Below are 57,671 nucleotides of genomic sequence, written 5' to 3'. Positions count from 1 at the left end.
CGGCGCCGATGTTCGCGGGGCCGTCCGACAGCGCGTGGTCGGCTGCGTACTGGGCGCCGGTGAACACGACCGGCCGCGGGTCGGCAGCGAACACATCGGCCAAGAAGGCGGTCTCTTCGAGGGTGTCGGTGCCGTGGGTGACGACGACGCCGACGACCGTCGAGTCGGCGAAGGCCTCGGCGATCGCCGCGACGATCGCGAACTGGTCCCGAACGGTCAGCGCCGACGAGTCCTTGGCCATCAGTTCGACCGGCGTCACCGCGATGTCGGCAGCGGTCTGCGGAACGAGGTCTGCGGCGTGGAGAACGGGAACGGTCCCGTCCTCGGTGCTGCGCGATGCGGCGGTGCCGCCAGTGGTGATCATCACGACCCGACGAGTGCTCATGGCGACGATTGTTCCATCCCGAGCCCAATAATGTGCGCAGGTCGGCTGGTGCTGACGAGACAGATGAGACGTTGCTGAGAGAACAGCGTGCAGACGATGTGCGACTTCGCTCGCGGTCCGCTCTTTGGCATAGTGGTGTGAGTTCGGGCCCGGGAAGGGCCTGTGATCAACCGACAAACGTAAGGACGACTTCGGTGAACATTCGTAAATTCGTGACCGGCGCCGTGGTCGCCGCAGCGCTCGCAGCCACCGCAGCCTGCGGTGGCGACGAGAGCAACGTGCCTCCGGTGCCGACCGCCGCAGCGACCAGCGCGACCGCGGAGACCACCGGGACCGCCACCGGCGCTGATTCGGAGATGACGAACCCGAACAAGGTTCCCAGCGTCTCCGCGCTGAACGACATGCTCCAGTCGGCGCTCGATCCGAAGGTCAAGCCTGCTGACAAGGTCCAGCTGGTCGAGGGCTCCGAGGTGGACCCGGACCTGTTCAAGGAACTGGTGAAGGCCAAGAAGGACAACCCGGACGTCACCTACGAGATCAAGCGCCCGATCCTGAAGGACGGACCGAAGCGCGCCAAGGTCAAGGTCGAGGTGAAGCTGCCGGACAACCCGCCGACCAAGATCGACGCCTCCATCGTGTTCGACGACGGTCGTTGGAAGCTCTCGAAGCAGACCGTCTGCCCGCTGCTGGCCCAGGCCGAGGTCGAGTCGCCGCTGTGCGCCGACTCGTCGAGCAGCAAGGCCAAGAAGCCGAGCACCAGCAAGAAGGTCGCCGACTAGCCCGACCGGCTTTCGTTCCTCACCCTCGTCGGGTGGGAGTCACTGAGACTTCCGCCAGACGAGGGTGAATTCGTTCTGCTGCAGGATCGGTCGGTTGGGATCGTCGCCGACCAGTTCGCGTCCGCCCTTCATCGACATCCGGCCCGCGGTCGGCAGCAGGCGTCGCAGATCGACAGTGATGGAGCCCTTGCCTGTCATCGAGTAGCGATTGATGTGGAGCTTGGCCTCCGAGCCGGGGATCGCGAAGACCGAGTTCACCGGTTCCTCGTCGACGGTGACGTCGAGCGTGAGGAGGTCGCCGTCGCGCGCGGCGAGGGTGACGTTCATGGTCTGGGTGACGGTCGCGGCCGCGGAGACCGTTCGGACCGATCGCCAGGTGGCGCCCGGCGCGACCGGGGAGGTCGGCAGCGGCACCGCGTAGTCGAGGCTGCCGATCAGCGACTGCTCCAGCGCGCTGCGGGCGGGCGACTCCGAGGCGTCGGTCGGCTTCAGTCGCAGTCGCGTCGGGGTCATGCCCGCAGCGAACGACAATCCGCCGGTCGAACCGTCGAGTGCTCCCAGCAGACTGCTCAGGTTGGTGTCTTTGCTGGTGGGTGTGCCGATGCGGAACTCGAGGTCGGTCGGGTCGTCGCACACCGATCGAGCAGTGATGGGGGTCGCCAACTGCTGTTCGGTCTTCTGCACCTCGTTGGTGCCGTCGTTGGCCGAGGTCGGAGCGATGCTCGCCTCGATCGACGACGTCTCGAGCGTCACCTCTTGCGGTGATGCGGTGTCCGGCTTCACGGTCAGCGGTTGGGCGACGCCTTCGCCCGGCGACAGCACGGTGACCTCCGCGGTGGGAATGTTGATCGACCGGGACCCGTCGTCTCTGCTGGTCGCGGTGGCTGCGCAGGGGGCGTCGTCGACCGGTTCGTCCGATGAGCACGCGGTGAGACCGGCTGCGAGGACGACGGCGGCGGTCGCCGCGTACGTTGCGCGACGGCGCATTCCGGGACGGTTCGAGGGCAGCGGCGTGACAGTCACACTCGCCAGCGTAGTGCGGTCTCCGGAACGCCCGACGGAGGCGGGGTGTGATGTCTGCTGCGCAGGTGTGGACAATTGACGGCATGAACCAACCTGCGGCGCAGAACGCCGAACGATCGTCGGGCCGGCGTGGGCTCGCGCTGATCCCGATTCTGGCGGCGGTCGCGGTGGGGGCCTACCTCGCCGATGTGCTGAGCAAGGTCCTCGTCGTCGCGAAGATGGAGCCGGGCGAACGGATCTCGGTGATCGGCGACTTCCTGACCTTCCGGCTGGCTCGGAACAGCGGTGCGGCGTTCTCGATGGCCACCGGCTACACGTGGGTGCTGAGCATCGTCGCGCTGTCGGTGGTCGTCGGCATCATCATCTACGCCAAGCGGCTCGGTTCGCTCGGCTGGGTGATCGGCCTCGGGCTGGTTCTCGGCGGGGCGCTGGGCAACCTGACCGACCGGATGTTCCGCTCGCCGGGCCCCCTGCGCGGTCACGTGGTCGACTTCATCCAGGTCGGCAGCTGGTGGCCCACCTTCAACCTGGCCGACTCGGCCGTCGTGTGCGGTGCGATCCTCCTGGTGGTCCTCACGCTGCTCGGCTACGACTACGACGGCACGCGCACTGGCTGGGCGGCCCGCCACGAATCTGCCGACACACAGTCCGCCGACACTGCCGCTGCTACCGATCCGGAGAACAACGATGCGTGAATCACGAGCGATGCCGGTGCCGGACGGACTGCACGGCATGCGGATCGACGCCGGGGTGGCCCGCGTGCTCGGGCTGTCGCGAACGGTGGCGGCGACGCTGGCCGATGCGGGCGACATCACGGTCGACGGCGTGGCCGTCGGCAAGTCGCACAAGCTGGTGGCGGGCAGCTGGCTGGACGTGACCCTGCCCGAGCCCGAGCGTCCGCTGGCCGTCGAACCGACACCGGTGGAGAACCTCGAGGTGCTGTACCACGACTCGGACATCATCGTCGTCGACAAGCCCGCGGGAGTGGCTGCCCATCCGTCCCTCGGGTGGTCGGGCCCCACGGTCGTCGGCGCGCTGGCCGCCGCGGGTTTCCGCATCTCCACATCGGGCGCGCCGGAGCGCCAGGGGATCGTGCACCGCCTGGACGCCGGAACGTCGGGGGTGATGGCGGTCGCGGCGTCGGAGCACGCCTACACGCTGATGAAGCGCGCGTTCAAGCAGCGGACCGTGGAGAAGCAGTACCACGCACTGGTTCAGGGGCACCTGGATCCGCCGTCGGGCACCATCGACGCGCCCATCGGCCGACACCCGGGCGGCGACTGGCGGTTCGCCGTGCGCGCCAACGGGCGCGAGTCGGTGACGCACTACGACACGCTCGAGATGTTCGCCGCGGCATCGCTGCTCGACGTCCAGCTCGAGACCGGCCGCACCCACCAGATCCGCGTGCACTTCTCGGCGATGCATCACCCGTGCTGCGGCGATCCGACCTACGGCGCCGACCCGAAGCTCGCCGCCAAGCTGGGACTCGACCGCCAGTGGCTGCACGCGCGGTCGCTCGCGTTCGCGCACCCGGCCGACGGGCGGCGGGTGGAGTTCACCGCCGATTATCCGGCCGATCTGCAGCACGCGATCGACATCCTGCGGGAGCCGTGACGCGACACGCCGTGCTGCCGCAGTAGGACACGCGGAGGAACGCCTGCCACTCCCGTCACAGGCCAGCGTGCCGGGCTCGCTGTGTCCGAGGTTTTCTCTACAGTGGAGAGGTCTCAAGCCAGTTCGATCGTCGTCAAGGGAGCCGCCGAGTGTCCGGGTCGTTCGTTCATCTGCATAACCACACCGAGTTCTCGATGCTCGACGGTGCTGCGAAGATGTCGCCATTGTTCGCCGAGGCCGAGCGCCTGGGCATGAACGCGATCGGGATGACCGACCACGGGAACATGTTCGGTGCGAGCGAATTCTACAACACCGCGCGCAAGCACGACATCAAGCCGATCATCGGCATCGAGGCGTACATCGCTCCGGAGTCGCGGTTCAACACCAAGCGCGTGCTGTGGGGTACCCGCGACCAGAAGGGCGACGACGTCTCGGGTTCGGGCGCCTACACGCACATGACGATGGTCGCGCAGAACGCGACCGGTCTGCGGAACCTGTTCAAGCTGTCGTCGTTGGCATCGATCGAAGGACAGCTGGGCAAGTGGTCGCGCATGGATGCGGAGATCATCGCCGAGCACGCCGAGGGCATCATCGCGACCACCGGGTGCCCGTCCGGTGAGGTGCAGACCCGACTGCGCCTGGGACACGACGCCGAGGCCCTCGAGGCCGCGGGCAAGTGGCAGGAGATCTTCGGCAAGGAGAACTTCTACCTGGAGCTGATGGAGCACGGCCTCGAGATCGAGCAGCGCGTGCGGTCGGGGCTGCTCGACGTCGGACGCAAGCTGGGCATCACGCCGCTGGTGACCAACGACTGCCACTACGTCACCCGCGGGCACGCCGAGGCCCACGAGGCCCTGCTGTGTCTGCAGACCGGCAAGACCCTGTCCGACCCGACGCGCTTCAAGTTCGATGGCGACGGCTACTACCTGAAGTCGGCGCAGGAGATGCGCGAGCTGTGGGACGACGTGGTCCCGGGCGCGTGCGATGCGACGCTGGAGATCGGGGAGCGCGTCGAGTCGTACGGCGAGGTCTTCGCCCACCACGACCGGATGCCGATCTTCCCGGTGCCCGAGGGGTACACGCAGGAGACGTGGCTGGAGCGGGAGGTGATGGCGGGCCTGGATCGTCGGTTCGAAGGCAAGCAGCCGCCCGCCGACTACGTCACGCGCGCCGAGTACGAGTTGCGCGTCATCAATCAGATGGGCTTCCCCGCCTACTTCCTGGTGGTCGGCGACCTGATCGCGCACGCCCTCGAGGTCGGCATCCGCGTCGGACCCGGCCGAGGCAGCGCAGCGGGATCGCTGGTCGCCTGGGCGCTCGGCATCACGAACATCGACCCGATTCCGCACGGCCTGCTGTTCGAGCGGTTCTTGAATCCCGAGCGCGTGTCGATGCCGGATATCGACATCGACTTCGACGACCGTCGTCGCGGCGAGATGATCACCTACGCATCGAACAAGTGGGGCCACGACAAGGTGGCGCAGGTCATCACCTTCGGCACCATTAAGACCAAGGCAGCGATCAAGGACTCCGCGCGCGTCCAGTTCGGCCAGCCCGGGTTCGCGATCGCCGACCGCATCACCAAGGCGCTGCCGCCGCCCATCATGGCCAAGGACATCCCGGTCTGGGGCATCACCGACCCGGAGCACGAGCGGTACTCGGAGGCGACCGAGGTCCGCACGCTGATCGAGACGGATCCCGACGTCAAGCGCATCTACGACACCGCGCTCGGCCTGGAGGGCCTGGTCCGCAACGCAGGCGTGCACGCCTGCGCGGTGATCATGTCGTCGGAACCGCTGACCGATGCGATTCCGGTGTGGAAGCGGGCGCAGGACGGCGCCATCATCACCGGCTGGGACTATCCGTCGTGCGAGGCCATCGGCCTGCTGAAGATGGACTTCCTGGGCCTGCGCAACCTCACCGTCATCGGTGACGCGATCGAGAACATCAAGACCAACCGCGGCGTCGACATCAACCTCGACAAGCTGCCGCTCGAGGACGAGAAGACCTATGAGCTGCTGGCTCGCGGCGACACGCTCGGCGTGTTCCAGCTCGACGGTGCTGCGATGCGTGAGCTCCTGAAGATGATGCAGCCCACCGGGTTCGAGGACATCGTCGCCGTGCTGGCCCTGTATCGACCCGGTCCGATGGGTGTGAACGCGCACACCGACTACGCCAAGCGCAAGAACGGCCTGCAGGACGTCAAGCCGATTCACCCGGAGCTCGAAGAACCGCTGAAGGAGATCCTGGCCGAGACCTTCGGTCTGATCGTCTATCAGGAGCAGATCATGCAGATCGCTCAGAAGGTGGCGGGCTACTCTCTCGGGCAGGCCGACCTGCTCCGTCGCGCCATGGGTAAGAAGAAGAAGGAGATCCTGGACGAGGCCTACGACGGCTTCGCCGAGGGCATGAAGAGCAACGGGTTCTCCCAGGCCGCGATCACCGCGCTCTGGGACACCGTCCTTCCGTTCGCCGGCTACGCGTTCAACAAGTCGCACGCCGCGGGCTATGGACTGGTCTCCTTCTGGACCGCGTACCTCAAGGCCAACTACCCGGCCGAGTACATGGCAGGACTGCTGACCTCGGTCGGTGACGACAAGGACAAGGCCGCCATCTATCTGGCGGACTGCCGCAAGATGGGCATCACCGTTCTGCCGCCCGACGTCAACGCCTCCCGCGCCGACTTCGCCGCCGTCGGCGAGGACATCCGCTTCGGCCTGGCCGCGATCCGCAACGTCGGCACCGGTGTCGTGGCGTCGATCATCGCCGCCCGCGAGGAGAAGGGGGCGTTCACCAACTTCTCCGACTACCTGGGCAAGATCGACATCACCGCCTGCAACAAGAAGGTCACCGAGTCGTTGGTGAAGGCCGGCGGGTTCGACTCGCTCGGTCACGACCGCAAGGGGTTGTTCCTGGTCCACGCCGACGCCATCGACGCGGTGCTGTCGACCAAGAAGGCCGAGGCGATCGGTCAGTTCGATCTGTTCGGTGGCGCCGGGGGCGAAGACGTCGGGACCGACGTGTTCGCCGTTCGCGTCCCGGAGGACGAGTGGGAGACCAAGCACAAGCTCGCCCTGGAGCGCGACATGCTCGGCCTGTACGTCTCCGGCCACCCGCTCGCAGGTCTGGAGCACGCGATCGCGGCACAGACCGACACCGCCATCAGCTCGCTGCTCGAAGGCGGGGTGGCGGACGGCGCGCAGATCACGATCGGCGGCATCATCTCGTCGGTCACCCGGCGGGTCAACAAGAAGGGCGAGCCCTGGGCCGCAGTCACCATCGAGGATCTCGTCGGTGGCGTCGAGGTGTACTTCTTCCCGCGCGCCTACACCGCGTACGGCATGGATCTGGTGCCCGACAACATCGTGCTGGTCCGTGCGCGGGTCAACAAGCGCGACGATTCCACGATGATCAGCGCCAACGACCTCGCGGTCCCGGACCTCTCTGCGGTGGGCACCACGAAGCCGCTCAACCTGACGCTCTCGGCGCGCATCTGCACGCCCGACCGCGTCAGTGCCCTGAAGCAGATCCTGGTGCGGCACCCCGGTACGTCGGACGTGCACGTCACTCTGGTGAGCGAGCGCAACAAGCAGACCCAACTGCGACTGACCGAAGCGCTCCGCGTGGCACCCACGTCGGCGCTGATGGGCGATCTGAAGGCGTTGCTCGGGCCCGGCTGCTTGCTGTAGTTCGGACGCGGACGACAGCAGAATTCGGGTCCCCGAAACTTCGGTCGGGATTGCGCTATACTCTGTGTTATGACCGCGCTGATCACTACTGCCCCCGCAGCCGAAAAGACGAGCGACGTGCTCCATGTCTCGGTTTTCGGGGTCCCGTGGCCGGTCTACAAGGTCGTCGCCGTCGTAGCCGCGGTGCTCGTCGCGGCGCTGACCTACACCTTCACCGAGTCGGGCGCGACGGCGATGTGGGCCAGCGCAGGCGTGCTCCTCACCGTCTGGTGGGTCGGCTACCGAGTCTTCCGTGAGCGGTGGGACCATGGAGAGCGTGACTCCTCAGCCGAAAACCGTGACCGACTCTGACCTCACCCTCACCCGGGCGAGTATTGAGGATGCGGCGCGTCGCCTCGACGGCATCGTGCGCCGTACCCCGCTCGAGGACTGTCCTCGACTGAGCGAGCAGACCGGCGCGACCATTCGCCTCAAGCGCGAAGACCTGCAGACGGTGCGGTCGTACAAGATTCGCGGCGCTTACAACATCATGGCGCAGCTGACCGAGCAGGAGCTTGCGGCGGGCGTCGTGGCCGCCAGTGCCGGAAACCATGCCCAGGGCGTCGCCTACGCCTGCGCGACGATGCGCGTCAACGGGCGCATCTACGTCCCGACCACCACGCCCAAGCAGAAGCGCGATCGCATCCTGTGGCACGGCAAGGGGTTCGTCGAGCTGATCGCCGTCGGCGACACCTACGATGCCGCCGCGTCCGCGGCGCAGAGCGACGTGATGCGGACCGGGGCGACATGGATCCACGCCTTCGACGACCCTCGCACGGCGGCGGGGCAGGGGACCATCGGCAAGGAGATCGTCGAGCAGCTCGGTACGGATCCCGACGTGGTGATCCTGCCGGTCGGTGGCGCGGGCTGCATGGCGGGCATCGTCACCTACCTGCGTGAGGTCTGCCCCGACGTGGCGATCGTCGGTGTGGAGCCGCGCGGTGCGGTGTCGCTGGCCGCGGCCCTGGTGCACGGCGAGCCGTACACCCTGCCGACCGTCGACTCCTTCGTCGACGGCGCCGCCGTCAAGCGGGTCGGCGGCCTCGGATGCGGCGTGATGTCGGCCGCCGGAGCGCGTGTGGTGGCGCACCCGGTGCTCGATTCGATCGCCGAGACTCCCGCCGTTCCGGTGATCGCGTCGTCGGAGATCGATTTCGAGCCCGGCAGCGTCACGATCACCAACGTCAGCGAGGGCGCCATCTGCTCGACCATGCTCGAGCTCTATCAGAACGAGGGCATCATCGCCGAGCCCGCCGGCGCGCTCGCTGTCGCCGCCGCACAGGAACTTCGGCTGCCTGCGGGTGCGAACGTGGTGGTCTTGGTGTCGGGCGGCAACAACGACGTCTCGCGCTACGGCGAGATCGTCGAGCGGTCGCTGGTCCACCGCGGCCTCAAGCACTACTTCCTGGTGAACTTTCCGCAGGAACCCGGAGCACTGCGTCGTTTCCTCGACGAAGTCCTCGGTCCGGACGACGACATCACGCTGTTCGAGTACGTCAAGCGCAACAACAGGGAGACCGGAGCCGCGCTGGTCGGCGTGGAACTCGGCGACCGGCAGGGCCTGGAGGGTCTTCAGGATCGGATGGCCCGGTCGCGGCTCGACGTGGAGCGGCTGGAGCCGGACACGCCGGCTTATCGCTACCTCACGTAGGTCCGAGAATCCGCGAACGTCGCGCCGCCCGAGTCGAAATCGACTCGGGCGGCGTGCTTTCGGGCGATTCACCGGGCGGACCGGGCTGTCACTGCAAAACCTTCGCGATAGCAGGCCTTTTTCGGACATCGACGGTCCGCGGGGCGTCTACCTGCCCGATTCCTACATAGGTGCAGTTATGTGTGTCCCCTCGCACACCCGTAAGAAAATGCTGTGGATATTACGACCGAACGATCTGTTGAGTCGTATGCGTGGGGGCACAGATTTACACCGCTTCCTGGCTGGCGCTCGCAGATCTCAAGGTGAAGGCAGGGGATGAGCACAGACACGGTAGGCACGCAACCGCGCGTGGGTGGCCGACGCTGGTCCGACAGCGGTGCCGGTAAGTGGTTCGACGAGCACGTCAAGAAGTCCTTCGAGACCTTCGGTCGCCAGCTCGCGATGTTCGTCGAGGTGTTCAAGGTCCTGATCGAGGACATCGTCAAGAAGCGCTTTCCGTTCGGCGAGTTCGTCCGCCAGTGTGCGTTCATGGCGTCGACGTCGGTGTTCCCCACGTTCCTGGTCGCCATTCCGATCGGCGTCATCGTGTCGATCCAGGTGTCGAACATCGCCGGGCAGATCGGTGCGACGTCGTTCGCCGGTGCGGCGACCGGCCTGGGCGTGATCCGCCAGGGTGCGCCGCTGGTCACTTCGCTGCTGCTCGCGGGAGCGGTCGGATCGGCGATCGCCGCAGATCTCGGCTCGCGGACCATCCGCGAGGAGATCGATGCGATGAAGGTGATGGGTGTCAATCCGGTTCAGCGCCTCATCTCGCCGCGCCTGCTCGCGACCATGGTCGTCTCGTTCCTCCTCTGCGGGTTCGTCTGTTTCGTCGGCTTCATCACCGGCTACTTGTTCAACGTGTACTTCCAAGGTGGAACACCCGGCAGCTACACCGGCACGTTCGCCTCGTTCGCGGGTGTGCCCGATCTCGTGTTCGCGCTGGTGAAGGCCGTGATCTTCGGTGTGATCGTCGCGATCGTCGCCTGCGACAGAGGGCTGTCCACCAGCGGTGGTCCCGCCGGTGTCGCGAACTCGGTGAATGCGGCAGTCGTCAACTCGGTGATCCTGCTGTTCACCGTGAACGTGATCCTGACGCAGATCTTCGCTCTCGTGGTCCCGGCGAAGGTGGTGTGACATGACCGCATCCCGGTATGTGCCGCCCGTGCTGAAACCGCTGGAGTGGCTCAAGAAGCTCTGGGAGGGCCCGCGCGACGCGATCGTCGCGATGGGGCACCTGATCACCTTTCTGGTGAAGTCCATCGGGCTCGCACCGATCACCTTCACGCACTACCGCAAGGAGGTCTGGCGGCTGCTGTCGGACGTCGCGTGGGGCAACGGTGCGATCGTAGTGGGCGGCGGCACCGTCGGCGTCATGATCATCCTCGGGGTGATGGGCGGCGCGACCGTCGGCATCGAGGGATACACCGCCCTGAACCTCCTGGGCATGGCTCCGCTCACCGGCGGGCTGTCGGCCTTCGCGACCACCCGTGAGATCGCGCCGCTGCTGGCGGCGACCGCCTTCACCGCGCAGTCGGGCTGTCGCTTCACCGCCCAGCTCGGCTCGATGCGGATCAGCGAGGAGATCGACGCCCTCGAGTCGATCGCGATCCGCCCGCTGCCGTACCTGGTGACGACGCGCATGGCGGCGGCGGTCCTCTCGATCATTCCGCTGTACGCCATCTCGCTGGCTGCCAATTACATCGCCTGCCAGGTGATGTTCCAGTTGCAGTCGGGGGAGGGCGCCGGAACCTACCTGCACTACTTCGAGCAGTTCATGCTCTCGCGCGATGTGGTCTTCTCGTTCATGAAGGTGATCGTCTTCGTCCTGTTGACGACGTTCATCCAGTGCTACTACGGGTACTTCGCCTCCGGTGGTCCGGAAGGCGTCGGCGTGGCCGCCGGTCACGCGATCCGCCTGTCGATCATCACGATCGTGTTCGCGAACCTGATCCTGACCCTGGTCTTCTGGGGCACTTCCGCCGGCATCAAGATATCGGGATAGCTGAATGAAAATCGACACCGGTGGACGCGATCCGTCACTGAAGGCGTACTTTGTGCGCGGCCTCGCCTTTCTCGCCGTGGCCGTCGTGGTCGCGGGCCTGCTGCTGGCGCGCTACGAGGGCAAGTTCGAGAGCCGCACGGAGATCACCGCGCAGCTGGCCGACATCGGCGACGGCCTCGTGTCCGGGGCCGACGTGCGCTACAACGGCTTCATCGTGGGGACCGTCGACTCGATCGAGTTGGTGAGCGTCGGCGGCCAGAACCCCAAGAAGAACGTCGCGCTGGTCCTGAGTCCGGCGCAGGCCGAAGGCATTCCGGCCAACACGACCGCCCGCACGGTGCCGTCGAACCTGTTCGGCGTCAACGCGGTCGAGCTCATCGCGCCCGCGAACCCGTCGTCGGAGCGACTCAGCAGTGGCGACGTGGTCGAGGCCGACACCTCCGAGCCGACGATCCGTCTGCAGGATGCGCAGAACGAGCTCCGCACGCTGCTGCGCAGCGTGCCGCCGGAGGACCTCGGCATGGTCCTCGGCACCATCGCCGACGCGCTGCAGGGTGGTGGCGCCACCTTCTCGACCTTCGTCGGCGTCCTCGACACCTACTGGAAGACCATCAACGAGCAGTTCCCAGCCGGTGCGCCGTCGGGATTCGACAACTTCAACCGGGCCGTCAACGGACTGGCGAAGTCGACGCCGGAACTGCTCGATGCGATCGGCAAGTCCGTGGTCCCCGCGATGACCATCGCCGAGAACTCCGAGCAGCTGACCGCGCTGCTGTCGGCCGGTCAGGGCATGCTCGACCAAGTCCAGGTGATGTTCGCCAAGAACGGTGACGGCGGCAAGCGCATCGTCCGCGATCTCAACACCATGCTCGGCGCCACCATGCTCGAGCCCGATGCGATGCCGCAGGCGCTGCGCGAGATCTATGTGCTGGCAGGCCGGGTGCTCGGGGTGTTCACCGGTGTCAACGGACACGTGCAGCTGAACCTCGGCATCAGCTTCAGCGCCTTCCAGCAGTACTCGCGGCAGAACTGCCCGGTGTACGACGGCGGGAAGTACGGCCAGCTGCGCGGCCCCGGCTGCGTGGGTCCCGGAACCGGAACGGGTCCGACCATGTCCGGTCCGTTGACGATCTACCCGCCCGGCATGAAGAAGGCGGCCGCGCGCAAGCCGGTCAGCTCGGTCACCACGGGCAAGGACGGAAAGACGCTGAACAAGGCGCTCGGCAAGAAGCCGTCGGCGGCCGAGCGACTGATGCTGGGGCCGTTGGTGTCCGGCGTCATGCCGAAGGAGGGAGGCAAGTGAGCCACGGGAAGGCCAGCATTCGCAAACCGCTGATCGGGTTCAGCCTGTTCGCGGTGGTCGCGCTGTTCATGACCTACCTGATCTGGTCGACCCTCGAGCGATCGGTCAGCGGATCCACCAGCGGATTCAGCACCACCTTCCGGGATGCTTCCGGGTTGGCGGCGGGCGACGACGTCCGCATGGCAGGCGTGCGCGTCGGTCGCGTCAACTCGATCGAGCTCGACGACGGTAAGGCCCTCGTCACGTTCGAGGTTCAGGACAGCCAGCGCATGTACGCCAATACGCGTGCGGCCATCCGCTACCAGAACCTCATCGGCCAGCGATATCTCGCGCTGACGATCGACGGTGCGAAGCCTGCCCGGGAGTTGAGCGAGGGCTCGCGACTCCAACTTCCGGGGGAGGACTCGTTCGACGTCACCAAGCTTCTCGCGGGCTTCCAACCGGTGTTCGACACCCTGAGCCCGGAACAGGTCAACTCCCTGTCGGAGAGCCTGATCCAGACCTTCCAGGGCAACACCGTCTCGCTGACGCGCACGATCGCCGAGATCGGTCAGGTCGCAGGCGATCTGGCGAACCGCGATGAGGTCCTCGGCGCCATCATCACCAACATGGGAGTGGTGATGCGTGAACTCGCGTCGCAGGGCAACCAGGTTCAGACGCTGATCGACAGCGCCGGAAAACTGGTCGAGGGGCTCAACGGCAACTCGGCAGCGTTCGGCAAGTCGCTCGATCAGATCGGTCGGACCGCAGAGGGGTTCGCGGCCGTGTTCGCGGAGAACCGCTCCAGCCTCCGTTCGGCGGGCACCGCGGCGCGGGAAGCGACCAACAAGCTGATCGCCAGCGGTGCCAAGATCGACCGACTGGCCGCAGACCTTCCGGTCTTCCTCGGCCACTTCCCGAACGTGATGATGCAGGGTGCGTACTTGAACATTTATGCCTGTGACCTCGACATCGCCATCGGCAACGTCCTGTTCCCGCCCGGGCTGATCAACAAGATCGGCGGCACCCAGCATTCGGTGGTGTGCCGATGAAGCAGCGTTTCGGACGGTCGTTCAACGGCAATCGTCGCCTCTGGTACGGCATCTTCGGGGTCCTCGGGATCGTGGTGGTCCTGGTCGCCGTCGTCGGGTTGAGCAGCGCGGGGCTGGGCAAGCGCACCTACACCGCAGACTTCGAGCAAGCAGGCGGCATTCGCTCCGGCGACAAGGTCCGGGTGGCGGGCATCGATGTCGGCGAGGTCACGGGCACCGAGCTGGCCGGCGACCATGTGACGGTGACCATGAAGGTCAACAGCGACATCCAGGTCAAGGACGACGGTTCGGCCGAGATCAAGATGTCCACGTTGCTCGGGCAGCGCTACGTGGACGTCGTCATCGGCGACAGCAGCAAGGACGCGCCCGACGACCGGATTCAGCACACGTTCGTTCCCTACGACCTGCAGAAGACCCTGGAGAAGGGCACCCCGATCCTCGCAGGCATCGAGGCCGACGATCTGACCAACAGCATCCGCAGTCTCAACCAGCAGCTGGCCGGGGCGCCCGCGATCATGGGCCCGACCTTGGAGGCGCTGACCCAGATGTCGGACGTGCTCAACAACCGGCACGACCAGATCACCCAACTGCTCAAGGACACCGAGGCAGTCACCGACCAGGTGGTCGACAGTCAGTTCCAGCTCTCGATCATCGTCGGCCAGGGCGCACAGCTCGCCAACAAGATCGTCGCGCGCGAGCAGCTGGTCACCCGGATGCTCGACGGCGTCGCCGCGCTCACCGACCAGGCGCGCGCGGTGGCCGCCGAGAATCAGGGGCAGTTCGCACCGGTGATGGCCAACCTCAACACCATTTCGAACGGGCTCGAGAAGAACCGCGAGAACCTGCGGAAGCTGCTGGAGGTCTTGCCGGTGACGGCCCGACTGACGACCAACCTGATGGCCGACGGTCCCTATGCCAACGGCTACCTGCCGTGGGGTCTGTTCCCCGACAACTGGCTGTGCCTGGCGCGGGTGGTGGACGGATGCTGACAGTCGGTGGAACCAGAATGAGGCGCGGAACCAAGACGATGCGAGGAACCAAGACGGGGGCCCGACGCGTGCTGTCCGCCGTGGCGCTGACCGCAGCGGGTGCGCTCACCGTGACCGGGTGTTCGCTGGTACCGGCCACCTGGACGGCGGCGGCGGGACAGGCCAACACCGTGACCGCCTACTTCGAGAATGTCGCGGGCCTCTTCGAGGGCAACGACGTCGCCGTGCTCGGCATGCCGGTAGGCCGAATCACCAGCGTGGTGCCGCAGGGCACGCGGGTGAAGGTCGAGATGACGGTCGACAACAGCATCGATGTCCCCGCCGACGTGACTGCGGCCATCGTGAACACCTCGATCGTCACCACGCGCCACATCGAACTGACGCCCACCTACAAAGAGGGGCCGAAGCTCGAAGACGGCGGCACCATCAAGCACACCGAGGCCCCGGTCGAGATCGGCACGCTGTTCGATTCGATCGACCGCATCGTGAAGTCCATGTCGGGAGAGAAGCCGGGTGAAGGACCCATCGCCGACTTCGTCGACGTGACCTCCGGGATCGCGTCGGGCAACGGCGACAAGCTGCGCGTGGCGCTCGACGCGCTGTCGAAGGCGGGCAAGCTCGGCGCCGACAACGGCGACGCGCTGACCTCGATCATCAAGTCGCTCAGCACCCTCACCACCGCGCTCACCGACAACTATCCGAAGATGAAGCAGTTCTCGGCGTCGATGACGCAGGTCTCGGACATGTTGGGCGACCAATCCGTCGGACTCGTCGCGACCCTGGCCGACCTCAACCGAACCCTGCAGAACACCTCCGAGTTTCTCGCGAGCAACTCGGGGACCATCAGCTCGTCCACCGGGCGGTTGGCGGCACTGGCGGCCAACCTCTCGGACTTCTCCCGCGAGGTCGTCGAGACCATCGACGTGGCTCCGCTGCTGGTCCAGAACCTGTCGAACTCGGTCTCGGCCGAGCAGGGGGCCTGGCGGACGCAGGTGCTGCTCGACAAGTCGCTCCTCGACAACGAGTTGCTCAACAAGATGTGCAATGCGCTGAACATGAATCAGAAGGGCTGCGACACCGGCCAACTGAAGGACTTCGGTCCCGATCTCGGCATCTACTCCGGCCTGTTGGAGTTGAGCAAGAAATGACGCTGACACACACGACCGGACTGGCGAAGAAGCTCGGGTTCGCGGCCGTCGCGCTGGCGACCTCGGTGAGTCTCGCCGCGTGCGGCGCGGTGCCGGGCATCACGGTGGAAGAGATTCCGCTGCCCGCGCCCGGCGGCCTCGGCGATTCGATGACCGTCCACACCCAGTTCGAGAATGCGCTCAACCTGCCGAACAAGGCGAAGGTCCGCCTCGGCGGCGTCGACGTCGGCGAGGTGGAGTCGATCGTCGCGGAGAACTATCGCGCCGAGGTCACGATGAAGGTGTCGACGGACACGCGGCTCCCGATCGGAACCGGCGCCGAGCTGCGCCAGGCCACTCCGCTCGGTGACGTGTTCGTGGCGCTGCAGCCCCCTGCCGACTCGTCGAAGGGCTTTGTGCAGGACGGGGGCCGGCTCACCGGTCCGACCTCCGCCGCAGCCACCGTCGAGGATCTGCTGATCAGTATGACCGCGCTCGTCGACTCGGGGTCGGTCAGCTCGCTGCAGCGCATCTTCACCGAACTCAGCACCGCCGTCGGGGGCAATGCTCCCGAGCTCAAGGGAGCGATCGAAGGCTTCACCACGGCGATCCACAAGTTCAACGAGAACTCGGCAGCCGTCGACGAGGCCATGGCGACCACCGCCAAGTGGAGCAAGCAGTTGGCGGACGGCCGTACCCAGATCGCGGCAGCCATCAACAAGCTGCCCGCCGCGATCGACACCGTCAACGACCAACTCGGGATGATCCTGACGACGCTCGACAAGTCGAACTCGGTCACCGCGGCGACGACTGACTTCCTGAACACCGAGCAGGACGACTTCGCCGAGATGCTCGGTCATCTGAACACCACGCTGGTGGCACTGAACAACTCGGCGCCGATCTTCGGTCCGCTGTCGGATCGCTTGGCCGAGCTGAACCCGAAGTGGATCAAGTCCACCTCCGGCAGTGCGGCGGCCGTCTCGGCGAAGCTGTTCTGGCTCACCCCTGGCGCCGGATTCGATTCGGCGTCGAGGCTGCCCGAAGGCGCCGACATCACCAACGGGATGCACAGCATGGAACAGACTCTCGCGCGGATCATCGCTCGCCTCACCGGAACCCAGGGGTGCTGTTCATGATGACGTGGTTGCGCAAGCACAAGATCGCCGTCGGCAACATCGGGTTGGTGTTGGTGATGCTGGTGGGCCTGGCCTTTCTGGCGTTCAACAGCCTGAGCTGGCGTCCGTGGCAGAAGACCTATGACGTGACCGTGCACTTTCCGGTGTCGGGAGGCCTGCAGGACACCAGCAAGGTGATGCTGCGCGGATCCAAGATCGGCGACGTCGAATCGATCCAGGTGACGCCGAAGAGCGTCGACGTGGTGCTCCGTCTGCGCAACGAGTTCAAGGTGAACAAGAACGCCACCTTCTCGGCACTCGGGCTGTCGGCCGCGGGTGAGCAGTTCGTCAACATCACGCCGACGACCGACGACGGCCCGTTCCTGAGCGACGGCGACGAGATCCAGGTCGCGCAGACCCACGTCACCGCGCCGTTCCCGGGCATGCTGCAGTCGACGCTCGACGTCATCAGCCAGATCGACGCACCCAAACTGACCTCGACGATGCAGGAGTTGGAGATCGCGCTGAACGATCGCGGACCCAACCAGCTCCGGTCGATCTTCCGGTCCGGCGGCGAGATCTTCTCCGACCTGGCGAAGGTGCTGCCGCAGACGACGAAGCTGATTCAGAACACCGGCACCATCCTGAAGACCACCGCGGAGATCCAACCCGACCTGGATGCGCTGGCCGGCGGCCTCGACTCGGTCTTCACGGCAGCTGTCGAGGCAGACAAGGAACTGCGGAGTCTTCTCGGCAACGGGCCCGGACAGTTCACCAGCCTCACCGGGTCGCTCGCGACGATCACCGATCCGCTGACGGATGTGCTCACCCAGTTCCTGGATGTGGCACGGCAGGGCGCGTTGCGCGCCCCCGCCCTGGCCACCCTGTTCCCGTCGATTCGCGGCGGCTCGATCCAAGGCCAGAAGATGTTCCACGGCGGGGCCTGGTGGGCCCTCGCGTCGCTGTACCCGCGCCCGTCGTGCAACTACCAGATGTCGCCGGTGCGACCGACCAAGATCCTGGAGTTGGCGGTGCCGAAGAATCTGTACTGTGTGACCGAGGATCCGACCCTGCAGACGCGCGGAGCTGCGAATGCTCCTCGTCCGAAGGGCGATGACACGGCGGGACCGCCTCCGAACTACGATCCGAACGCAAGAACGGTTCCGCTAGACAAGTGATGAAGGACGTATGAGTTCAGCTGACTCGAAAGACAATGCGGTTTCGGTGAAGGGCCTCGCGAAGGACGAATCCGCTGAGGAGACGTCGGAGGCCGAGCGTTCGATCAACGCTGAGAAGCGTGCCGCGCGCCAGGCCCGGCGGGACGAGGCATCGTCCGGGCAGGTGACCATCCCGGTGCGGACCCTCAAGCTGATCGGTGGCGCGGTTGTCGCGCTTCTGGTGGTCGGCGCCTTCGCCTTCGGCGGTTGGCAGCTGTATCAGAACAATCAGCGGCTCAACGCGTTCGACGACAGCAAGGCGGCAGCGGCGCACTTCGTGACCACCTACTTCGATGCGATGGGCGGCCCCAACGCGTCGGCCGAATCGCTACGCGAGGCCGTCGGACCGTTGACCACCGGTCAGTTCAAGGAACGGCTGAGCTCAGACGCGGTGGTGAGCACCGACTTCATGAAGCAGAACAAGGTCGAGAACATGAAGACGACCGTCACCTCGTCGATGGTCGAATCGTTCGACGCCGACGAGGCGACGGTGGTGCTCGGCGTCGATGTGACCGGTACCAGCGCAGCCAGCGCGGGCGGCGGTCGCAACGCGATCCTGCTTCAGATCGAGATGACCAAGGTCGACGGCGACTGGCTCGTCAGCAGCATCGGCGCGGGCCCGGGCGTCACCGTCGGTGCGCAGCAGGGCGAGCAGACCGCCCCGGTGCCCGGCGAGACGCCCGCTCCGGCCCCCGAGCCGGCTCCGGCGCCGTAGCCTCCAGCGGCTCCAGCACGGCGAGCGCGCGGTCGCGCAGCAGCGTCTCGGCGTCGACGGTGCCGCTGAAGGCGTTGCCGGTGAAGGCATCGACCCAGGTGCCCGAGGGCAGGACGAGGTGGGTCTTCGCGCGTATGTCCGGGTCGGTGAACATCAGGGCCAGCCGGACCGCGACGACCACGACCTCGGCCTTGCCCGCGCGTCCGCGCGCGAAGGCGACGACGTGACCGATGGTCTCGCCGCGCAGCGGCAGGGGGAGGTACCCGCTGCCGCCGCCGAAGGCCGCGGGGTTCCGACGTCGCACCGCGAGGCAGGTGCGGATCACCCGGGCCTTCGGATGATCGAGACTGCGCGTGTAGTCGACTGGACGCCGGTTGTCCGGGTCGGTGAGCGAATCGTCCCACCACTGAGTTCCCTGGTAGATGTCGCCGACGCCGGGCAGCAGGAGCGAGAGCGCCTTGCGTGAGAGCGCCTCGGTCCGTCCCGCGGGAGCGATCGCGGCGACGAACTCCGACAGCAGGTCGGCGGCGGGACCCCGCTGCATCGCGGCGAGCCATTCCTGGACGTCGGCTTCGGCGTCGTCGTTCACCTCGGTCCACGACGACACCAGGCCGCCCTCGCGCATCGCCTTGCGGGCGTACTCGGCTAGTCGCCGGGCGAGCACGGCGTCGGGGCGACCGTCGTCGGGCCACACGCCGACCAGGTTCTGCAGGAGGAAGTAGCAGATCAGCCCGTGGGGCGGCGGTTGCAGGCGCCAGAGTCGGTCGACCAGAATCCGCCAGCGCTGCGGAGTCTGGGCGATGACGGCGATCCGTGCGCGCACGTCCTCGCTGCGCTTGGTGTCATGAGTGGAGAGCGCGATCATCGCTCGCGGCCAGGAGTCCGCTCGCCGGACGGCGCGATCGATGAAGTCGATGCGGTTGATGGCGGGCACCAGGGGATTGCAGCCGAGTTCCTGGCTGGACACCAGGCGCGCCGTCCGGTGGAAGCCGACGTCCTCGACGCCCTTGCCGTACACCGCGGCCACCGCCTCGCCGATGCGGGCGATGGCGTCGGGCGCCGAGGTGGGATCCCGGAAGGCGGCGTCCAAGACCGCGAATCCCTGGGCGAGCGACGGGTACTCGTCGGCGAGATCGGCGATGACCCGGAGGACGGAAGCCCGCTGTGACGGGTAGTCGGGGCGGCCGGCGGCAGAGCAGATCAGCAGCGACGCCGCCTTCTGCACCGCATGCGCGGGGACCTCGGGCGCCGTCGGCGTCAGCAGATCGGTCACCCGCTGAATTCGGTCGGGGAACTGGTCGACGAGCACGGACTGCCGGGTGATGCGTCCTCGGGCCGCGAGATGATCGCCGTCGCCCGCGACGCCCGCGATCGCACGGTAGGTCTCCTCGAGTTCGATGGCGCCGCTGGGAGCGGTGAAGCGCGATTCGATGAGCTGGAGCTGGTCGTAGCCGGTGGTGCCGTCGACGGGCATCTCCGGGTCGAGGTCCTCGTCGGTGCCGAGCCCCTTCTCGATGTAGATGAGGCGCTGATCGCCGAGGTCGGCACGCAGTCGCCGCAGATAGCCGATCGGATCGTGCAGGCCGTCGACGTGGTCGACCCGGACGCCGTCGATCAGGTCGTCGACGACCAGTTCGCGGAGCCACGCGTGGGTTGCGTCGTACACCTCCGGGACTTCCTGGCGCAGGGCTGCGAGCCCGTTGACGGCCAAGAACCGGCGGTAGCCGACGCGCCGACTGTCGTAGGGCACGAGGCGATAGTGCTGCAGCTGATGGACGGCCAGCGGATCGTCGCCCGGGGCCCAGGTGCCGGGCGCGGTCGGCAGCGCTATCTCGCCGAGCACCAGACGACCGTGATCATCGACTCGCAGATCGGCCAGGTCGTCGGAACTGCCGAGGTACGGCAGATTGATCAGGCCGTCCGTGGGCGCGGTGTCGAGGTCGAAGTAGTGCGCGAACGGCGACTCGAGGCCGTGGATCAAGACGTCGGACCACCACGGATTGTGCTCCGGGTCGGCCACGCCGACGTGATTGGGGACGATGTCCACGATGATGCCGATGCCGAGTGCGCGGGCGTGTTCGCGCAGGAGATGGAAGCCTTCGGGGCCGCCCAGAACCTCGGAGATCCGCGCGGGCGGCGTCCAGTCGTAGCCGTGCTGGGAACCGGGCATCGCCGCCAGAATCGGGGACAGGTACAGATGACTGATCCCGAGCTCGCAGAGGTGCTGCAGGATTCCTGCCACTTCGGCGAACGTGAACTCGGGGGTCAGCTGAACGCGGTAGGTGGCTACCGGGTCGACGGGAATCCCGGTCATGCCCCTCCTCTATGCGGCTCGCCGAGCGTGGCGCGTCAGTTGTGGACTTCCGGGCCGGCCCATGGCAGCGCGGCGGCGAGTTGGCGCGACAGCTCGCGCGTCAGCGTCCGGACATAGGTCGCGCTCAGGTGGTGATAGTCCTTGTACACGATGATGTTACCGACGACAGCCGGGCAGAAGTCGGCGGTGCAGATGCCGTCGGTCAGGTCGAGCGCGTGGAACAGCGGGTTGGCCGCGGCGACGGCGTCCGCGGGGTCGACGGGGTGCAGCGCACTGGCGCGCTCGGTGCCGCAGCTCTGGGCGTTGCCGCCCGCGGCGAGGCAGGCCGGCGTGTCGATGGCGCCGCGCTCGCCGTGGGGCCAGGGAATGTCGCGGATGCCGACCACGGGGATGCCCGCCTCGGTCAGCTCGGCGAAGACGCCTAGGTAGCCCTCGGGGACGTGATCGGCGGGTCCGGCCGGGTCCGGCCGCGTGGAGTTGGTGAAGACCGCGTCGGGCCGGGTGCGCAGGAGGTCGGCCATCACCGCGTCGACCCACGTGCGGCACTCCGGGTACGGCGTGCCCTCCAGGCGCGTCGGGGTGGCCTCGGCGGTCAGCGGGCAGCCCATCTTGAGATAGGTGACCACCCGGAAGCCGTTCTGCTTGCCGATGGCGTCGAGGGCGCCGATCCACATCTCCGCGTGCGAGCCGCCCGCGACGGCGATGGTCTTGGCACCGTTCGGGTCGCCGTAGACCCCGACCGCGGGCGTCGTCGCCGCGAAGTCGCTCATGAAGCCGTCGGGGCCGGTCTGCGGAAGATCCTCGGCGACGGCCAGCGGCGTGGGCTGCGGGTCGAGCGCGGGGACCGGAGCGCCCTCGAGGAGTGCGCGGGCGCCCGGGTAGAGGGCGGGATCGAGGTTCGCGGTGTCGACGTGGACGGTCGCCATGTGCCGGTCCCAGGCCTTGATCGCTCCTGCGGTGCCTGCCGATGCCAGAACCAGCACGATCGTCAGGGCGGCGGTGTAGGTGACGCGCGGATGCGACCGCCAGTGCACGTGGGCCATCGACGAGCGCCCGCCGCCGCGCATCGGGTCTTCGACATACCGCTTCATCAACCACGACAACCCCAGCGAGACCGCGAGGATCGCCGTGCCCTCGAGGAAACCGGCCTGGTCGACGCCGCGCCAGGTCAGATAGAAGATCAGCAGTGGCCAGTGGATCAGGTACAGCGAGTACGACAGGCTGCCGAGCCAGACGGCGCGGTCACTCGCGAGCACGCGGTTGGCGCCGGGCTGCGCCTGGTCGGGCGACACCTGACCGGACCAGATCACCAGGAGGGTGGCCCCGACGGGCACCCATGCCAGGGCGGCCGGGTACTGCGCGACGCCGTCGATCCACCAACCGCAGGTGGCGATCAGCAGCAGGGCGATCACGGTGACGGCGCTGCGCACACGCGTCGAGACCCGCCAGGTGGGCAGCCAGATCGCGAGCAGTCCGCCCACCAGTGGCTCCCACAGGCGCGACAGCGTGTCGTAGTAATTGAACGGCTGATCGACGCTCAGGCGGTGCTGGGCCCATGCGAACGACGCGAGCGCGACCGCGCCGATGACGGCAGCGAAGATCGCGCGGATCACCCCGGCGCGGGTCAGCACCTCGAATCGGCGGCCCAGGAGCTTGATGAGCCCGGCGATCGCGAGCAGGACCACCAGCGCGCCGACGAAGAACTGGCCCTGCATCGACATCGACCAGAGGTGCTGCAGCGGACTGTTGGCGGAACTGGCCGCGAGGTAGTCCTGCGAGTTCTGCGCCAGGTAATAGTTCTGGTAGTAGAGCGCGCTGGCGACGATCTCGCGGCCGATGTTCTGCCAGCGGGTCTGCGTCATCGCCAGGACGGTGAGAATGCCGACGGCGATCAGCACCGTGTAGAGCGCGGGCAGCAGTCGCCGGAGCAGCCTCTTCAGTCGCGGCCACGGATTGACGGTCTCGCCGAGGCCGATGTTCAGCGACTGGCTGTGAATGGTGTGTCGGACCAGTGATCCGATGAAGAAGTAGCCGGAGAGGGTCAGAAAGACGTCGACGCCGCCGGAGACGCGGCCGAACCACACGTGGAAACATGCGACCAGGGCGATCGCGATGCCGCGCAGACCGTCGAGGTCGGTGCGGTACGCGGGCACGGTCGCCGCAGGCTTGGCGGTTTCACCGGCGGTCGTGGCGGACAACTTCTCGCTTCTGTTAGGACGTTCGGCCGCTCGAGCAGGGCGGCCGCCTCCGTAATCTACGTGTCCGCCGACGTCGCGCGAAATCTCGCGCCGTCGAGAATCACTTCGAGGGCGGCCTCGAACTCGTCGGTGAACAGGCGGCCGGAGGGGCCGGTGACGCCGAGGCGTTCCATCTGGGTGCGGGTCTGTTCTTCGATGGTGAGGCCGATGGTCAACTGGCAGATCGCGGTGGCGAGTCCCGCGGCCACCTGCGGCGGGAGACCGCCGGCGACGGCCACGTCGACGATCGTGGTCTCCATCCCGCGCTCGGCGAGCCCAGAGGCCCACGCCGACGAGACGACCTCGGCGCTGTCGGGCACCGCGAGGAGAGCGGCCCGCATGTCGGTGGCGAGGCGGTGAACATCGGTCGCCCAGTCGATGTCGGGTGCGGGGCCGGGGATCGTGGCCAGGATGTTCTCGGCCAGCGCGGCGAGCATCGACTGCTTGTTGGGGAAGTGCCAGTACAGCGCATTGGGACGCACGCCGAGATCGGTGGCCAGGCGACGCATCGTGAGGTCGGCGAGGCTGTGCTCGGCCAAGATGCCTCGCGCGGCGGCGAGGATGTCGGCCCTGGTGTTGGTCACGGTGCCACCCTAACCGGCCGTCGATGCCCGACCTGCGGCACTGCGGCTCCTGTACGTCGTTCAGGGATGTCCTGTACGGTGTTCAAGGATTCTCCTGGACAGTGTCTAGGAGTTGGTAATCGGGTGGGGTAGCGACAGTAGAGGAGACGGTGTGGATTCAGTCACCATCGCCGAGATCGACGCCGAGCACGTCTGGCACCCGTACGGCGGCTTCCCCTCGACCACCGGTCCGCGCGTGGTCCGCGAGTGCGAGGGCGTCACCATCACGCTCGCCGACGGCACCGAGTTGGTCGACGGCATGAGCTCGTGGTGGGCCGCGGTGCACGGCTACCGTCATCCACGACTCGACGCGGCACTGGCGGAGCAGGCGGGCAAGATGTCCCACGTCATGTTCGGCGGGCTCACCCATCAGCCTGCCGCGCAGTTAGCGGCGAAGCTCGTCGCGATGACCCCGGAGCCGCTGCGGAAGGTCTTCTTCGCCGACTCCGGCTCGGTGTCGGTGGAAGTCGCGGTCAAGATGGCCGTCCAGTACTGGCGCAGCCTGGGCCGCCCCGACAAGCGCACGCTGCTCACCTGGCGCGGCGGCTACCACGGCGACACCTTCGCCCCGATGAGTGTCTGCGACCCCGAGGGCGGCATGCACGCCATGTGGCGCGGCGTGATCGCCGACCAGGTCTTCGTGCCCGCGCCTCCGGACGCACGGGAGGGCGGTGCGGTCGATCAGGCTTACCTCGCGATGCTCGACGCCGAACTGGAGGCGCGCCGCGACCACCTGGCCGCGGTGATCGTGGAGCCCGTGGTGCAGGGCGCCGGAGGCATGCGCTTCCACTCGCCGGAGCTGATCGCCGGCCTGCGTCGCCTGTGCGACCGGCACGATGTCCTGCTCATCTGCGACGAGATCGCCACCGGCTTCGGCCGGACCGGCACCCTGTTCGCTGTGGACGCCGCCGAGGTGAGCCCGGACATCATGTGTCTGGGCAAGGCGCTGACCGGCGGCTACTTGACCCTCGCCGCCACCCTGACCACCGACCGGATCGCCGAGGTGATCAGTCGCGGCGAAGCGGGCGGTCTGGCCCATGGGCCCACTTTCATGGCCAATCCGCTGGCCTGCGCGGTGGCCTGCACGTCGCTGGATGTGCTCGCGGACTCGGCGTGGCGATCGCGGGTCCCCGAGATCGGTCGACGGCTGGCCGACGGGCTCGCGCCGCTGCGGCGGGTGTCCGGCGTGGTCGACGTCCGCACGTTGGGCGCGATCGCCGTCGTCGAGCTCGACGGTCCGGTCGACATGGTCGCGGCCACCGACGCGGCCGTGGCCGCGGGCCTCTGGGTGCGGCCGTTCCGCAATCTCATCTACGCGATGCCGCCGTTCATCATCGACGACCGGCAACTCGACGTCGTGGTCGCAGGCATGTCGGCGGCCGCGCACGCATCGTTGGCGACCGCGACCCGGGAGTTGGCCTCATGAGCGCGCCCTGGCTGGCCGACATCGCCGAGCGGACGCTCGACGCCGGACTGCACCGCGCCCCGGTGGCGCGACAGCCGGGAGCCACCGAGATCAACCTGGCGTCCAACGACTACCTCGGCCTGTCGACGCACCCCGAGGTGATCGCAGGCGCGCACGCTGCCCTCGACACCTGGGGAACTGGATCCACCGCCTCCCGCCTGGTGGCGGGCACCACGGCCGCGCACATCGACTTCGAGAACGATGTCGCGGAGTTCCTGGGTTTCGAGGCCGCTCTCGCCTTCTCGTCCGGTTACATGGCGAACATCGGCGCCATCACGGCACTGGTGGGACGCGGCGACCTCATCGTCAGCGACACCGGGGCGCACGCTTCACTGATCGACGGCTGCCGGCTGTCGCGGGCGCGGGTGGCGGTGGTGCCGCGCGGCGACGTCGAAGCGGTGCGCCGGCAGCTCGCCGAGCGCACGGAGGAGCGGGCGCTGGTCGTCACCGACTCCATCTACAGCATCGACGGGATGGTGGCCCCCCTCCGGGACTTCTACGACGCCGCCGTCGACCACGGAGCCATCCTGCTGGCCGACGAGGCGCATGCGCTCGGTGTCCGCGGCCCGGGCGGCCGGGGCGTCGCGGCCGAGCACGGATTGTCGGGCGCGCCCGGTCTGGTGATCACCACGGTGGCCTCCAAGTCGCTCGGCGCGCAGGGCGGCCTGGTGCTCGGCAGCCACCTGCTGCGCGATCACCTCATCGATCACGCCCGAACCTTCATCTTCGACACCGGGCTCAATCCCGCGGCGGTCGGCGCGGCCCATGCTGCCCTCCGGGTGCTCCGAGCCGATCCGGCGATGCCCGATCGGCTCCGGGCCGGTGTCCGCCGGCTGGCGCAGGCGTGCGGCGGCGAGGTCCCCGACGCGGCGGTGGTCTCGCTGATCGTCGGCGACCCGAACCGTGCGGTTCGGGCGGCCGCGCTGTGTCGTGAGCAGGGTGTCTTCGTCGGCTGCTTCCGGCCGCCGTCGGTCCCGGAGGGCACGTCACGGCTGCGTCTCACCGTCCGCGCCGACCTCAGCGACGCCGATCTGGACTTCGTCGCCGGGGTGGTTCGGGGTGCGCTTCGGGACGTGGGTGCGGCATGAGCGCACAGATCCTGGTCGTCACCGGAACCTCCACCGACATCGGCAAGACCGTCGCGGTGGCAGCCGTCGCGGCGGCGGCCCGCGCGGCCGGGCTGCAGGTCGGCGTCTGCAAGGCCGCGCAGACCGGCCTCGCCGTGGATGAACCCGGTGACCTCGCCGACATCCGCCGACTCGCGGGCGAGATCCCGACGCGCGAACCCGCTCGCTTCCCGGAACCGCTGGCGCCGGAGACCGCCGCGGCCCGTGCGGGCATGGCGCCGGTGACCCTCGACGCCATCGTCGGCGCCGTCGCCGAACTCGCGGTTGACGCCGACCTGGTGCTGGTGGAAGGCGCCGGGGGAGTCCTCGTCCGCCTCGCGCCGGACCTGACGGTTCTCGACGTGGCGGTGAGCCTCGGCGCGGATCTGCTCGTCGTCACCGACCCGGGCCTCGGCAGCCTCAACCACACCGAGCTCACCACCCGGGCCGCGGAGGCCGCGGGGGCGGGCGTCCGCGGACTGGTGATCGGAGCCTGGCCCGCAGAACCCGACCTCGCCATGCGCTGCAACATCGCGGATCTGCCGCGTCTCACCGGCGCACCGATCGTCGCCACTGTCCCGGCCGGGGTCGGCGCGATGTCGGAGGTCGACTTCCGAGCTGCCGCGCCGGCCTGGGTCGATCCCCGACTCTTTCATTCCTCACCGGTCGACGTGCCTGCCTGAGCGCGCGTACGACCTCCAGTTCCCTCATTCACCGAAGGAGATTTCCCATGACCACGACCGCCGACACGAGTGCCCCGGCCGACGCCGAGACCACCGCCGACATTCTGGCCGTAGCCCGCGACCAGGTGCTCGAACGCGGCGAGGGCCTCACGCAGGACCAGGTGCTGGCCGTCCTCAAGCTCGACGACGAACGTCTCGAGGAACTGATGCAGTTGGCGCACGACGTCCGGATGCGCTGGTGCGGCCCCGAGGTGGAGGTCGAGGGCATCATCTCGCTCAAGACCGGCGGCTGCCCCGAGGACTGCCACTTCTGCAGCCAGTCCGGCCTCTTCGCGTCGCCCGTCCGGAGCGCCTGGATCGACATCCCGTCGCTCGTCGAAGCCGCGAAGCAGACCGCGAAGACCGGCGCCACCGAGTTCTGCATCGTCGCCGCCGTCCGCGGCCCGGACAAGCGCCTGATGGCTCAGGTGGCCGCAGGCATCGAGGCCATCCGCAACGAGGTGGACATCCAGATCGCCTGCAGCCTCGGCATGCTCACCCAGGAGCAGGTCGACGAGCTGGCCGCGATGGGCGTCCACCGCTACAACCACAATCTCGAGACCGCGCGAAGCCACTTCCCGAACGTGGTCACCACCCACTCGTGGGAGGAACGCTGGGGCACCCTCACCATGGTCCGCGAAGCGGGTATGGAGGTCTGCTGCGGCGGCATCCTCGGCATGGGCGAAACGCTCGAGCAGCGTGCGGAGTTCGCCGCCGATCTCGCCGCGCTGGAGCCCGACGAGGTCCCGCTGAACTTCCTCAATCCGCGTCCGGGCACGCCGTTCGGCGATCTTGAGGTGCTGCCCGCGTCGGAGGCGCTCAAGTCGGTCGCGGCCTTCCGCCTCGCGCTGCCGCGCACCATCCTGCGTTTCGCGGGCGGTCGGGAGATCACCCTCGGCGACCTCGGGGCCAAGCAGGGCATTCTCGGCGGCATCAACGCCGTCATCGTCGGCAACTACCTCACCACCCTCGGTCGTCCCGCGGAGAACGACCTCGACCTGCTCGCGGATCTGAGCATGCCGATCAAAGCCCTCAACGACACCCTGTGAGCGTCGACGGTAGCCTCGAAGAGATTCGGCCGTCCGCGGCGGCCGTGCGGTTCGGCACCAGCAGGCAGCAGGAGGCGACGAAGACGATGAACGGGGCGACGACCGGCACGATGGCCGGGGCGATTCCGGGGCCGTTGCGCGAGCCGCTGCGCTACGGCGTCTACACCGGGATCGAGCTGGAACTGGAATCGCCCGAGGCGGTGCCCGCCGCCGCGCAGCTCGGTCTGGAACCTCCGCGGTTCTGCGGTCAATGCGGTCGCCGCATGGTGGTCCAGGTCCGTCCCGACGGCTGGGATGCCCGGTGTTCCCGGCACGGAACCCTCGACTCCACGGAGTTGGGCGAGCGATGAACATGCGCCGGGCGGTCGTGGTGGTGGTCGCGCTGTTGGGTGCGGCGGTGCTGGTCGCGGGGTTGTGGGTGCTGATCGCACCCGCCGCGAACCTCACCGTCGAGCACGACGGCACCGCGGGTTTCACCACCGAGGCCGACCCGGCCAAGCTCTTCGACGGCGTCGCGGTCTTTGCGCTGCTGGCGATGGGACTCGGCGTGGTGATCGCGCTGGCGTCCTGGTTCGGGCTCCGTTCGACGCGGGGCCCGGGGGGACTGCTGTTCGTGACCGTGATGTCGATCGCGACGGCGGCGATCGCCCTGCAACTCTCGGAGGTCTTCACCCGGTCGGTCCGCGCCGACCTCGACCCGGCGGCACCGGGCGCGTATCAGCGGACGGGAGCCCTCTGGCTCGATGGAAGCGTAGGCCCGTCGTGGTTGCTGCTGATCTGTGCGCCGGCCGCCGCGCTGCTGGTCTACCTGGTGTGCGTGATCTCCTGCGCCGACGCCGATCTCGGTCGCGGCGACGGGGACCGGGAGGCGACGAAGCGGCCTCCGGTGCCGGTGTCCGGGCCGGCAGGCGAGGACTTCGTCCCGATCGGATCGGGACCGGTCGCGCCGGCGTCGCTCACATCGGCGGACGAAGCGCCGCGAACTCGTCCGTGACGCGCAGGCGAGAGTCGGCGAAGGCGAACAGCGCGGGTGGTCTACCGCCCTTGCCGCCGGTCCGACCCACCGTCCCCGTCGCGACCACCACACCGCGGCGCGAGAGCACCCGGAGCAGATTGGTCGAGTCGACCGCGTAGCCCAGCGCTGCGCCGTAGATCTCGGCGAGCTCCGACATCGGGAACTGGCTGGGTGCGAGCGCGAAGGCGATGTTCGTGTACGACAGCTTGCCCGCGAGCCGGTGCCGGGCCAGGTCGACGATGTCGCGGTGGTCGTAGGCCAGCGGCGGCAGCTGATCGACGGCGAACCAGTCGGCGTCCGACACCGTCTCGGCCGCGATGTCGCTGGGGACCAGTCCCAAGAATGTCGATGCGACCGTGCGCTCGTCCGGGACGCGATCGGGGTCGGAGAACACCGACAACTGCTCCAGGTGCGCGACGCGGGTCAGGCCCGCACGGGTGCCCAGCCATCGCACCGCCGCGGAACCCAGGGTCTCGCGCTCCACGATCGGTCCGCCGGGCAGTGACCATTCGTCGCCGCTTCGGGTCAGCAGCACTTGCAGCACGGGTTCCGAGCCGGCCAGATCACGGACCTGGAAGACCGAGGACAGCACCTCGACGCGAACAGTGGTGTCGGACATGGCCACCAGCCTAAGCGGCGCCGAGGCCGCGGATGGGCGCAGTGTCCGCGATAGGCTTCGACCATGCCGGCCGACCAGGGCGATCCGCCGCGCTGCGGGCCTCGGGGATCGGCGCCGCCTGTATGGGCGGAGATCCCCGCTGGGTGTTCGAGCACTCCGTCGCGATCGAGATCGACATGGCGCCCTGGCTCTTCAGCGTGGTGCCCGTCGAGGCGGGTCGGGTGCTCCGGGCGACGGCGTCAGTGACGGTGCTGGCCTACCGCGACCGTGCCGACTCGATTCTGGAGTTCGCGGGGCCTGCCTTGATGGTCGCGACGGCGAGCCGTCGGCCGTTTCGACTCGGCGTCGAGACGATGCTCGTGGGGCCGGGAGTGCCGCCCGAGACGACCTTCGCCGACGACGGCGCGGCGGTGCTGAACCGCGAACTCGCGGTGGTGGATGCCGAGCTCGCCGACAATCCGCACTACCGCGGCGTGGCCGTGCACCACTGGGCTGCGTGGCGCGATCTGCGGCCCTGACAGGTCGCCGGGAATGCGGTCTCGATCACAGGTGTTACCATGGCGAGGTGTTTTCGATCTATGGTCGAAAACCTCCGGAGCGCAGCCCTGCTTCGGAGATGGAACGATGGGAGAGCAGTCGAGATGACTACTGGAACCGTGATCACCCGGACCGAGACCGATCTGGGCATGCCCGACCCGCGCCACAGCATTCCGGCCGCGTACGGCGGCGTGGAGGCCGACGCCGCGTGGGCGGCGGAGATCAAACGGCTGGCCAAGGCGCGCAACGCCACCATCCTGGCGCACAACTACCAGGTTCCGGCGATCCAGGACATCGCCGACCACGTTGGCGACTCGCTGGCGCTCTCGCGTATCGCGGCCGAGACCGACGCCGACGAGATCATCTTCTGCGGCGTCCACTTCATGGCCGAGACCGCGAAGATCCTCAGTCCCACCAAGCGCGTGCTGATTCCGGACGAGCGTGCAGGCTGCTCGCTGGCCGACTCGATCACCGCCGACGATCTCCGCGCATGGAAGGCCGAGTACCCGGACGCGGTCGTCGTCTCGTACGTCAACACGACCGCCGAGGTGAAGGGCCTCACCGACATCTGCTGCACGTCGTCCAACGCGGTCGACGTGGTCGCGTCGATCGACCCCGACAAGGACGTGCTGTTCCTGCCGGACCAGTTCCTCGGCGCTCACGTGAAGCGGGAGACCGGTCGCGACAACATTCACATCTGGGCGGGTGAATGCCACGTGCACGCGGGCATCAACGGCGACGAGCTGATGGAGCAGACCGCGGCGCACCCGGACGCGGAGTTGTTCATCCACCCGGAGTGCGGCTGCGCGACGTCGGCCCTGTACCTGTCGGGCGAGGGCATCGTGCCCGAGGAGAGGGTCCAGATCCTCTCGACCGGCGGCATGATCGAAGCCGCACGCGAGTCGAAGTCGGGGCAGGTGCTGGTCGCGACCGAGGTCGGCATGCTGCACCAGTTGCGACGCGCCGCGCCGGAGATCGATTTCCGTGCGGTCAATGAGAAGGCCGCCTGCCCGTACATGAAGATGATCACCCCCGCTGCCCTGCTGCGTTGCCTCACCGAGGGGCGCGACGAGGTGCACGTGGCACCGGATGTCGCCGAGCGTGCGCGACTCTCCGTGGAGCGGATGATCGCCATCGGCAACCCCGGTGGCGGAGAATAGGCGCTCGTGAGCAGCTTCATCGGACAGCAGACCACCGGCGACCTCGACCTGGTGGTCGACGAGGAACTCGACGCCCTCATCCGCACCGCACTCCTTGAGGACCTGCGGTACGGACCGGACGTCACCACGCTGGCCACCGTGCCGGCCGACACCGTCGCCGACGCGAAGATCGTGGCCCGGCAGGCCGGCGTGGTGGCCGGCCTGCCGGTGGTCCGCGCGGTCTTCGACCAGGTGATCGGTGCGGGAAACTACGTCGTGACCGAGCAACTCGCCGACGGCGCCCGCGTGGAGCCCGGTTCGGTGGCTCTGGCCGTGCGGGCGCCGGCGACGTCGTTGCTGACCGCCGAGCGCACCGCGCTCAACCTGCTGTGCCATCTGTCCGGCATCGCGACGGCCACCGCGGCTTGGGTCGAGGCCGTCGACGGCACCAAGGCCCGCATCCGGGACTCACGCAAGACGCTTCCGGGGCTGCGCGCATTGCAGAAGTACGCGGTCCGCGCGGGCGGGGGCGTCAACCATCGCATGGGACTCGGCGACGCCGCGTTGATCAAGGACAATCACGTCGTCGCGGCGGGGGGCGTCGGCAAGGCGCTCGCCGCAGTGCGCGCCGCAGCGCCGGAGGTCCCGGTGGAGGTCGAGGTCGACTCGCTCGAACAGCTCGACGAGGTGTTGGCGCTGGCGCCGCAGCTGGTGCTGCTCGACAACTTCGAGCCGTGGGCCACGCAGATGGCTGTTCAGCGGCGGGACGCGGCCTCGCCCGACACCCTGCTGGAGTCGTCCGGCGGCCTCAGTCTCGACGTCGCCCTGGACTACGCCCGCACGGGGGTGGACTTTCTTGCGGTCGGCGCCCTGACCCACTCGGTGACGGTGTTGGATTTCGGTCTCGACATGTGAGGTGAGGTCGGGGAACCCCGACCTCACATCACGCGGGCGACCGGTGGTCGCCCGCCCATCCGCGTTCCACCAGTTCGCGCAACACGTCACCGTCGACGGCATCGAGGCGGGTGAGATACAGGCAGCCCTTGCCGAGGCGGTGCTTCCCCAGCCGGTCCAGCAGGTCCTGGTTGGAGCCGTAGAAGGTGAGGCCGTACAGGGTGAGCGCCTGCTTGCGCGGAGCGAGACCGATCACGAACCACTCGTGGGACTTGCCGTCCGCGGTGGTGTACGGTTGCGTCCCGAAGCCGACCATCGAGCCCCACATGACCGGTTCGACACCCGACACCTCACGCATCAACTGCACCACGGACTGCGCATCGGTGCGGCGTCGGTCGTTCTCCACCGCTGCGAGGTAGTCGTCGACGGACTCGTCGCTCGGCTTCGTTTTCACCATGCGACGACTGTAGACGCGCCACCGGACATGAACCCGCCCGTTCGCGCCGCGGGCCGGCCGATCAGCTGCGTCGGCGAGCCAGGACCGCGCACCCCGCGGCGAACAGCACGACCGCGACGCCCGCGGAGTAGGCCAGTGCGCCGTTCATGCCCCACGGCGGGGTGAACGCCAGATCCTGACCGGTGCCGAACTGTCCGTTCAGGAACGGCATGTACCCCTGCATCGTGTATCCGTTCGGCGCCAGGGCGATGGAGTTCTCGACGACGAAGGCCCACCCCAGCAGCACCACCGCGGTCACCACCGGGTGCCCGATGAGCGCTCCGAGTCCCACGCCGATCCCGCACGTGACGAACGCGTAGACCGGGACCGTGGCCAGAAACCGGAGTCCCTCGGGCGAACCGATGTCGACACCCCCGTAGACCGCGGGGAATGCCGCGGGCAAGACCGTCATCACCACGATCACCAGCACCAGGCCCATCGCGGCGGACGAGGTCCCGCAGAGCAGCCAGCGCGCGGCGGGGGCGGTCCAGGACCGCGGGAACAGGTAGCGCTCGAGATCGCCCGCGGACCCGCGGGCGATCGATGCCTGGGCCGTCGCCGCGATCAGGGCCCAGGTGATCACCGTGAAGGTCAGCACCCAGTACACCGCGTTCGAGGTCTGCACCGAGGTCACCTGGATGCTCGCGGACATCGTGGCGAATCGCTCGGCGACAGCGGCGATGACGAAGGTGACGATCAGGGGAGCGAGGACCGCGCCCGGCAGCGCAGCGAACGCCAGCGGCCCGCGACGCCCACCCAACCGGACGCCCTCGGCCCGGACCGCGCGGAGCAACTGTGCGAAGCCGGTCATCGGATGACCCCGGGGTGCTCGGCCGGCCGGATCAGATCGAGATACGCCGACTCCAAGTCGTCGTAGCCGTCGACGAACTCCGCCAGCGGTGCATCGGCCACCTTGCGGCCGCGCTCCAGCACGATCACGTCGTCGCCCGTTCTGGTCACCTCGTCGAAGAGATGCGAGGCGATGACCACCGCGCGTCCCTCGTCCGCGAGGCCGCGCAACAGGGTGCGCAGCCAGCGGATGCCGTCGATGTCGAGGCCGTTGACCGGTTCGTCGAAGATCAGGTTCTCCGGATCGGGCAGCAGGGCCGCGGCGATCCCGAGACGCTGCCGCATGCCCAGTGAGTAGTCGGCGACCCGCCGGTCGGCCGCGTCGAGCAGTCCCACCCGTTTCAAGACCGGATCCACCCGGGCTGTGTCGACGCCGCCGGCGGCGGCCAGCCAGCGGAGATGGCGACGACCGGTGTGCATCGGGTTGGGGCCGGTCGGCGAGCCGGCAGAGTCGGCGCCGAGGTGGACGCCGATCGCGCTCGCCGGACTGGTCAGTTCTCGCGGATCCCGGCCGCCGATCGCGACCGAACCTCCGGCGGGTCGGACGATGCCGCACGCGGTCCGCAGCAGCGTCGACTTGCCCGCTCCGTTACGGCCGAGCAGGTACGACAGCCGGCCGTCGCGGACGTGCATGGAGACCTCGTTCAGCACCGTCGTGCCACCGAACCGAACGGTCACTGCGGAGGCGGTGATCATGCGTTGCAGTAGATGTTGAGACCGACGGTCTTGACGCCCTCGCACATCGAGCTCGCCGCCAGTCGCCAGTTGCCGCCGATCCGCTTGAACTGAATGGTCATGCGAATGGTCGGTCGTCCGGCGGAGCCGCTGTTCAGCGTCGCGGAGACGGTGTCTCCGCTCTGCACCAGCGGTCCGGTGACCTTGTTCCAGCCCAGCGGCGGACGGAACAGGCCCAGGCTGTACACGGTCCGCGGCACCACCACCGCAGCCATGCCGCCCTCGACGTTCGCGGCCTTGGCTTGATCCGAGGCGCGGGTCGCGACCAGGAAGTTCACGATGTTGGTCAGGTCGACGAGCGTCGGACGGTCGGCGGTGACCTTGAAGTTCGGGTCGCCCGGCTTCGGCTGGGTCGCCCGGCTCGGCGCGGAGCTCGTGGCGGAGGTCTCCGACGACGCCTGCGGCAGCGGCCCATCGGCGGCGGGCGCGTCAGGGAGTGGTGCATCGGCGGGTGGGGAACCAGGGGCAGTCGCGTCGCTTGTCGCCGGAGCCGAGGCGGGAGCTGCGCCGACCGGAGCGGTCTGGCCGAGCTGCACGACGGTTGCCGGGGCCGCGGTGTCGGGTGCGCCGTCCCGCGTCAGCATCATTCCGGTGAGTCCGACGGTGAGCACGAGCGCTGCGACGACCGCCGCGGCGCCCGCTGCGGCGAGCACCGTCGGCCAGTTCACGGCAGGCGGGGGAGTCGCGGGTTTGCGTGCTGCGGCCGGTGGGGGCGCCGCGATCGGCTCCGTCGGGTAGTCGTACGAATCGGGGTCGGTCGCGTTGTCCATCCGGGAAATCTCCTGAGCAGGGGGCGCCGTCGGTTAACAGCAATTGTCTCGATTAAATAGCATAGGCTTGGCTTACTTTCGTGCGGGGTGGTTGCTCGTCGTAAATGAATCCCCTGGGGGGGCGACTACTGGGCGAAATCGGCTAGAAGCGGCGATATCGGGGATTCATTTACGTCGCAGCTGCGACAGCTCTGTGAAACGGATCCCAGTCGGGTCGGCCCGACGCAGAAACGATTTGCGTCGACGGCATATCCTGGTGGGGTTCCCGATGTCACCGACAGTGCAGTCGCGACACCAACAGATTCGGAGATTCACACCGCCATGCTCACCCGAACCGATCTGCGAGGCAGTACCCCGACGCTCAGCCAACTGCGTCGTGCACTGCCCCGCGGCGGAACCGACGTCAACGCCGTGCTCGACACGGTCACGCCCGTCGTCGAAGCGATCGCCGAGCATGGAGCGACCGCCGCTCTCGATTACACCGAGAAGTTCGACCGCGTCCGCCCTGCCTCGGTCCGGGTCCCCGCCGAGGTCATCGCGGAAGCCCGCGCCGGTCTCGATCCCGCCGTCGTGGACGCCCTCGAGGAGTCGATCCGGCGGGCGCGAATCGTGCACGCCGCGCAGCGTCGCGAGACCACCGTCACCCAGGTGGTCCCCGGCGGCACCGTCGCCGAGAAGTGGATTCCGGTGCGACGCGTGGGGCTCTACGTCCCCGGCGGCAACGCCGTCTATCCGTCCAGCGTGATCATGAACGTGGTCCCCGCGCAGGAGGCAGGCGTCGGATCGCTGGTCGTCGCGTCTCCCGCGCAAGCCGACTTCGGCGGGTGGCCGCACCCCACGATCCTCGCCGCCTGCTCACTGCTGGGTGTCGACGAGGTCTGGGCCGTCGGCGGCGCCCAGGGCATCGCACTGCTGGCCTACGGCGGCACCGACACCACCGGCGAGGAGCTCGATCCGGTGGACCTGGTGACCGGGCCCGGAAACATCTATGTGACCGCGGCCAAACGACTGGTGCGCGGCGTGGTCGGCATCGACTCCGAAGCCGGACCCACCGAGATCGCGATTCTGGCCGACGACTCCGCAGACCCGGCCGTGGTCGCGTCCGACCTCATCAGCCAGGCCGAGCACGACGTGCTCGCCGCGTCGGTGCTGGTGACCGACAGCGTCGCGCTTGCCGACGCCGTCGACGCCGCCGTCGCCGAGGCGGCAGCGGCCACCAAGCACGCCGAGCGGGTCGCCACCGCGCTGACCGGCGCGCAGTCGGGCATCGTGCTGGTCGACGACATCGAGGCCGGGTTGACGGTCGTCGACGCCTACGCCGCCGAACACCTCGAGATTCAGACGCGCGACGCACAGGCCGTCGCCGACCGGGTGACCAGCGCCGGCGCTATCTTCGTCGGTACCTACTCCCCGGTGAGCCTCGGTGACTACAGCGCGGGCTCGAACCACGTCCTGCCCACCTCGGGCTCGGCCAAGTACGCCTCGGGGCTCTCGGTGCAGACCTTCCTGCGCGGCGTCCACGTCATCGACTACGACCGGGACGCGTTGGCCGAGATCGCCGACCGCGTGGTGACCCTCGCGAACGCCGAAGACCTGCCCGCGCACGGTGAGGCCGTGCAAGCGCGATTCGGGGGAGCGAAGTGACCACAGTGCCGGGCCGGTCGGTGACCCTCGACGACCTCCCGCTCCGCGAGAACCTGCGCGGCAAGTCGCCGTACGGCGCTCCGCAACTGCAGGTCCCGGTGGTGCTGAACACCAACGAGAATCCGCATCCGCCCAGCCAGGCGCTCATCGACGACGTCGCCAAAGCGGTGACCGCGGCGTCGGCGGAACTGCATCGGTACCCCGATCGCGACGCCGTGGCCCTCCGATCCGATCTCGCCGACTACCTGACCGCGGCCACCGGCACGGAACTCACGGTCGACAACATCTGGGCGGCCAACGGCTCCAACGAGATCCTGCAGCAGATCCTGCAGGCCTTCGGCGGTCCCGGTCGCAGCGCGATGGGCTTCGTCCCGTCGTACTCGATGCACCCGATCATCGCCGACGGCACACAGACGGAGTGGCTGCCCGCGCACCGCGCCGACGACTTCTCGCTCGACGTGGAGCAGGCCGTCGCCGCGATCACCGAGCACCAGCCCGATGTGGTCTTCGTGACCTCGCCGAACAACCCCACCGGCGGCAGCATTCCGCTCGACGACCTCCGCGCGATCCTGCGGGCCGCGCCCGGCATCGTCATCGTCGACGAGGCCTACGGCGAGTTCTCGTCGCAGCCGAGCGCCGCCGTGCTGATCGACGAGTTCGGCGCCAAGGTCATCGTCTCGCGGACCATGAGCAAGGCCTTCGCGTTCGCCGGTGGTCGGCTGGGCTACCTGGCCGCGGCACCGGCGATGATCGACGCGCTGCTGCTGGTCCGACTGCCGTATCACCTGTCGGTGCTCACCCAGGCCGCCGCGCGCGCCGCGCTGCAGCACTCCGCGGAGACCCTCGGCAACGTGGCGGCGATCGCCGCCGAACGGGACCGGGTGGCCGCGGCCCTGGCCGAGCTCGGGTACACGGTGACGCCGTCGGACTCCAATTTCGTCCTCTTCGGCGGCTTCGCCGATGCACCGGCGAGCTGGCAGCAGTACCTCGATCGCGGCGTCCTGATCAGGGACGTCGGCATTCCGGGCTTCCTGCGTGCGACGATAGGATTGCCCGCTGAGAACGACGCCTTCTTGAAAGTCAGTGCAGAACTGGCCGACCTCGCCCGACCAACGCCAACCCCCGTCGCTTCGCTCGCCCGACCAACGCCCCCCGTCGCTTCGCTCGCCCGACCAGAACCCCCCGTCGCTTCGCTCGCCCGACCAGACCGAAAGCAGCAGTAACCGCAGTGACCACAGATCAGCCCACCCACGCACCGCGCATCGCTCGCGTCGAGCGGACCACGCGGGAATCGTCGATCACCGTCGAGATCAAACTCGACGGCACCGGCAAGACCGACATCGACACCTCGGTGCCGTTCTTCGATCACATGCTGACCGCCTTCGGTGCGCACGGCAGCTTCGACCTCACCGTCCACGCCAAGGGCGACATCGAGATCGAGGCCCACCACACCGTCGAGGACACCTGCATCGTGCTCGGGCAGGCCATCGGGCAGGCCCTCGGTGACAAGAAGGGGATCCGTCGCTTCGGTGACGCCTGGATCCCGATGGACGAGACCCTGGCGCAGGCCGTCGTCGACGTGTCCGGCCGACCGTACTGCGTCCACACCGGAGAACCGGACCACATGCTGACCGCGGTGATCGGCGGCTACTCCGGCGGCGACAAGCCGGTCGTCTCGTACTCGACCGTCCTCAATCGGCACTGTTTCGAGTCGATCGCGCTCAACGCGCGGATCGCCCTGCACGTGCGTGTCCTGTACGGCCGCGACCAGCACCACATCACCGAAGCCGAGTTCAAGGCGGTCGCCCGTGCCCTGCGCGAGGCCGTGGAGCCGGACCCGCGCACCAGTGGCATCCCGTCGACGAAGGGCGCCCTGTAGATGAAGCGAGTAGCGCTTCTCGATTACGGGTCGGGCAACCTGCGTTCGGCACAGCGGGCGTTGGAGCACGCCGGCGCCGACGTGGAGATCACCTCGGACTTCGACACCGCGATCAACGCCGACGGACTGCTGGTGCCGGGCGTCGGCGCCTTCGCCGCGTGCATGGCCGGCCTCAAGACCGTTCGCGGTGACCGGATCATCGGACGCCGCCTGGCCGGCGGTCGACCCGTGCTCGGCATCTGCGTCGGCATGCAGATTCTGTTCGACCGCGGCATGGAGCACGGGGTCGAGACCGAAGGGTGTGCCGAGTGGCCGGGTTCGGTGTCCCGGCTGCAGGCCCCGGTCCTCCCGCACATGGGTTGGAACACCGTGGATGCGCCGGAGGACTCGGCACTCTTCGCAGGCATCGACGACGATGCCCGTTTCTACTTCGTGCACTCGTACGGGGTCCAGGAGTGGGAGATGGACAACGACGGGCCGCTGGTGGCGCCGAAGCTCACCTGGTCCGATCACGGCGGCCGATTTCTGGCCGCGGTGGAGAACGGGCCGCTGTCGGCGACGCAGTTCCACCCGGAGAAGTCCGGCGACGTGGGCGCGCAACTGCTGCAGAACTGGATCGGGGGGCTTGCCTAAAGTGAACGCTGAAGGCGGACGGCAGTCGGAGTTCTCGTTCGGGAAGCTGGTGTTCTATTCACTCGGTGCCGGCGTGGTGGTGCTGGCCGTGATGCTTCCGGTGATCGTGCTGCTGGCCCGTCCCTACCCGATCGCCGCACTGTGCGTGGCCATCGGGGCGGTATTCGGCATGGTGGTCGTGATCGCACTGGTGTCGCGACGCATGATGTCGGGGGTTCAGCAGGAGATCGACCGGCGGCGAGCTGAGCTCGAAGCCAAGCGGGAGCAATCCTGATCGACCGAGGCCGCTCGGTCGACTGCGCGGCCGATTCGCGGACCGCATCGAAATTTTCACGACAGAGAAGAGAACTGGACTGATGGGCACTCTCGAACTCCTCCCGGCCGTCGACGTGGTCGACGGCCAGGCGGTCCGCCTGGTGAAGGGCGAGGCCGGGTCGGAGACCTCCTACGGCTCGCCCCGCGACGCAGCGCTGGCGTGGCAGCGCGACGGCGCGCAATGGCTGCATCTGGTAGACCTCGACGCCGCCTTCGGCCGGGGCGACAACCGCGCGCTGCTGGCCGAGGTCGCTGCGGAGGTCGACATCAAGGTGGAGCTCTCGGGCGGTATCCGCGACGACGCCACCCTCTCCGCGGCCCTGGCCACCGGCTGCACCCGCGTGAACCTGGGGACCGCTGCCATCGAGAACCCCGCGTGGTGCGCGCGAGCCATCGCCGAGCACGGCGACAAGATCGCCGTCGGCCTCGATGTGACGCGCAACGGCGACTCGTACATCGTGCGCGGCCGCGGCTGGGTCACCGAGGGCGGCGACCTGTGGGAGACACTCGAACGTCTCGACAACGACGGCTGTGCACGCTACGTCGTCACCGACGTCAGCAAGGACGGCACGCTCACCGGGCCCAACCTGGAACTGCTCGAGCAGGTGGCGCGCGCCACCGATGCGCCGGTGGTGGCCTCGGGTGGCATCTCGCAGCTCGACGACCTGCGGGCGATCGCCGAATTGACCGGGATCGGCGTCGAAGGCGCGATCATCGGCAAGGCTCTCTACGCCGGACGCTTCACGATGGCCGAAGCCCTCGACGCGGTCGCCGCCGCGGGGAGCCGGTGATCCTGGCATGACCGACGTCGACGGTGTGGATCTGGCGCAGCTGACGGCTGCCGCCGAGTCCGTGCTCGACGAGGTCTCGGGGCTCTTCGTCGACGGACTCGGGTCTCCCGGCGTCCACGTCAAGGGTGTCGGCGACTTCGCCACCGACGTCGACCTGGCGCTCGAACGCCGGATCGGCGACCTGCTCGAAGCGCGCACCGGTATCGAAGTCCACGGCGAGGAGTTCGGCGGTCCCGCGCCGGAGACCGGGGCGATGTGGATCCTCGACCCGATCGACGGGACCTTCAACTACTCGGTCGGCATGCCGATGGCCGCCATGCTGCTGGCTCTGGCGATCGACGGAGTGCCCGTCATCGGCCTCACTCGGATGCCGTTGATCGGGCAGACCTTCGCCGGACACGCCGGCGGCTCACTGCTGGTCAACGGTGAGGCGATGCCGCCCGTGCCCGACAGTCCGCTGCAGACCGCGGTGATCGGTCTCGGCGCGTTCAACGCCAAATCGCGGGGTCGCTATCCCGGTGCCGCGCGCGCAGAACTTCAGCGTCACCTCAGCTACCGCGCCGGGCGCCTGCGGATGACCGGGTCCAACGGCATCGATGTCGCGTACGTGGCAGCGGGCGTGTTCGGTGGTGCCGTCTCGTTCAGCGCCAAGGCCTGGGACAACGCGGCGGGTGCGGCGTTGGTCCGCGCGGCCGGGGGACTCGCGACCGATGTCGCCGGTGAACCGTGGACCGTGCACTCGACGTCGCTGGTCACCGGGAACCGCCAGTTGCATGCCGAACTGCTCGACGTGATCGCCGAGTCGATGCCAGACCAGATCGCCGAACACCGCGCGGGACGAAGCTGACGGGTCACCCGGCCCACCGTCTCGCCTCGAACAACCACACCTGAACACAGACCCCACACTCAACCTGAGGAGAGCTCACCGTGACCGTCGCAGTTCGCGTCATCCCCTGCCTGGACGTCGACGACGGCCGCGTGGTCAAGGGCGTCAACTTCGAGAACCTCCGCGATGCGGGCGACCCGGTCGAACTCGCGGCTCGGTACAACGCCGAGGGCGCGGACGAGTTGACCTTCCTCGACGTGACCGCCTCCAGCGCCGGCCGCGGCACCATGATCGACGTGGTCCGGCGGACCGCCGACCAGATCTTCATCCCGCTCACCGTCGGCGGTGGCATCCGGACCGTCGACGACGTGGACGCGATGCTCCGGGCGGGCGCCGACAAGGTCAGCGTCAACACCGCGGCCATCGCCCGTCCCGAGGTGCTCAGCGAGATGAGCGAACGCTTCGGCTCGCAGTGCATCGTGCTGTCGGTGGACGCCAGGACCGTTCCCGAAGGCAACGAACCGACGCCGTCGGGCTGGGAGGTCACCACGCACGGTGGTCGTCGCAGCACCGGCATCGACGCGGTCGAGTGGGCCCGTCGCGGCCAGGAACTCGGCGTGGGCGAGATCCTGTTGAACTCGATGGACGCCGACGGCACCAAGGCCGGATTCGACCTCCGGATGCTGACGGCCGTGCGCGCAGCGGTCACCATTCCGGTGATCGCCAGTGGCGGGGCAGGTCGGGTCGCCGACTTCGCACCCGCCGTCCACGCGGGCGCCGACGCAGTGCTGGCCGCCTCGGTGTTCCACTTCGGCGACATGACGATCGGTGAGGTCAAGGACGCGATGCGGGCCGACGGCATCGTCGTTCGCTGACCACCTGACACCGCCCGGACCCTGACGACAGAGGAGACACCCCATGGCGCTGCCCGCAGAACTCGCGGCCTCGCTCAAGCGCAACAGCGACGGATTGTTCGCGGCGATCGCACAGGAGCGATCGACCGGACAGGTGCTGATGATGGCCTGGATGGACGACGAGGCGCTCGAGCGCACGCTCGCCACCCGTCGCGGCACGTACTACTCGCGGTCGCGCCAGCAGTACTGGGTCAAGGGAGAGACCAGCGGACACACGCAGTACGTACACGACATCCGGCTGGACTGCGACGGCGATACGCTGCTGCTGATCGTCGACCAGACCGGCGCCGCATGCCATACCGGCAACCACAGTTGTTTCGACACCGAGTCGCTCGAGTTCGGGATTCCGGTGGAGCCGATGGCGACACACGACGAGGGAAGGTAGCGCCATGCCGCTGATTCAGATCTCCCAGACCCCGGGACTGTCGGACCGGGTCAAGCGCGAGACCATCGCCGCCGTCACCGAGGCGTACGCCAAGGCGACCGGAAAGAACCCCGATTCGGTGTGGGTCACGATCACCGAGGTACCGCGCGCACACTGGGGCGTCGGCGGGGAGCCCCTCGGATGAGCGCCGCGAAGAGTTCCGGTCGGTCCATGGAGACCACGCCGCTCGAGACCTTCCTGGACCTGGCCGCAGACCACCGCGTGGTGCCGGTGACCCGCAAGGTCCTGGCCGACTCGGAGACGCCGCTGTCGGCGTACCGCAAACTCGCTCGGGACATCGGAGCCGACGATTTCGTGCTCAAGGACGGAACGTTCCTCCTCGAGTCGGCGCCCAACGGCGCGTCCTGGTCGCGGTGGTCGTTCATCGGCGCGGGCACCCATTCGGCGCTGACCGTCGCCGACGGACAGGCCCACTGGTGGGGCGACGTCCCGGCGGGCGCACCGGTGGGCGGCGATCCCGTCGCGGCGCTGGCCGAGTCGTTGCGACTGCTGCAGACCGACCCGCTCGCCGACATGCCGCCGCTGACCGGTGGCTTCGTCGGGTTCATGGCGTACGACTTCGTCCGCCGCCTGGAACGACTCCCGGAGACGACGGTCGACGATCTCCACCTGCCCGACATGTTCTGGCTGCTGGTGGCCGATCTCGCGGCCTTCGACCATCACGAGGGCACCATCACGCTCATCGCCAATGCCGTCAACTGGGATGGCAGCGACGAACGAGCTGAGGAGGCCTACCGGGACGCGGTGGCGCGACTCGACGCCATGACGGCCGCGTTGGCCGCACCCGACCCGTCGACGGTCTCGACGTTCGGCCGCCCGACACCCGACTACCGATCGCAGCGCTCCCTCGACGACTACCGCGGCATCGTGTCCGGCCTGGTCGATCAGATCGAGGCCGGCGAAGCCTTCCAGGTGGTCCCCTCGATGCGCTTCGAGATCGATACCGACGCCCATCCGCTCGACGTCTACCGCGTGCTGCGGGCCTCCAATCCGAGCCCCTACATGTACTTCCTGCAGATGCCGGGCATCGATCGCGAACCGTTCACGATCGTCGGATCGTCGCCGGAGGCCCTGGTGACGGTGGCCGACGGGGTCGCGACCACCCACCCGATCGCAGGCACCCGCTGGCGCGGGGCCACCGAGGAGGAGGATCAGCTCCTCTCGAAGGGCCTGCTGGAGGACGAGAAGGAGAACTCCGAGCACCTGATGCTGGTGGATCTCGGACGCAACGACCTCGGCCGCGTCTGCGAACCTGGAACGGTGCGCGTCACCGATTATCGCCGCGTGGAGCGCTACAGCCACGTGATGCACCTGGTCTCGACGGTGTCCGGCGAACTGCGCGCGGGCAAGCAGGCGCTCGATGCGGTCACCGCGTGCTTCCCGGCGGGCACACTGACCGGTGCCCCGAAGGTCCGCGCGATGGAGTTGATCGAGGAGAACGAGATCACCCGGCGAGGCCTGTACGGCGGCGTGGTCGGGTACCTCGACTTCGCGGGGAACGCCGACACCGCGATCGCGATTCGCACCGCGCTGATGTCGGGGGACAAGGCTTACGTGCAGGCCGGCGGCGGGGTGGTCGCCGACAGCGACGCCGAGTACGAGTTCAACGAGGCCCGCAACAAGGCGTCGGCCGTGCTCGCCGCGGTCGCCGCCGCCGCGACGATGGCCCCGGTGGCCGGGCCCGCCGCACCTGAGGAAGAGAACTGATGAACGCATCCGAATCCGTCGACGCGAAGCCCGCGCCGGTCAACCGCCGCTGGCAGGGCATCGCCTCCATCCTGATCCTGCTCGGCGCGCTCGGGCTCTGGAGCGCGTCCCGCATGACCTGGGCCACCGTGCTGGTGGCCGCCGACCTGGGACCGGCATCCGAGGTCACGGTCATCGGTGCGCAGTGGAGTCCGTGGCTGGTGCCGGTGGCGCTCGCCATGGTCGCCGCGGTCGTCGCGCAGTTCGCCGTCCGCGGGTGGGCGCTGCGCGTCGTCGCGATCCTCGTCGCACTGGGCGGGGTGCTCGCGATCTTCCCGGCCATCTCGCTGCTGACCGAGGGGGAGGACAACCTCTACGTCGTCCAGATGGCCGACGGCATCCGCGACGGTGCGGCCATCGATGGTGTTCCCGTCACCACGCTGCCCGGCTACGTCGTCATCGTCTCGGCGATCTGCGTGATCGTCGGCGCGATCTTCATGACGCGTACCGCCAACCAGGGCGGCATGTCGTCCAAGTACTCCTCGCCGGCGGCCCGACGAGAAGACCTGGAACGGCAGATCTTCGCCGAGCGGGAGCGCGCCGCGGCCGCTGGAACAGCCGCTCCGACCGAGGGCAACGAACGGATTCTGTGGGATTCCCTCGACGAGGGCATCGATCCGACCGAAGATCCGACCGACGACGACGCCGACGGCGCACGACCCTAGTCCGTCACCGCCACCGGGATGTCGCGGCTCGACGCCCACTCGGCGACGTCGCGATGCTCGATGGCTGCCGCCATCAGGTCCGGGAACAGGTCGGGCGTGCACGCGAACGACGGCACGCCCAGACCGGTCAGCTCGGCGGCGAGATCGGCGTCGAACGCGGGAGTGCCGGAGTCCGACAGCGCCAGCAGCGAGACCATCGTGGCGCCGGAGGCGACGATCGAGCGGGACCGGTCGAGCAGTTCTTCGGCCACTCCACCCTCGAACAGGTCGCTGATCAGCACGAAGACCGTGTTCTCCGGCCGCTCGATGAGCGACTGACAGTAAGTGACCGCGCGGTTGATGTCGGTGCCGCCGCCGAGCTGGACCCCGAACAGGATGTCGACGGGATCCTGCATCTCGTCGGTCAGATCCACCACCTCGGTGTCGAAGACCACCAGCCGCGTCCGCACCGACCGCAGCGACGCCAGGACGGCGCCGAACACGCTGGCGAACACCACCGACTCCGCCATCGACCCGGACTGGTCGATGCACAGGATGATGTCGCGCTGGACCTGCGACTGGCGGCGGGCGTAGCCCACCAGCCGCTCGGGGATCACCGTGCGATAGTCCGGCTGGTAGTGCTTGAGGTTGGCCGTGATCGTCCGGTTCCAGTCGATGTCTGCCGGGCGCGGACGGCTGGTGCGCGACGATCGGTCCACCGCGCCGGTGACCGCCTGCACCGTCGCGCGGCGCAACCGTTCCTCCAACTGATCGGTCACCTGTCGGACCACGTGTCGGGCGGTCTCGCGCGACTGCTCGTCCATCACCTGGTTCAGGGTGATGAGGGTGCTCACCAGGGCGACGTCCGGCTGGACGGCCGCCATCAACTCGGGCTCCAGCAGCATCTGCTTCAGGCCGAGGCGGTCCATCGCGTCGGCCTGCATCACCTGGACCACCGACGACGGGAAGTACGTCCGGATGTCGCCGAGCCAGCGCGCCACCCGCGGCTGCGATCCGCCGAGACCGCCGCGACGTGGGCCGTCGTAGAGTTCGCCGAGCACCCGGTCGCGCGCGGCGTCGGCCTTCGACAGATCGATGCCGCCACCGTTCTCTCCGTCGATGCCATCGGCGTCCCCGCCGCCGAGCACCAGGCGCCAGCGGGTCAGCCGGTCCTCGTCCTGCGAGCTCATGCGATCTCCCATCCGATCAGTCGGGCGACGGCGCCGATTGCGGGCCTCGCCTGTGCCAGGTCGAGTACCGGGCCGTGGTCGACGCTCGGACCCCGGGACAGTGATCGCCCGATGATTCGTCGTTCGGCCCTGGTGAACTCCGCGAACGTTCGACGCAACAGCGGCAGCAGGTCGTCGAACACGTCGGTGACCACCTCCGACATCCATTCGTCGATCACCGCGAGGAGCGCGGCGTCGTGGATCAGGACGAGGGCATCGCCCGCGAGGAAGCCGTCGAGCCACCCGGCGGCATCCACGGGATCGCCCGCTGTGGACAGTGCACGGCTGAGTCGTCGGCGGGCGTCGTCGCGGTCGAGGCGATCGGCGTCGAGCAGCATCCGGGTGGCACGACCGACCAGCGCACCCGGGATCCGGTCGTGGTCGGCCACCTCCCGGAGCGCCGCGAACCAGTAGTCGGCGAGCGTCGGGTCGTCGAGGAGCATCAGGCCGCGATGCGCCGACTCCACCGCGGCACGCAGCGCGATAGCGGCGTCGGCGCTCAACGCGGTGGCCGCCGTCGGCAGCCCGAGGCAGGCACGGACGGCCGTCTGGTCGAGCACCGAGCGGACGTCGTCGGTGGCCATCTGCCGGACGTTGCCGTAGCGACACACGCGCGCCAACGGTTCGATCGCGGACAGGAGTTCGGGCACGTCGGTGTGCGCGGCGGCGCGCTCGGCGAGGGCCTCGACCACGTGGGTCGTCGGCAGGTCGGCGAGCAGACACCGGTCGATCAACTCCGACAACCGCGCGAGATCGGTGGCCGCGTCGGCCTGGGCAGCGACCTTCGACGTCGCCGCGGATTCGATCGTCGTCCCATAGACCGACGCTTCGACCACCGACACCGCCATCGCCGGATCCCATTCGAGTTCCCACGCCTCCTTGAAGGTGCCGGTGGTCCGACCCGTCTCGCCGGGTACGCCCCAGTCGATGCCGAGGACCAGCAGGCGGTGCAGGAGCACCGATTTGGCGCGGCCCGCGTCGGTGCGGAGATCGAGGAGGACCGACTTCGCGACGGCGGCCGGGCGAAGCCGGCAGCTCTTCTGCTGACGCTGCAGGTCGGCCGCCAACGGGACCATCGGGGCCGAGGAGGGGACTGCGCCGAGGTCGGTGCCGACCACCAGGCTCCGGTGCACCAGGCTCAGCGGCGTGGCATCGCCGTCGGCCAGCACGGCGAGCGCGGCATCGTCGAGTTCGCTCAGCCCGGGATGCGGCCGGCCGCGCAGCGTCGCCAGCGTCTCCGCCAGTCGAACGGCGTCGACCACCGACGCCGGTGAGGCCGGGCGGCCCTGCTCGCGGAGTTCCCGGGCCACCAGGACCAGCCACGAGGCTGCGGCCTCCCCGGTGTCCAACCCGTTTCGGCGGGCGTCGAACAGATGCCGATACCAGCCGGGCGAGGCGACGCCCGCCCCGTAGCCGGACCACTGGCTCAGTCGGGTCGCGGTCCACGGCACCCACGCCGCGGCGACCTTGGTCTTCGGCAGGCCGCGCAGCAGGCGGTTGTCGGAAGCGGCCGACGGCATCGTCGCCGGGTCGAGTGCCGGCGCGTGCCACGCGCCGCAGACCACGGCGATCCGCTGGTGGCCGGCCTTGACGGCGGCGCGGAGGGCCTTGCGCATCGCGGCCTCGCGGACCCCGGTCATCGCCCGACCGAGGGCTTGAGCAGCGGCGTCGAGGTCGAGCACCTTGGCGTCGTCGACCAGCGGCCGGGCGGCGGGCTCGTCGGCGCGGAGCTCGGCGACGGCCTCGCGGACGGCATCGAACCGGTCGGTCGCGTCGGACGGAGTGCTCCCGCGGCGGTCGTGCTCGACGGCATCCTCCCACCAGCGCTCGGGCTCGTCGTAGCCCGCGGCCGAGGCGAGCGCGGCGATCGGATCGACCACGCGCTCGGTCGGCTGGGAGGCCTCGTCGGCGGCCAGGCGTCCAGCCCCGTCGACGGCCGCGCGGAGGGCGAGCTGGTTGGTCGCCGGAAGGTCGGCCCATTCGACGGGCACGTCGCGGGCGAGGGCCCACCGGGTCGCGACCCATTCGGGGGAGAAGGCGGCGAGAGGGTAGAACGACGCCCGGCTCGGATCTGCGGCGTCGTACACCAGGCCGGCGATCGGTGGCCGGGTGTCCGGGTCGGCGAGGAACGGCAGGATCGGGGTGAGTTCGCCCGGCCCTTCCACCAGGACGTACTGCGGTGAGAGCTGGTCCAAGGCTTCGGCGACCGATTGTGCCGAGCCCGGACCATGGTGGCGAATACCGAGGATCGAGACGGTCGCGGCCACCGTCATCGCGGTGCGCCGGTGCCCAGGTCGCGGCAGGCACGGTAGAGGTCGTCCCATTCGGGGCGTCCGCGCACCACCGTCTCCAGGTACTCGTCCCAGATCACCGAGTCCTGGACGGGGTCCTTCACCACGGCGCCCAGCAGGCCGGCCGCGACGTCGTGCGCACCGACGACGCCGTCACCGAAGTGCGCGGCCAGACTCAACCCGCTGGTGACCACCGAGATGGCCTCGGCGGTCGAGAGCGTGGAACTGGGCGACTTGATGGTGGTCCGACCGTCGGCGGTCACCCCGCCGCGCAGCTCGCGCATCACGGTCACCACCCGGCGGATCTCGCTCAGCGACTCCAGGTCGGCGGGCAGTTCGAGGGAGGCTCCCAGGCTCGCGACGCGCTGGGTGACGATCGAGACCTCGTCGTCGAGCGAGTCGGGCAGGGGGAGCACCACCGTGGTGAACCGGCGGCGCAGTGCGCTGGAGAGGTCGTTGACGCCCTTGTCGCGGTCGTTGGCGGTCGCGATCACATTGAAACCGCGTTGCGCCTGGACCTCGCTGTCGAGTTCGGGGATCGGGAGGGTCTTCTCCGACAGGATGGTGATCAGCGAGTCCTGCACGTCGGCGGGGATGCGGGTCAGTTCCTCGATCCGGGCGATGGATCCGGCGTTCATCGCGCGCATCACCGGACCGGGGACCAGGGCGCTCTCGGACGGGCCGGAGGCCAGGAGCGAGGCGTAGTTCCAGCCGTACCGGACCGCCTCCTCGGTGGTACCCGCGGTTCCCTGGACCACGCGCGTGGAATCGCCGCTGACAGCGGCCGCCAGATGCTCGCTGACCCAAGACTTCGCGGTGCCCGGCACGCCGAGCAGCAGGAGCGCGCGATCGGTTGCGAGCGAGGCTACTGCGATCTCCATGAGCCTGCGGCTGCCGATGTACTTGGGGGTGATGACCGTGCCGTCGGCGAGGGTGCCGCCCAGCAGATAGGTGGTCACCGCCCAGGGCGACATCGACCAGCGCGGTGGGCGGGGGCGGTCGTCCACGGCCTGTAGCGCCGCGAGTTCGGCTGCGTACTCGTGCTCGGCATGGGCGCGCAGGACGCCCGACGGGGTGCCGCCGGGAGTGTCGGCGGCGGGAGTCGTCTCGGTAGTGGGAGATCCGGTCATGAGAAAGCCTCCTGGATGGAACGGTCGAAGGAGTGGTAGGTGACGGCGGTGGTCAGCACGCGCCGCAGGCGTTCGGAGATCTCGACATCGGCGCCGGGGAGTTCGGCGCGGGCGAGGACCTCGCGGATGCGCGGCACGCTCTCGGCGGGGAAGCGTGTCGCATGATGGATCTGCAGGAGCGGGACGTGGCTCGACCGGCCCCTCGGCGTGGGGCGGGTGACCCGCGCCAGGATCGCGTCGGCGATCGGCGGGCTCCACGGCGCGCCCGCCAGCCCGAGCAGCTCGCGGAACCCGACGTCGGTGTCGGTCGGAAGCAGCCGAAGCAGGTACTGCTCGCGTTCGTGGTCGGGCAGGGTCCGGATGAGGCTCGGGTCGCGCCGCACCGACAGCAGCGCGCGGGCCCATTCGGTGTTCCGCTGGTCGGTGGTCGCGCGGATCAGCGCGCCGAGCACGGCGTCGTCGTCGCGGACCGCCGCGACGATCCGCTCGACGGACAGGCCGGTGGCCTCGCACCACGCCCGCAAGGGCGCGGCCGTGAGGACGGTCTGCAAGGATGCGGCGCGGTCGGCGGCCGTGGCAACGCCTGCCAGGCCGTCGCGTGTCGCGGCGTCGTCGAGCACGGTCGGAGCGAGGACGGTGATCCGTGTGTTCGAGGCGAAGACGCGCGCACGCTCGACGGTCAGCAACGGTGCTAGTCGGCCGGCCATCCGGGTGCCGAAGGCGCTGGTCGGGAGCCCGCGCAGGAGCGCTCGCGCGGCATCGCGGACACGCGCCGAGCGCTCGTCGAGGAGGGCGTCGAGGAACGGCTCGTCGGCGGTGGACAACCCGACCCGCCACGACTCGAGAACCCGTTCCTTGAGCGCTGCGGGCAGCTCGGACCAATGGGCGGCGGTGAGTTCACGCGCGCCGTGCGGGTCGCCCTCACGCAGCGCGGCCAAGGCGTCGACCGCATCCGTGGTGCGCAACCGAGCCCAGTCGCGACCCAGGTCCGCCGCGTCCGGTGTGCTCGGCCGCGCGGCGGTTCCGGACTTCTCGGCGAGCCAGTCTCCGCGCCGACCCCAAGCCCGCTGGAGGCTCGGCAGGAGCTCGGGCGCGGTGCCGGCGAGGGCGATCAGCGTCGGCAGAAACCGCGGCGGCACCACAGCGTCGCGGTCGGCCGCGGTCTGGAGCCAGCGGTTCAGGAGCGGGATCCGGACCTCGCGCGCGATGGGCGGCGCGTCGATCAAGACGCCGAGGAGTTCGATTGCCGATGGGGGTGCGTACGGCGAGGACTCGGCCGTGGCCGGTGTCACCGGGTCGGCGACCGTCGGCCGTCGACCCGCGCGAACCAGTGCGGCGGCCACCGCGACCCGCGCCAGCACCTCGTCGTCGGGCGGGCCGGACGCGGTGTCGGCGAAGGGCGAGTCCGGGAATGGACGTCGGTCGGTGCCGAGGATCGCGGCCGACAGCAGGTCTCGGCGCCAGCGTTCGACAGCAGCGGAATCGGGGAGGCTCACAGCGGCGTCACCTCACCGTCGGCCAGCACCGTGAGGACCCGGAATCGACCGCCGTCGAGCTCCCCGAACACCTGGTCGGCACGGCCGCCGGTCACCGCGGAGAGCGCTTTCGTCGGGGTGTCCGCGACCAGCGGCACGGCGGAACCGTTCGGGTCGACCAGGTGGTCGCAGTCGGGGCCGCCGAGGGCGACATCGTCGAGGACCACGGGATACAGATCGCGCCACGGGACCCGCGCCACATGATCGGCCGCGCCGGCGAACGCCGCAGCGAGCGTGGTGCCCGGCCCCAGTCGCGATCCCGCCGGTGTCGGTTCCGGTGCCGGAGGTTCGGTGAACAAGACCCGTCGGGGCGCTGACCCGGGATAGACGCCCAGCGTCGCGCGCACCCGAGCGCCGGCCAACTGCGGGACGTCGAGCGACTGCCCCGGTCCCGCGGTCTCGAGGACGACGACGAACTCGGGGTCGCCGTCGATGGTCGCCGGCCGCAGCCAGGTGCGCTGCTGAGCGAGGCGCCCGATCTCGGTGCGATGCGATCCGACGACGATCCAGACGCCCTCGCGAAGCTCTCCCGCGCGTACCTCGGCCGTCGGAATCGGCCAGCCGAGAGCGGTCTGCAGGTCGGCCTGCAAGGCGGGTGCCAGGCTTTCGCGGCGCGTCCATCCGCGTGCCATGGTCCACCACACACCGGTCCGTTCGAGGAGATCTGCGGGCGCGAGATCGCCGTGGGTGATGTCACCGGCGGTGTCCCGAACGCGTTCGGCGAGGCCCGGAAGCTGGGCGTCGACCAAGCGTGCGGCGGCCGCCTCCCACCACGCGTCCGGTCGCCGCATCGCATCGGCCAGGCCGGCGCGCATCAGGTCCGACAACCAGCGAGAGAACTCGTCGACGCCCGCGTCCATCTTCGCGGCGCGTTCGGCTCGACGAGCCGCCCGGGCTGCGGGGTCGGGCGCGGCGGCGGGAGAAACATCGGCGGCCGCAGTGCCGGTCGACGCGGTGCGCCGGCTGCGCGCGCCTGCCCAGTCGGCGGCGAAGTCGGCCGCCGTGCCGTCACCGACCACACCCTCCGACCAGAGGAGCAGGAGGGCGATCGCATGCTTGCACGGAAACTTGCGGCTCGGGCACGAGCACTTGTACGCGGGGCCGTTGAGGTCGATGCTGACCTGGTACGGCTTCTTTCCGCTGCCCTGGCACGACCCCCACAGCAACGACTCGTTGCAGCCGGTGCCGGACCACGGACCGGGCTTCGCCAGTGTGCGGCCTGCCGACATCGAGGCGGCGTCCGGGGCGACGGCGAGCACCCGTTCCTGAGTCCAAGGCATGATCCCGGACAGTAGTCGACGCCTGCGACAACTCAGCCGACTGACCGACGGCCGTCTGGGTCGATCGATCCACTCGACGTCGCCGCCCGAGTTCGCCGAACCCACTTCCGGAACGAAGCGACCCCGGCCGCCCACGAACCGATCGCTGTGCTTAGTCTGGTGACAAGCGTTGAAAGGGGCCGATCGCCGTGACCAGTGAGTCAGTGCTCGATTCGATCATCGAGGGAGTCAAGGCTGACGTCGCTGCGCGCGAAGCAGCCCTTCCCCTCGAAGCAGTGAAGGAAGCCGCAGCAGCAGCGCCGCGGCCGCGCGATGCCATGGCCGCGCTCAGCCAGTCGGACGTCGCGGTCATCGCCGAGGTGAAGCGCGCGAGTCCGTCCAAGGGGCAGCTCGCGAACATCCCCGATCCGGCGGACCTGGCCAAGGCCTACGAGGACGGCGGCGCACGCATCGTGAGCGTGTTGACCGAGGAACGTCGCTTCGGTGGTTCGCTGGCCGACCTCGATGCGGTGCGCGCCGCCATCAACATTCCGATCCTGCGCAAGGACTTCATCGTCGGGCCGTACCAGATCCACGAGGCCCGCGCGCACGGCGCCGACGTCATTCTGTTGATCGTCGCAGCCTTGGAGCAGCCGGTGCTGGCGTCGTTGCTCGACCGCACCGAGTCGCTGGGGATGACCGCCCTGGTCGAGGTCCACACCGAGGAAGAAGCTGATCGGGCGCTGGAAGCCGGTGCCAAGGTGGTCGGCGTCAACGCACGCAATCTGAAGACGCTCGACGTGGACCGCGATTCGTTCGCGCGCATCGCACCCGGCCTGCCGTCCAATGTCATCAAGATCGCCGAGTCCGGCGTCCGCGGCCCCGCTGACCTGCTGGCCTACGCCGGTGCGGGTGCCGACGCCATTCTGGTCGGCGAGGGCGTCGTGACCAGTGGTGATCCGCGCTTGGCGGTGGCAGACCTGGTGGCGGCGGGGTCGCACCCGTCCTGCCCCAGGCCGTCGCGCTGAGCCGACACTAGAAAGCCCTGACTGCAGACCTCGATCCCGTTGGTGCCCAACGGGATCGAGGCGAGTGGTTATTCATTTGCTGCTCACCGCGATTGATGAGGATACTGAGAACCGTGACCGAGAATTCTGACGCAGCCCAGGACGTCTCCGCCGAGGCGGCATTCCCGCAAGCCAGTGCTGGCGTCGCCGACGTCCACCCGATCGGGCCCGACGAGCTCGGCCACTGGGGCGTCTTCGGCGGTCGCCACGTTCCCGAGGCCTTGATGGCGGTGATCGAAGAGGTCACGGCAACGTACGAGAAGCTGCGGACCGACTCGGAGTTCCTGACCGAACTCGACCGACTGCAGCGCGATTACTCCGGTCGCCCGTCGCCCCTGTACGAGGCGGAACGCCTGAGCGGCGACGCGGGCGGCGCTCGACTGTTCCTCAAGCGCGAGGACCTCAACCACACCGGGTCGCACAAGATCAACAACGTCCTCGGCCAGGCGCTGCTCGCCAAGAAGATGGGCAAGACGCGCGTCATCGCCGAGACCGGCGCGGGGCAGCACGGGGTCGCCACCGCAACGGCCTGCGCGCTGCTCGGGCTCGAATGCCTGGTCTACATGGGCCGCGTCGACACCGAGCGGCAGGCTCTCAACGTGGCCCGGATGCGGCTGCTGGGTGCGACGGTCGTCGCCGTGGAGACCGGTTCGGCCACCCTCAAGGACGCCATCAACGAGGCTCTCCGCGACTGGGTCACCAACGCCGACAACACGTACTACTGCTTCGGCACGGCGGCCGGGCCGCATCCGTTCCCGATGATCGTCCGCGACCTGCAGCGCATCATCGGCTTGGAGTCGCGGGCCCAGATCCTGGACCGGATCGGCCGACTTCCCGATGCGGTGACCGCCTGCATCGGCGGCGGTTCCAACGCCATCGGAATGTTCCATCCCTTCATCGACGACGCCTCCGTTCGGATGGTCGGCTACGAGGCGGCGGGCGACGGCGTCGACACCGACCGGCACGCCGCGACGTTTTCGGGCGGCACGCCCGGCGCATTCCAGGGCGCGTACTCGTACCTGCTGCAGGACGAAGACGGTCAGACCATCGAGTCCCACTCCATCTCGGCCGGCCTGGACTACCCGGGTGTCGGGCCCGAGCACGCGCACCTGATGTCGATCGGTCGTGCCGAATACCGTCCGATCACCGACGCCGAGGCGATGGATGCGCTGGCCCTCCTGTCCCGAAAGGAAGGCATCATCCCGGCGATCGAGTCCGCGCACGCGGTGGCGGGCGCGCTGCAGCTCGGCCGCGAGCTCGGGGAGGGCGCGGTGATCATCGTGTGCCTGTCTGGTCGGGGTGACAAGGACGTCGACACCGCCGCGGAGTGGTTCGGCCTGTTCGGCAAGCCGCCGTCAGAGTCCGAGTACGCAGCGAGCCTCGCCGAGGCAGCAGGGGAGAACACCAAGTGAGCACGCACACCACACCGCCGTCGCGCCTGGGCGCGACCTTCGCCGACTGCCGCGCAGAAGGCCGCGCGGCCCTCATCGGCTACTTCCCGGTCGGCTATCCCGACCTCGAGACCTCATTGACCACGGTCCGCACCATGGTCGACGCGGGCTGCGACATCATCGAGATCGGCATCCCGTACTCCGACCCGGTGATGGACGGCCCGACCATCGCGCGCGCCGCCGAGAAGGCGCTCGCGGGCGGAACTCGGGTCCGCGATGTCATGGTGGCCGCGGAGGCCATCGCCGCGGCCGGGGCGAAGCCGGTGGTCATGAGCTACTGGAATCTGGTGCTCCAGTACGGCGTCGACACGTTCGCTCGCGATCTGGCGGCAGCGGGCGGCGCGGGTCTCATCACCCCGAATCTGATCCCCGAAGAGGGCGCGGAATGGCATGCGGCGGCCGACGCGCACGATCTGGACCGCATCTATCTGGTCGCGCCGTCATCCACCCCCGAGCGCATCGCGCTGACCGTCGACGCGTGCCGCGGATTCGTGTACGCCGCGTCGACCATGGGTGTCACCGGTGCCCGCAGCAGCGTCTCGAACGCAGCCCCCGCGCTGTGCGCCCGGGTTCGCGAGTACTCCGACATCCCGATCGGCGTCGGCCTGGGTGTGCGCGACGGCGACCAAGCCGCCGAGATCGGCGCCTATGCGGACGGCGTCATCGTCGGCTCGGCAATCGTCTCGGCCGCCGACAAGGGTCAGGACGCGGTCGCGGCACTGGTCGCCGACCTCGCTGACGGCGTGCGACGCTCCCGCGCCTGAGAACCCGGTCCTGAGAACCCCGCACCTTACTCCGTACTTCGTTACCCGCCGGTGGTAACGAAGTACGGAGTTGGTCGTTCGATGCGCGTGTCGCGGGGCACGGCGTGCACGCTACTGTGGCACCTGTGATTGACGGAACCGTCCTCGCTTACCTTCCGAGCCCCGCACAGGGCGTATGGCACCTCGGCCCCGTGCCGTTGCGCGCGTACGCCGTGTGCATCATCGTCGGCATCATCGTCGCCGTCTGGTGGGGCAGCAGGCGCTGGCAGGCGCGCGGCGGACAGCCCGGCGAGGTCATCGACGTCGCGCTGTGGGCCGTCCCGTTCGGCCTGATCGGTGGCCGGATCTACCACGTCCTCACCGACTGGAGCACGTACTTCGGGCCCGGCGGCAAGGGGCTCGGTGCGGCATTCCGGATCTGGGACGGCGGCCTCGGCATCTGGGGCGCAGTGGCGCTCGGTGGGGTCGGCGCCTGGATCGGTGCCCGGAACATGGGGATCAAGCTGCCGTCGTTCGGCGACGCCTTGGCCCCGGCCATCCTGCTGGCGCAGGCGATCGGCCGTCTCGGGAACTACTTCAACCAGGAACTGTTCGGTCGCGAGACCACTGTCCCGTGGGCCCTGGAGATCTACGACCGGACCAACGCCGACGGAGTCGTCTCGTACAAGCTGATCGACGGGGTCTCGACCGGCGACGTGTACGCGGTGGTGCATCCGACGTTCCTGTACGAGATGGTCTGGAACATCCTGGTCGTCATCGCGCTGGTCCTGATCGATCGCTACTTCCGCGTCGGACACGGTCGTCTGTTCGCGATGTACGTCGCCGGCTATTGCGTCGGCCGCTTCGCCATCGAGTTGATGCGCGACGATTACGCGACCCACATCTTCGGCGTGCGCGTCAATGTCTTCACCTCCGCGATCATCTTCCTGTGCGCTGCGCTGTACATCGTGATGGCGCCGAAGGGACGTGAGGAAGGGCTGTCGATGTACTGGCCCGACCGCGCCGACGAACTCGCTGCGGAAGGCGCCGTCGGCTACCTCCCGCGCACGGGGGAGGCCGAGAACCACGAACTCGCCGTCAATGCCGATGACGAGGGCGAGGACGAGGGGGAGTTCGCCGCCGACTACTTCGACGACTCCTACGAGGACGCGCCGTACGAGGAGGAGTCCGTCGACGTCGAACCGGACGCGCACGATCACAGCGTGTGGGCCCAGGGCGCCGGCGACGCGGCAGTCGCCGCCGAGTCCATGCCGGATGAGCCGGTCGCCGATGAGGTCCCGATCGACGATCCTGTGGTCGACGAGCTGGTCGACGAGCCTGCAGTAGACGAACCGGCAGTAGTCGAACCCGTAGTCGAGGAACCGGTAGCGGAGGAACCCGCAGTAGAGGAATCGGCAGCGGAGGAACCCGCAGTCGAGGAACCGGCAGTCGAGGAACCCGCAGTCGAGGAATCCGCGTCGACTGACGATCCGGCCGAGGCAGAGTCCGCGGAGCCGGCGGCCTCGTCGGCGCCGTCGCTGGGGTACACCATCGTTCCGGCCGACGACGAAGAGCTGTCGGGAATCACGATCATCGAACAGAATCCGGGCGGTTCGGCAGGGTCCATCGAGATCCGTCGCAGCGGGGACGGCGAAGCAGATGAGACCACTTCCACACTTGACCCTGACCGAGGCGACACACCGGACGGCGACCGCTAGCCTAAAGGGGTGACTCGTCGAACCAAGATCGTCTGCACCCTCGGTCCCGCCACCAGCTCCCTCGCCAGCATCACCGAACTCGTAGAGTGCGGCATGAACGTCGCCCGACTGAACTTCAGT

General features: G+C 68.7%; 55 protein-coding genes and 1 pseudogene (1 of these 56 running past the window's edge). 41 read left to right on the top strand and 15 right to left on the bottom strand.

The features are described 5' to 3' along the window. A protein-coding gene (locus tag GX543_RS09110) for an asparaginase domain-containing protein (RefSeq protein ID WP_290851445.1) crosses the window boundary here: on the bottom strand, positions 1-385 show its 5' end (the start). Its footprint begins 557 nt before the window's first position; 385 of the gene's 942 nt are visible here — the first part of the coding sequence; its start codon is at positions 383-385; its stop codon lies off the left edge, out of view. Positions 386-579: 194 nt separating this feature from the next. Between GX543_RS09110 and GX543_RS09105 the strand changes: the two genes are divergently transcribed. Beyond that, positions 580-1,164: a hypothetical protein gene (locus GX543_RS09105; RefSeq protein ID WP_290851444.1), complete on the top strand. Its 585-nt coding sequence runs from the start codon at positions 580-582 to the stop codon at positions 1,162-1,164. A gap of 39 nt (positions 1,165-1,203) precedes the next feature. Here GX543_RS09105 and GX543_RS09100 read toward each other — a convergent pair whose 3' ends face one another. Further along, entirely contained in the window at positions 1,204-2,187 is a 984-nt protein-coding gene (locus GX543_RS09100; protein WP_290851443.1) for a hypothetical protein, read from the bottom strand. Positions 2,188-2,270: 83 nt separating this feature from the next. Here GX543_RS09100 and lspA point away from each other — a divergent pair, with 83 nt between their 5' ends. The 14 genes from lspA to GX543_RS09030 all read left to right on the top strand — a co-directional run bounded on the left by lspA (position 2,271) and on the right by GX543_RS09030 (position 18,721). Next, positions 2,271-2,882 carry a signal peptidase II gene (gene lspA / locus GX543_RS09095; RefSeq protein WP_290851441.1) on the top strand — a complete coding sequence of 204 codons (612 nt, stop codon included), beginning with the start codon at positions 2,271-2,273 and terminating at the stop codon, positions 2,880-2,882. Then, entirely contained in the window at positions 2,875-3,801 is a 927-nt protein-coding gene (locus tag GX543_RS09090; protein ID WP_290851440.1) for an RluA family pseudouridine synthase, read from the top strand. The genes lspA and GX543_RS09090 overlap by 8 nt, the downstream gene beginning before the upstream one ends. A 149-nt stretch (positions 3,802-3,950) precedes the next feature. Next, positions 3,951-7,490, top strand: a complete 3,540-nt coding sequence (dnaE, locus tag GX543_RS09085; RefSeq protein WP_290851438.1) for a DNA polymerase III subunit alpha — start codon at positions 3,951-3,953, stop codon at positions 7,488-7,490. Between the two features lie 69 nt (positions 7,491-7,559). Beyond that, the gene (locus GX543_RS09080) at positions 7,560-7,841 is read left to right on the top strand and encodes a hypothetical protein (RefSeq protein ID WP_290851437.1); all 282 of its coding nucleotides are present in this window, start codon (positions 7,560-7,562) and stop codon (positions 7,839-7,841) included. Further along, entirely contained in the window at positions 7,798-9,180 is a 1,383-nt protein-coding gene (gene ilvA / locus GX543_RS09075; RefSeq protein WP_290851436.1) for a threonine ammonia-lyase IlvA, read from the top strand. Before GX543_RS09080 ends, ilvA begins: the two co-directional genes overlap by 44 nt. Before the next feature lie 315 nt (positions 9,181-9,495). Further along, positions 9,496-10,356, top strand: coding sequence for an ABC transporter permease (locus GX543_RS09070; RefSeq protein WP_290851434.1), 861 nt, complete (start codon positions 9,496-9,498; stop codon positions 10,354-10,356). A gap of 1 nt (position 10,357) precedes the next feature. Then, positions 10,358-11,224, top strand: coding sequence for an ABC transporter permease (locus GX543_RS09065; RefSeq protein ID WP_290851433.1), 867 nt, complete (start codon positions 10,358-10,360; stop codon positions 11,222-11,224). Between the two features lie 4 nt (positions 11,225-11,228). Beyond that, positions 11,229-12,527, top strand: coding sequence for an MCE family protein (locus tag GX543_RS09060; protein WP_290851432.1), 1,299 nt, complete (start codon positions 11,229-11,231; stop codon positions 12,525-12,527). Beyond that, positions 12,524-13,558 carry an MCE family protein gene (locus GX543_RS09055; protein WP_290851431.1) on the top strand — a complete coding sequence of 345 codons (1,035 nt, stop codon included), beginning with the start codon at positions 12,524-12,526 and terminating at the stop codon, positions 13,556-13,558. Before GX543_RS09060 ends, GX543_RS09055 begins: the two co-directional genes overlap by 4 nt. Next, positions 13,555-14,547 (top strand): MCE family protein, encoded by a 993-nt coding sequence (locus GX543_RS09050; RefSeq protein WP_290851430.1) that lies wholly within the window; start codon positions 13,555-13,557, stop codon positions 14,545-14,547. The genes GX543_RS09055 and GX543_RS09050 overlap by 4 nt, the downstream gene beginning before the upstream one ends. 38 nt (positions 14,548-14,585) lie before the next feature. Beyond that, positions 14,586-15,695 (top strand): MCE family protein, encoded by a 1,110-nt coding sequence (locus tag GX543_RS09045; RefSeq protein WP_290851463.1) that lies wholly within the window; start codon positions 14,586-14,588, stop codon positions 15,693-15,695. Beyond that, positions 15,692-16,810 carry an MlaD family protein gene (locus GX543_RS09040; protein ID WP_290851429.1) on the top strand — a complete coding sequence of 373 codons (1,119 nt, stop codon included), beginning with the start codon at positions 15,692-15,694 and terminating at the stop codon, positions 16,808-16,810. The genes GX543_RS09045 and GX543_RS09040 overlap by 4 nt, the downstream gene beginning before the upstream one ends. Next, positions 16,810-17,967: an MlaD family protein gene (locus GX543_RS09035; protein ID WP_290851461.1), complete on the top strand. Its 1,158-nt coding sequence runs from the start codon at positions 16,810-16,812 to the stop codon at positions 17,965-17,967. The genes GX543_RS09040 and GX543_RS09035 overlap by 1 nt, the downstream gene beginning before the upstream one ends. Before the next feature lie 10 nt (positions 17,968-17,977). After that, positions 17,978-18,721: a hypothetical protein gene (locus GX543_RS09030; protein ID WP_290851427.1), complete on the top strand. Its 744-nt coding sequence runs from the start codon at positions 17,978-17,980 to the stop codon at positions 18,719-18,721. Here GX543_RS09030 and treY read toward each other — a convergent pair. From treY to GX543_RS09015, 3 genes are read right to left on the bottom strand one after another with little or no spacing between them, the layout of a single operon-like run. Further along, complete coding sequence (gene treY, locus GX543_RS09025; protein WP_290851425.1) at positions 18,633-21,035, bottom strand: malto-oligosyltrehalose synthase; 2,403 nt, start codon at positions 21,033-21,035, stop codon at positions 18,633-18,635. The two genes, GX543_RS09030 and treY, sit on opposite strands and share 89 nt — an antisense overlap. Before the next feature lie 35 nt (positions 21,036-21,070). Then, complete coding sequence (locus GX543_RS09020) at positions 21,071-23,233, bottom strand: acyltransferase family protein (RefSeq protein WP_290851423.1); 2,163 nt, start codon at positions 23,231-23,233, stop codon at positions 21,071-21,073. A gap of 56 nt (positions 23,234-23,289) precedes the next feature. Continuing rightward, on the bottom strand, positions 23,290-23,856 hold the full coding sequence (locus GX543_RS09015) for a TetR family transcriptional regulator (RefSeq protein ID WP_290851421.1): 567 nt from the start codon (positions 23,854-23,856) through the stop codon (positions 23,290-23,292). A gap of 151 nt (positions 23,857-24,007) precedes the next feature. Between GX543_RS09015 and GX543_RS09010 the strand changes: the two genes are divergently transcribed. From GX543_RS09010 to GX543_RS08985, 6 genes are all read left to right on the top strand, one after another. Next, on the top strand, positions 24,008-25,321 hold the full coding sequence (locus GX543_RS09010) for an adenosylmethionine--8-amino-7-oxononanoate transaminase (RefSeq protein WP_290851420.1): 1,314 nt from the start codon (positions 24,008-24,010) through the stop codon (positions 25,319-25,321). Next, positions 25,318-26,448: an 8-amino-7-oxononanoate synthase gene (locus tag GX543_RS09005; RefSeq protein ID WP_290851418.1), complete on the top strand. Its 1,131-nt coding sequence runs from the start codon at positions 25,318-25,320 to the stop codon at positions 26,446-26,448. Before GX543_RS09010 ends, GX543_RS09005 begins: the two co-directional genes overlap by 4 nt. After that, a complete protein-coding gene (gene bioD, locus GX543_RS09000; protein WP_290851416.1) occupies positions 26,445-27,149 on the top strand; it encodes a dethiobiotin synthase in 705 nt (234 codons plus the stop codon). The genes GX543_RS09005 and bioD overlap by 4 nt, the downstream gene beginning before the upstream one ends. Before the next feature lie 47 nt (positions 27,150-27,196). After that, positions 27,197-28,237, top strand: a complete 1,041-nt coding sequence (gene bioB, locus GX543_RS08995; protein WP_290851415.1) for a biotin synthase BioB — start codon at positions 27,197-27,199, stop codon at positions 28,235-28,237. 110 nt (positions 28,238-28,347) lie between these two features. Continuing rightward, entirely contained in the window at positions 28,348-28,587 is a 240-nt protein-coding gene (locus GX543_RS08990; RefSeq protein ID WP_290851460.1) for a hypothetical protein, read from the top strand. Next, positions 28,584-29,231 carry a DUF2567 domain-containing protein gene (locus tag GX543_RS08985; protein ID WP_290851413.1) on the top strand — a complete coding sequence of 216 codons (648 nt, stop codon included), beginning with the start codon at positions 28,584-28,586 and terminating at the stop codon, positions 29,229-29,231. Before GX543_RS08990 ends, GX543_RS08985 begins: the two co-directional genes overlap by 4 nt. On the opposite strand, the gene GX543_RS08980 is transcribed toward GX543_RS08985, so the two are convergent. After that, positions 29,194-29,871, bottom strand: a complete 678-nt coding sequence (locus tag GX543_RS08980; protein ID WP_290851411.1) for an NUDIX domain-containing protein — start codon at positions 29,869-29,871, stop codon at positions 29,194-29,196. The genes GX543_RS08985 and GX543_RS08980 overlap by 38 nt on opposite strands. A 122-nt stretch (positions 29,872-29,993) precedes the next feature. On the opposite strand from GX543_RS08980, the gene GX543_RS08975 reads away from it, so the two are divergent. The 3 genes from GX543_RS08975 (at position 29,994) to nadC (ending at position 32,462) form a co-directional block, all read left to right on the top strand. Further along, a complete protein-coding gene (locus tag GX543_RS08975; RefSeq protein WP_290851409.1) occupies positions 29,994-30,389 on the top strand; it encodes a hypothetical protein in 396 nt (131 codons plus the stop codon). Positions 30,390-30,557: 168 nt separating this feature from the next. Further along, positions 30,558-31,568: a quinolinate synthase NadA gene (nadA, locus tag GX543_RS08970; RefSeq protein ID WP_290851458.1), complete on the top strand. Its 1,011-nt coding sequence runs from the start codon at positions 30,558-30,560 to the stop codon at positions 31,566-31,568. Between the two features lie 6 nt (positions 31,569-31,574). Further along, positions 31,575-32,462 carry a carboxylating nicotinate-nucleotide diphosphorylase gene (nadC, locus tag GX543_RS08965; protein WP_290851408.1) on the top strand — a complete coding sequence of 296 codons (888 nt, stop codon included), beginning with the start codon at positions 31,575-31,577 and terminating at the stop codon, positions 32,460-32,462. Between the two features lie 28 nt (positions 32,463-32,490). Here the strand turns inward: nadC and GX543_RS08960 are convergent, their stop codons facing one another. The 4 genes from GX543_RS08960 to GX543_RS08945 form a co-directional block, all read right to left on the bottom strand. Further along, complete coding sequence (locus GX543_RS08960; protein ID WP_290851406.1) at positions 32,491-32,898, bottom strand: DUF1801 domain-containing protein; 408 nt, start codon at positions 32,896-32,898, stop codon at positions 32,491-32,493. 61 nt (positions 32,899-32,959) lie between these two features. Beyond that, positions 32,960-33,748 (bottom strand): ABC transporter permease, encoded by a 789-nt coding sequence (locus tag GX543_RS08955; RefSeq protein WP_290851405.1) that lies wholly within the window; start codon positions 33,746-33,748, stop codon positions 32,960-32,962. Continuing rightward, positions 33,745-34,482 carry an ATP-binding cassette domain-containing protein gene (locus GX543_RS08950; protein WP_290851403.1) on the bottom strand — a complete coding sequence of 246 codons (738 nt, stop codon included), beginning with the start codon at positions 34,480-34,482 and terminating at the stop codon, positions 33,745-33,747. Before GX543_RS08950 ends, GX543_RS08955 begins: the two co-directional genes overlap by 4 nt. Next, positions 34,479-34,928, bottom strand: coding sequence for a hypothetical protein (locus GX543_RS08945; RefSeq protein ID WP_290851456.1), 450 nt, complete (start codon positions 34,926-34,928; stop codon positions 34,479-34,481). The genes GX543_RS08950 and GX543_RS08945 overlap by 4 nt, the downstream gene beginning before the upstream one ends. Before the next feature lie 684 nt (positions 34,929-35,612). Here GX543_RS08945 and hisD point away from each other — a divergent pair. The 12 genes and pseudogenes from hisD to GX543_RS08885 all read left to right on the top strand — a co-directional run bounded on the left by hisD (position 35,613) and on the right by GX543_RS08885 (position 45,149). Beyond that, positions 35,613-36,935, top strand: a complete 1,323-nt coding sequence (gene hisD / locus GX543_RS08940) for a histidinol dehydrogenase (RefSeq protein ID WP_290851402.1) — start codon at positions 35,613-35,615, stop codon at positions 36,933-36,935. Further along, positions 36,932-38,068: pseudogene (locus tag GX543_RS08935) on the top strand (histidinol-phosphate transaminase); the annotation flags it as partial. The gene hisD and the pseudogene GX543_RS08935, both read left to right, overlap by 4 nt. A gap of 95 nt (positions 38,069-38,163) precedes the next feature. After that, positions 38,164-38,814 carry an imidazoleglycerol-phosphate dehydratase HisB gene (gene hisB, locus GX543_RS08930; protein WP_290851400.1) on the top strand — a complete coding sequence of 217 codons (651 nt, stop codon included), beginning with the start codon at positions 38,164-38,166 and terminating at the stop codon, positions 38,812-38,814. Beyond that, on the top strand, positions 38,815-39,447 hold the full coding sequence (hisH, locus tag GX543_RS08925) for an imidazole glycerol phosphate synthase subunit HisH (RefSeq protein WP_290851399.1): 633 nt from the start codon (positions 38,815-38,817) through the stop codon (positions 39,445-39,447). 1 nt (position 39,448) lies between these two features. Further along, positions 39,449-39,721 carry a hypothetical protein gene (locus tag GX543_RS08920; RefSeq protein ID WP_290851455.1) on the top strand — a complete coding sequence of 91 codons (273 nt, stop codon included), beginning with the start codon at positions 39,449-39,451 and terminating at the stop codon, positions 39,719-39,721. An 82-nt stretch (positions 39,722-39,803) separates the two neighbouring features. Continuing rightward, positions 39,804-40,553 (top strand): bifunctional 1-(5-phosphoribosyl)-5-((5-phosphoribosylamino)methylideneamino)imidazole-4-carboxamide isomerase/phosphoribosylanthranilate isomerase PriA, encoded by a 750-nt coding sequence (gene priA / locus GX543_RS08915; RefSeq protein ID WP_290851397.1) that lies wholly within the window; start codon positions 39,804-39,806, stop codon positions 40,551-40,553. Between the two features lie 7 nt (positions 40,554-40,560). Continuing rightward, entirely contained in the window at positions 40,561-41,400 is an 840-nt protein-coding gene (locus tag GX543_RS08910) for an inositol monophosphatase (RefSeq protein WP_290851395.1), read from the top strand. 80 nt (positions 41,401-41,480) lie between these two features. Then, positions 41,481-42,254 (top strand): imidazole glycerol phosphate synthase subunit HisF, encoded by a 774-nt coding sequence (gene hisF / locus GX543_RS08905; protein WP_290851393.1) that lies wholly within the window; start codon positions 41,481-41,483, stop codon positions 42,252-42,254. Between the two features lie 43 nt (positions 42,255-42,297). Beyond that, on the top strand, positions 42,298-42,678 hold the full coding sequence (gene hisI, locus GX543_RS08900) for a phosphoribosyl-AMP cyclohydrolase (protein ID WP_290851391.1): 381 nt from the start codon (positions 42,298-42,300) through the stop codon (positions 42,676-42,678). A gap of 4 nt (positions 42,679-42,682) precedes the next feature. Further along, entirely contained in the window at positions 42,683-42,862 is a 180-nt protein-coding gene (locus tag GX543_RS08895) for a 4-oxalocrotonate tautomerase family protein (protein ID WP_290851389.1), read from the top strand. Beyond that, positions 42,859-44,445: an anthranilate synthase component I gene (locus GX543_RS08890; RefSeq protein WP_290851388.1), complete on the top strand. Its 1,587-nt coding sequence runs from the start codon at positions 42,859-42,861 to the stop codon at positions 44,443-44,445. The genes GX543_RS08895 and GX543_RS08890 overlap by 4 nt, the downstream gene beginning before the upstream one ends. Further along, positions 44,445-45,149, top strand: coding sequence for a TIGR02234 family membrane protein (locus tag GX543_RS08885; RefSeq protein WP_290851387.1), 705 nt, complete (start codon positions 44,445-44,447; stop codon positions 45,147-45,149). The genes GX543_RS08890 and GX543_RS08885 overlap by 1 nt, the downstream gene beginning before the upstream one ends. On the opposite strand, the gene GX543_RS08880 is transcribed toward GX543_RS08885, so the two are convergent. The 5 genes from GX543_RS08880 to GX543_RS08860 are packed head-to-tail and all read right to left on the bottom strand — an operon-like array spanning position 45,146 to position 52,593. Further along, complete coding sequence (locus GX543_RS08880; protein ID WP_290851385.1) at positions 45,146-46,318, bottom strand: VWA domain-containing protein; 1,173 nt, start codon at positions 46,316-46,318, stop codon at positions 45,146-45,148. The two genes, GX543_RS08885 and GX543_RS08880, sit on opposite strands and share 4 nt — an antisense overlap. After that, positions 46,315-48,630, bottom strand: a complete 2,316-nt coding sequence (locus GX543_RS08875; protein ID WP_290851383.1) for a DUF5682 family protein — start codon at positions 48,628-48,630, stop codon at positions 46,315-46,317. The genes GX543_RS08880 and GX543_RS08875 overlap by 4 nt, the downstream gene beginning before the upstream one ends. After that, entirely contained in the window at positions 48,627-49,778 is a 1,152-nt protein-coding gene (locus GX543_RS08870) for an AAA family ATPase (protein ID WP_290851382.1), read from the bottom strand. The genes GX543_RS08875 and GX543_RS08870 overlap by 4 nt, the downstream gene beginning before the upstream one ends. Continuing rightward, positions 49,775-51,274: a DUF5691 domain-containing protein gene (locus GX543_RS08865; RefSeq protein WP_290851380.1), complete on the bottom strand. Its 1,500-nt coding sequence runs from the start codon at positions 51,272-51,274 to the stop codon at positions 49,775-49,777. The genes GX543_RS08870 and GX543_RS08865 overlap by 4 nt, the downstream gene beginning before the upstream one ends. Beyond that, a complete protein-coding gene (locus tag GX543_RS08860; protein WP_290851378.1) occupies positions 51,271-52,593 on the bottom strand; it encodes an SWIM zinc finger domain-containing protein in 1,323 nt (440 codons plus the stop codon). Before GX543_RS08860 ends, GX543_RS08865 begins: the two co-directional genes overlap by 4 nt. Before the next feature lie 188 nt (positions 52,594-52,781). Here GX543_RS08860 and trpC point away from each other — a divergent pair, with 188 nt between their 5' ends. From trpC to GX543_RS08835, 5 genes are all read left to right on the top strand, one after another. Then, entirely contained in the window at positions 52,782-53,600 is an 819-nt protein-coding gene (gene trpC, locus GX543_RS08855; RefSeq protein WP_290851375.1) for an indole-3-glycerol phosphate synthase TrpC, read from the top strand. A gap of 113 nt (positions 53,601-53,713) precedes the next feature. Further along, the gene (gene trpB / locus GX543_RS08850) at positions 53,714-55,051 is read left to right on the top strand and encodes a tryptophan synthase subunit beta (protein ID WP_290851373.1); all 1,338 of its coding nucleotides are present in this window, start codon (positions 53,714-53,716) and stop codon (positions 55,049-55,051) included. Further along, positions 55,048-55,854 carry a tryptophan synthase subunit alpha gene (trpA, locus tag GX543_RS08845; protein ID WP_290851371.1) on the top strand — a complete coding sequence of 269 codons (807 nt, stop codon included), beginning with the start codon at positions 55,048-55,050 and terminating at the stop codon, positions 55,852-55,854. The genes trpB and trpA overlap by 4 nt, the downstream gene beginning before the upstream one ends. A gap of 125 nt (positions 55,855-55,979) precedes the next feature. Then, positions 55,980-57,551 (top strand): prolipoprotein diacylglyceryl transferase, encoded by a 1,572-nt coding sequence (gene lgt, locus GX543_RS08840; RefSeq protein WP_290851369.1) that lies wholly within the window; start codon positions 55,980-55,982, stop codon positions 57,549-57,551. Positions 57,552-57,560: 9 nt separating this feature from the next. Then, positions 57,561-57,671: pyruvate kinase (locus GX543_RS08835; RefSeq protein ID WP_290851453.1), on the top strand; the 111-nt coding region annotated here is incomplete at its 3' end.

This window comes from Gordonia sp. (in: high G+C Gram-positive bacteria) (assembly GCF_012515855.1).
Lineage (GTDB): Bacteria > Actinomycetota > Actinomycetes > Mycobacteriales > Mycobacteriaceae > Gordonia.
The sequence above is the reverse complement of the archived record's forward strand: the minus strand, read 5'-3'. Positions and strand labels throughout refer to the sequence as shown.

Bases quoted from the DNA above. Each gene is read 5' to 3' on its own strand.
- GX543_RS08890 (WP_290851388.1), top strand. From the start codon at position 42,859: ATGAGCGCCGCGAAGAGTTCCGGTCGGTCCATGGAGACCACGCCGCTC.
- GX543_RS09030 (WP_290851427.1), top strand. From the start codon at position 17,978: ATGAGTTCAGCTGACTCGAAAGACAATGCGGTTTCGGTGAAGGGCCTC.
- GX543_RS08985 (WP_290851413.1), top strand. From the start codon at position 28,584: ATGAACATGCGCCGGGCGGTCGTGGTGGTGGTCGCGCTGTTGGGTGCG.
- nadA (WP_290851458.1), top strand. From the start codon at position 30,558: ATGCCCGACCCGCGCCACAGCATTCCGGCCGCGTACGGCGGCGTGGAG.
- GX543_RS09090 (WP_290851440.1), top strand. From the start codon at position 2,875: ATGCGTGAATCACGAGCGATGCCGGTGCCGGACGGACTGCACGGCATG.
- GX543_RS08955 (WP_290851405.1), bottom strand. From the start codon at position 33,748: ATGACCGGCTTCGCACAGTTGCTCCGCGCGGTCCGGGCCGAGGGCGTC.
- GX543_RS09035 (WP_290851461.1), top strand. From the start codon at position 16,810: ATGACGTGGTTGCGCAAGCACAAGATCGCCGTCGGCAACATCGGGTTG.
- priA (WP_290851397.1), top strand. From the start codon at position 39,804: ATGGGCACTCTCGAACTCCTCCCGGCCGTCGACGTGGTCGACGGCCAG.
- bioD (WP_290851416.1), top strand. From the start codon at position 26,445: ATGAGCGCACAGATCCTGGTCGTCACCGGAACCTCCACCGACATCGGC.
- hisH (WP_290851399.1), top strand. From the start codon at position 38,815: ATGAAGCGAGTAGCGCTTCTCGATTACGGGTCGGGCAACCTGCGTTCG.
- GX543_RS08910 (WP_290851395.1), top strand. From the start codon at position 40,561: ATGACCGACGTCGACGGTGTGGATCTGGCGCAGCTGACGGCTGCCGCC.
- ilvA (WP_290851436.1), top strand. From the start codon at position 7,798: ATGGAGAGCGTGACTCCTCAGCCGAAAACCGTGACCGACTCTGACCTC.
- GX543_RS08950 (WP_290851403.1), bottom strand. From the start codon at position 34,482: ATGATCACCGCCTCCGCAGTGACCGTTCGGTTCGGTGGCACGACGGTG.
- GX543_RS09050 (WP_290851430.1), top strand. From the start codon at position 13,555: ATGAAGCAGCGTTTCGGACGGTCGTTCAACGGCAATCGTCGCCTCTGG.
- GX543_RS08960 (WP_290851406.1), bottom strand. From the start codon at position 32,898: ATGGTGAAAACGAAGCCGAGCGACGAGTCCGTCGACGACTACCTCGCA.
- GX543_RS08870 (WP_290851382.1), bottom strand. From the start codon at position 49,778: ATGACCGGATCTCCCACTACCGAGACGACTCCCGCCGCCGACACTCCC.
- GX543_RS08880 (WP_290851385.1), bottom strand. From the start codon at position 46,318: ATGAGCTCGCAGGACGAGGACCGGCTGACCCGCTGGCGCCTGGTGCTC.
- GX543_RS08875 (WP_290851383.1), bottom strand. From the start codon at position 48,630: ATGACGGTGGCCGCGACCGTCTCGATCCTCGGTATTCGCCACCATGGT.
- GX543_RS08980 (WP_290851411.1), bottom strand. From the start codon at position 29,871: ATGTCCGACACCACTGTTCGCGTCGAGGTGCTGTCCTCGGTCTTCCAG.
- GX543_RS09060 (WP_290851432.1), top strand. From the start codon at position 11,229: ATGAAAATCGACACCGGTGGACGCGATCCGTCACTGAAGGCGTACTTT.
- GX543_RS09065 (WP_290851433.1), top strand. From the start codon at position 10,358: ATGACCGCATCCCGGTATGTGCCGCCCGTGCTGAAACCGCTGGAGTGG.
- hisI (WP_290851391.1), top strand. From the start codon at position 42,298: ATGGCGCTGCCCGCAGAACTCGCGGCCTCGCTCAAGCGCAACAGCGAC.
- GX543_RS08990 (WP_290851460.1), top strand. From the start codon at position 28,348: ATGGCCGGGGCGATTCCGGGGCCGTTGCGCGAGCCGCTGCGCTACGGC.
- GX543_RS08975 (WP_290851409.1), top strand. From the start codon at position 29,994: ATGGGCGGAGATCCCCGCTGGGTGTTCGAGCACTCCGTCGCGATCGAG.
- GX543_RS09005 (WP_290851418.1), top strand. From the start codon at position 25,318: ATGAGCGCGCCCTGGCTGGCCGACATCGCCGAGCGGACGCTCGACGCC.
- treY (WP_290851425.1), bottom strand. From the start codon at position 21,035: ATGACCGGGATTCCCGTCGACCCGGTAGCCACCTACCGCGTTCAGCTG.
- GX543_RS08860 (WP_290851378.1), bottom strand. From the start codon at position 52,593: ATGCCTTGGACTCAGGAACGGGTGCTCGCCGTCGCCCCGGACGCCGCC.
- GX543_RS09080 (WP_290851437.1), top strand. From the start codon at position 7,560: ATGACCGCGCTGATCACTACTGCCCCCGCAGCCGAAAAGACGAGCGAC.
- hisD (WP_290851402.1), top strand. From the start codon at position 35,613: ATGCTCACCCGAACCGATCTGCGAGGCAGTACCCCGACGCTCAGCCAA.
- bioB (WP_290851415.1), top strand. From the start codon at position 27,197: ATGACCACGACCGCCGACACGAGTGCCCCGGCCGACGCCGAGACCACC.
- GX543_RS09045 (WP_290851463.1), top strand. From the start codon at position 14,586: ATGCGAGGAACCAAGACGGGGGCCCGACGCGTGCTGTCCGCCGTGGCG.
- GX543_RS08895 (WP_290851389.1), top strand. From the start codon at position 42,683: ATGCCGCTGATTCAGATCTCCCAGACCCCGGGACTGTCGGACCGGGTC.
- GX543_RS09070 (WP_290851434.1), top strand. From the start codon at position 9,496: ATGAGCACAGACACGGTAGGCACGCAACCGCGCGTGGGTGGCCGACGC.
- lspA (WP_290851441.1), top strand. From the start codon at position 2,271: ATGAACCAACCTGCGGCGCAGAACGCCGAACGATCGTCGGGCCGGCGT.
- GX543_RS08885 (WP_290851387.1), top strand. From the start codon at position 44,445: ATGAACGCATCCGAATCCGTCGACGCGAAGCCCGCGCCGGTCAACCGC.
- GX543_RS09040 (WP_290851429.1), top strand. From the start codon at position 15,692: ATGACGCTGACACACACGACCGGACTGGCGAAGAAGCTCGGGTTCGCG.